Source organism: Streptomyces sp. NPDC048106 (assembly GCF_040706415.1).
Lineage (GTDB): Bacteria > Actinomycetota > Actinomycetes > Streptomycetales > Streptomycetaceae > Streptomyces.
In genome coordinates this window covers 1-56,058 of the sequence record NZ_JBEZND010000049.1, presented here as the reverse complement: position 1 = coordinate 56,058, position 56,058 = coordinate 1, and the positions used below count along the sequence as shown (strand labels likewise).

At 73.0% G+C, this 56,058-nt stretch carries 55 protein-coding genes (1 of these 55 only partly in view); 42 read left to right on the top strand and 13 right to left on the bottom strand.

The annotated features are described in order from the left end of the window. From pafA to AB0927_RS34735, 15 genes are all read left to right on the top strand, one after another. Nucleotides 1-373, top strand: the final stretch of a protein-coding gene (gene pafA, locus AB0927_RS34805) for a Pup--protein ligase (protein WP_366671812.1). 989 nt of this gene lie to the left of the window's left edge; only the last 373 of its 1,362 coding nucleotides appear in the window; its start codon lies off the left edge, out of view; the stop codon is at nt 371-373. Nucleotides 374-523: 150 nt separating this feature from the next. Beyond that, nucleotides 524-1,528, top strand: a complete 1,005-nt coding sequence (locus AB0927_RS34800) for an FKBP-type peptidyl-prolyl cis-trans isomerase (protein ID WP_366671811.1) — start codon at nt 524-526, stop codon at nt 1,526-1,528. An 84-nt stretch (nt 1,529-1,612) separates the two neighbouring features. Then, a complete protein-coding gene (locus AB0927_RS34795) occupies nt 1,613-1,984 on the top strand; it encodes an FKBP-type peptidyl-prolyl cis-trans isomerase (RefSeq protein ID WP_366671810.1) in 372 nt (123 codons plus the stop codon). 148 nt (nt 1,985-2,132) lie between these two features. Next, the gene (locus AB0927_RS34790) at nt 2,133-3,110 is read left to right on the top strand and encodes a WYL domain-containing protein (RefSeq protein ID WP_366671809.1); all 978 of its coding nucleotides are present in this window, start codon (nt 2,133-2,135) and stop codon (nt 3,108-3,110) included. 14 nt (nt 3,111-3,124) lie between these two features. Further along, nucleotides 3,125-4,144, top strand: a complete 1,020-nt coding sequence (locus tag AB0927_RS34785; RefSeq protein WP_366671808.1) for a WYL domain-containing protein — start codon at nt 3,125-3,127, stop codon at nt 4,142-4,144. 97 nt (nt 4,145-4,241) lie between these two features. Then, on the top strand, nt 4,242-4,535 hold the full coding sequence (locus AB0927_RS34780) for a hypothetical protein (RefSeq protein WP_366671807.1): 294 nt from the start codon (nt 4,242-4,244) through the stop codon (nt 4,533-4,535). A gap of 64 nt (nt 4,536-4,599) precedes the next feature. Further along, a complete protein-coding gene (locus tag AB0927_RS34775; RefSeq protein ID WP_366671806.1) occupies nt 4,600-4,797 on the top strand; it encodes a hypothetical protein in 198 nt (65 codons plus the stop codon). Nucleotides 4,798-5,030: 233 nt separating this feature from the next. Further along, the gene (gene tatA, locus AB0927_RS34770) at nt 5,031-5,318 is read left to right on the top strand and encodes a Sec-independent protein translocase subunit TatA (RefSeq protein WP_366671805.1); all 288 of its coding nucleotides are present in this window, start codon (nt 5,031-5,033) and stop codon (nt 5,316-5,318) included. Between the two features lie 45 nt (nt 5,319-5,363). Continuing rightward, a complete protein-coding gene (tatC, locus tag AB0927_RS34765; RefSeq protein ID WP_366671804.1) occupies nt 5,364-6,305 on the top strand; it encodes a twin-arginine translocase subunit TatC in 942 nt (313 codons plus the stop codon). A 116-nt stretch (nt 6,306-6,421) separates the two neighbouring features. Next, the gene (locus tag AB0927_RS34760) at nt 6,422-9,274 is read left to right on the top strand and encodes a DEAD/DEAH box helicase (protein WP_366671803.1); all 2,853 of its coding nucleotides are present in this window, start codon (nt 6,422-6,424) and stop codon (nt 9,272-9,274) included. Between the two features lie 315 nt (nt 9,275-9,589). After that, nucleotides 9,590-11,248: an ATP-binding protein gene (locus AB0927_RS34755; RefSeq protein ID WP_366671802.1), complete on the top strand. Its 1,659-nt coding sequence runs from the start codon at nt 9,590-9,592 to the stop codon at nt 11,246-11,248. After that, complete coding sequence (locus AB0927_RS34750; protein ID WP_037651243.1) at nt 11,245-11,649, top strand: roadblock/LC7 domain-containing protein; 405 nt, start codon at nt 11,245-11,247, stop codon at nt 11,647-11,649. The genes AB0927_RS34755 and AB0927_RS34750 overlap by 4 nt, the downstream gene beginning before the upstream one ends. After that, nucleotides 11,646-12,137 carry a DUF742 domain-containing protein gene (locus AB0927_RS34745; protein WP_366671801.1) on the top strand — a complete coding sequence of 164 codons (492 nt, stop codon included), beginning with the start codon at nt 11,646-11,648 and terminating at the stop codon, nt 12,135-12,137. The genes AB0927_RS34750 and AB0927_RS34745 overlap by 4 nt, the downstream gene beginning before the upstream one ends. Then, nucleotides 12,118-12,738: an ATP/GTP-binding protein gene (locus tag AB0927_RS34740; RefSeq protein WP_366671800.1), complete on the top strand. Its 621-nt coding sequence runs from the start codon at nt 12,118-12,120 to the stop codon at nt 12,736-12,738. Before AB0927_RS34745 ends, AB0927_RS34740 begins: the two co-directional genes overlap by 20 nt. A gap of 37 nt (nt 12,739-12,775) precedes the next feature. After that, a complete protein-coding gene (locus AB0927_RS34735; RefSeq protein WP_366671799.1) occupies nt 12,776-14,257 on the top strand; it encodes a cytochrome P450 in 1,482 nt (493 codons plus the stop codon). 10 nt (nt 14,258-14,267) lie between these two features. On the opposite strand, the gene AB0927_RS34730 is transcribed toward AB0927_RS34735, so the two are convergent. Next, nucleotides 14,268-15,215 carry a pseudouridine synthase gene (locus AB0927_RS34730; RefSeq protein ID WP_366671798.1) on the bottom strand — a complete coding sequence of 316 codons (948 nt, stop codon included), beginning with the start codon at nt 15,213-15,215 and terminating at the stop codon, nt 14,268-14,270. 141 nt (nt 15,216-15,356) lie between these two features. On the opposite strand from AB0927_RS34730, the gene AB0927_RS34725 reads away from it, so the two are divergent. Next, complete coding sequence (locus AB0927_RS34725; RefSeq protein WP_366671797.1) at nt 15,357-15,938, top strand: GNAT family N-acetyltransferase; 582 nt, start codon at nt 15,357-15,359, stop codon at nt 15,936-15,938. A gap of 57 nt (nt 15,939-15,995) precedes the next feature. Next, nucleotides 15,996-16,928, top strand: coding sequence for a 5'-nucleotidase (locus AB0927_RS34720; RefSeq protein ID WP_366671796.1), 933 nt, complete (start codon nt 15,996-15,998; stop codon nt 16,926-16,928). A 25-nt stretch (nt 16,929-16,953) separates the two neighbouring features. Here AB0927_RS34720 and AB0927_RS34715 read toward each other — a convergent pair whose 3' ends face one another. Together AB0927_RS34715 and AB0927_RS34710 are read right to left on the bottom strand one after the other, a co-directional pair. Then, the gene (locus AB0927_RS34715) at nt 16,954-17,799 is read right to left on the bottom strand and encodes a siderophore-interacting protein (protein ID WP_366671795.1); all 846 of its coding nucleotides are present in this window, start codon (nt 17,797-17,799) and stop codon (nt 16,954-16,956) included. Between the two features lie 118 nt (nt 17,800-17,917). After that, nucleotides 17,918-18,847, bottom strand: a complete 930-nt coding sequence (locus AB0927_RS34710; protein WP_366671831.1) for a 5'-3' exonuclease — start codon at nt 18,845-18,847, stop codon at nt 17,918-17,920. A 247-nt stretch (nt 18,848-19,094) separates the two neighbouring features. Between AB0927_RS34710 and AB0927_RS34705 the strand changes: the two genes are divergently transcribed. The 4 genes from AB0927_RS34705 to AB0927_RS34690 all read left to right on the top strand — a co-directional run bounded on the left by AB0927_RS34705 (nt 19,095) and on the right by AB0927_RS34690 (nt 23,652). After that, nucleotides 19,095-20,180, top strand: coding sequence for a glycine betaine/L-proline ABC transporter ATP-binding protein (locus AB0927_RS34705; RefSeq protein ID WP_366671794.1), 1,086 nt, complete (start codon nt 19,095-19,097; stop codon nt 20,178-20,180). Further along, nucleotides 20,173-21,987 carry an ABC transporter permease/substrate binding protein gene (locus tag AB0927_RS34700; protein WP_366671793.1) on the top strand — a complete coding sequence of 605 codons (1,815 nt, stop codon included), beginning with the start codon at nt 20,173-20,175 and terminating at the stop codon, nt 21,985-21,987. Before AB0927_RS34705 ends, AB0927_RS34700 begins: the two co-directional genes overlap by 8 nt. Before the next feature lie 373 nt (nt 21,988-22,360). Then, nucleotides 22,361-22,933, top strand: coding sequence for a helix-turn-helix domain-containing protein (locus tag AB0927_RS34695; RefSeq protein ID WP_366671792.1), 573 nt, complete (start codon nt 22,361-22,363; stop codon nt 22,931-22,933). Beyond that, entirely contained in the window at nt 22,930-23,652 is a 723-nt protein-coding gene (locus AB0927_RS34690; protein WP_366671791.1) for a helical backbone metal receptor, read from the top strand. Before AB0927_RS34695 ends, AB0927_RS34690 begins: the two co-directional genes overlap by 4 nt. Here the strand turns inward: AB0927_RS34690 and AB0927_RS34685 are convergent. Beyond that, nucleotides 23,564-24,733, bottom strand: coding sequence for a TDT family transporter (locus tag AB0927_RS34685; protein WP_366671790.1), 1,170 nt, complete (start codon nt 24,731-24,733; stop codon nt 23,564-23,566). The genes AB0927_RS34690 and AB0927_RS34685 overlap by 89 nt on opposite strands. Before the next feature lie 71 nt (nt 24,734-24,804). Between AB0927_RS34685 and AB0927_RS34680 the strand changes: the two genes are divergently transcribed. After that, nucleotides 24,805-25,737 carry a LysR family transcriptional regulator gene (locus AB0927_RS34680; protein ID WP_366671789.1) on the top strand — a complete coding sequence of 311 codons (933 nt, stop codon included), beginning with the start codon at nt 24,805-24,807 and terminating at the stop codon, nt 25,735-25,737. 40 nt (nt 25,738-25,777) lie between these two features. Here AB0927_RS34680 and AB0927_RS34675 read toward each other — a convergent pair whose 3' ends face one another. Further along, nucleotides 25,778-26,464, bottom strand: coding sequence for a gamma-glutamyl-gamma-aminobutyrate hydrolase family protein (locus tag AB0927_RS34675; protein WP_366671788.1), 687 nt, complete (start codon nt 26,462-26,464; stop codon nt 25,778-25,780). 88 nt (nt 26,465-26,552) lie between these two features. Further along, complete coding sequence (locus AB0927_RS34670; protein WP_366671787.1) at nt 26,553-27,290, bottom strand: FCD domain-containing protein; 738 nt, start codon at nt 27,288-27,290, stop codon at nt 26,553-26,555. A gap of 93 nt (nt 27,291-27,383) precedes the next feature. Between AB0927_RS34670 and AB0927_RS34665 the strand changes: the two genes are divergently transcribed. Genes AB0927_RS34665 through AB0927_RS34655 form a run of 3 tightly spaced genes read left to right on the top strand, consistent with a single transcriptional unit; the run spans nt 27,384 to nt 30,941 of the window. Continuing rightward, nucleotides 27,384-28,742: a glutamine synthetase family protein gene (locus tag AB0927_RS34665; protein WP_366671786.1), complete on the top strand. Its 1,359-nt coding sequence runs from the start codon at nt 27,384-27,386 to the stop codon at nt 28,740-28,742. 46 nt (nt 28,743-28,788) lie between these two features. Further along, on the top strand, nt 28,789-30,162 hold the full coding sequence (locus tag AB0927_RS34660; protein WP_366671785.1) for an aldehyde dehydrogenase family protein: 1,374 nt from the start codon (nt 28,789-28,791) through the stop codon (nt 30,160-30,162). Further along, nucleotides 30,159-30,941: a 3-oxoacyl-ACP reductase gene (locus AB0927_RS34655; RefSeq protein ID WP_366671784.1), complete on the top strand. Its 783-nt coding sequence runs from the start codon at nt 30,159-30,161 to the stop codon at nt 30,939-30,941. Before AB0927_RS34660 ends, AB0927_RS34655 begins: the two co-directional genes overlap by 4 nt. 13 nt (nt 30,942-30,954) lie before the next feature. On the opposite strand, the gene AB0927_RS34650 is transcribed toward AB0927_RS34655, so the two are convergent. Next, nucleotides 30,955-32,157 carry an amino acid deaminase/aldolase gene (locus tag AB0927_RS34650; RefSeq protein WP_366671783.1) on the bottom strand — a complete coding sequence of 401 codons (1,203 nt, stop codon included), beginning with the start codon at nt 32,155-32,157 and terminating at the stop codon, nt 30,955-30,957. A gap of 505 nt (nt 32,158-32,662) precedes the next feature. Here AB0927_RS34650 and AB0927_RS34645 point away from each other — a divergent pair. From AB0927_RS34645 to AB0927_RS34635, 3 genes are read left to right on the top strand one after another with little or no spacing between them, the layout of a single operon-like run. Beyond that, entirely contained in the window at nt 32,663-33,943 is a 1,281-nt protein-coding gene (locus tag AB0927_RS34645; protein WP_366671782.1) for a hypothetical protein, read from the top strand. Continuing rightward, on the top strand, nt 33,940-35,145 hold the full coding sequence (mycP, locus tag AB0927_RS34640) for a type VII secretion-associated serine protease mycosin (protein WP_366671781.1): 1,206 nt from the start codon (nt 33,940-33,942) through the stop codon (nt 35,143-35,145). The genes AB0927_RS34645 and mycP overlap by 4 nt, the downstream gene beginning before the upstream one ends. A gap of 11 nt (nt 35,146-35,156) precedes the next feature. Then, nucleotides 35,157-35,888 (top strand): SseB family protein, encoded by a 732-nt coding sequence (locus tag AB0927_RS34635; RefSeq protein WP_366671780.1) that lies wholly within the window; start codon nt 35,157-35,159, stop codon nt 35,886-35,888. Nucleotide 35,889: 1 nt separating this feature from the next. Here AB0927_RS34635 and AB0927_RS34630 read toward each other — a convergent pair whose 3' ends face one another. Continuing rightward, nucleotides 35,890-36,246 (bottom strand): DUF1844 domain-containing protein, encoded by a 357-nt coding sequence (locus AB0927_RS34630; protein ID WP_366671779.1) that lies wholly within the window; start codon nt 36,244-36,246, stop codon nt 35,890-35,892. Nucleotides 36,247-36,624: 378 nt separating this feature from the next. On the opposite strand from AB0927_RS34630, the gene infC reads away from it, so the two are divergent. The 7 genes from infC to pheT all read left to right on the top strand — a co-directional run bounded on the left by infC (nt 36,625) and on the right by pheT (nt 43,975). Further along, on the top strand, nt 36,625-37,263 hold the full coding sequence (gene infC, locus AB0927_RS34625) for a translation initiation factor IF-3 (RefSeq protein WP_366671830.1): 639 nt from the start codon (nt 36,625-36,627) through the stop codon (nt 37,261-37,263). A 114-nt stretch (nt 37,264-37,377) separates the two neighbouring features. Then, on the top strand, nt 37,378-37,572 hold the full coding sequence (gene rpmI, locus AB0927_RS34620) for a 50S ribosomal protein L35 (RefSeq protein WP_004933563.1): 195 nt from the start codon (nt 37,378-37,380) through the stop codon (nt 37,570-37,572). A 98-nt stretch (nt 37,573-37,670) separates the two neighbouring features. Next, nucleotides 37,671-38,054, top strand: coding sequence for a 50S ribosomal protein L20 (gene rplT / locus AB0927_RS34615; RefSeq protein WP_037651207.1), 384 nt, complete (start codon nt 37,671-37,673; stop codon nt 38,052-38,054). Nucleotides 38,055-38,151: 97 nt separating this feature from the next. Further along, nucleotides 38,152-39,012: an RNA methyltransferase gene (locus AB0927_RS34610; protein WP_366671778.1), complete on the top strand. Its 861-nt coding sequence runs from the start codon at nt 38,152-38,154 to the stop codon at nt 39,010-39,012. Between the two features lie 51 nt (nt 39,013-39,063). Then, nucleotides 39,064-40,203, top strand: coding sequence for an ATP-binding protein (locus tag AB0927_RS34605; RefSeq protein ID WP_366671777.1), 1,140 nt, complete (start codon nt 39,064-39,066; stop codon nt 40,201-40,203). 128 nt (nt 40,204-40,331) lie between these two features. Further along, nucleotides 40,332-41,453 (top strand): phenylalanine--tRNA ligase subunit alpha, encoded by a 1,122-nt coding sequence (pheS, locus tag AB0927_RS34600; RefSeq protein WP_366671776.1) that lies wholly within the window; start codon nt 40,332-40,334, stop codon nt 41,451-41,453. After that, entirely contained in the window at nt 41,453-43,975 is a 2,523-nt protein-coding gene (pheT, locus tag AB0927_RS34595; protein ID WP_366671775.1) for a phenylalanine--tRNA ligase subunit beta, read from the top strand. Before pheS ends, pheT begins: the two co-directional genes overlap by 1 nt. 81 nt (nt 43,976-44,056) lie before the next feature. Here pheT and AB0927_RS34590 read toward each other — a convergent pair whose 3' ends face one another. Further along, nucleotides 44,057-45,841: a LamG domain-containing protein gene (locus AB0927_RS34590; RefSeq protein ID WP_366671774.1), complete on the bottom strand. Its 1,785-nt coding sequence runs from the start codon at nt 45,839-45,841 to the stop codon at nt 44,057-44,059. Nucleotides 45,842-46,119: 278 nt separating this feature from the next. Here AB0927_RS34590 and AB0927_RS34585 point away from each other — a divergent pair, with 278 nt between their 5' ends. From AB0927_RS34585 to AB0927_RS34575, 3 genes are all read left to right on the top strand, one after another. Then, nucleotides 46,120-47,169, top strand: coding sequence for a PP2C family protein-serine/threonine phosphatase (locus AB0927_RS34585; protein ID WP_366671773.1), 1,050 nt, complete (start codon nt 46,120-46,122; stop codon nt 47,167-47,169). 194 nt (nt 47,170-47,363) lie between these two features. After that, the gene (locus tag AB0927_RS34580) at nt 47,364-48,704 is read left to right on the top strand and encodes a transcriptional regulator (protein WP_366671772.1); all 1,341 of its coding nucleotides are present in this window, start codon (nt 47,364-47,366) and stop codon (nt 48,702-48,704) included. 65 nt (nt 48,705-48,769) lie between these two features. Further along, nucleotides 48,770-49,306, top strand: a complete 537-nt coding sequence (locus AB0927_RS34575; protein ID WP_366671771.1) for an NUDIX hydrolase — start codon at nt 48,770-48,772, stop codon at nt 49,304-49,306. An 11-nt stretch (nt 49,307-49,317) separates the two neighbouring features. Here AB0927_RS34575 and AB0927_RS34570 read toward each other — a convergent pair whose 3' ends face one another. Together AB0927_RS34570 and AB0927_RS34565 are read right to left on the bottom strand one after the other, a co-directional pair. After that, a complete protein-coding gene (locus tag AB0927_RS34570; protein WP_366671770.1) occupies nt 49,318-49,578 on the bottom strand; it encodes a hypothetical protein in 261 nt (86 codons plus the stop codon). Between the two features lie 219 nt (nt 49,579-49,797). Then, nucleotides 49,798-50,658 (bottom strand): 3-hydroxybutyryl-CoA dehydrogenase, encoded by an 861-nt coding sequence (locus AB0927_RS34565; protein WP_366671769.1) that lies wholly within the window; start codon nt 50,656-50,658, stop codon nt 49,798-49,800. Between the two features lie 180 nt (nt 50,659-50,838). Between AB0927_RS34565 and AB0927_RS34560 the strand changes: the two genes are divergently transcribed. Beyond that, nucleotides 50,839-52,161: a family 10 glycosylhydrolase gene (locus AB0927_RS34560; protein ID WP_366671829.1), complete on the top strand. Its 1,323-nt coding sequence runs from the start codon at nt 50,839-50,841 to the stop codon at nt 52,159-52,161. A gap of 28 nt (nt 52,162-52,189) precedes the next feature. On the opposite strand, the gene AB0927_RS34555 is transcribed toward AB0927_RS34560, so the two are convergent. Next, nucleotides 52,190-52,387, bottom strand: a complete 198-nt coding sequence (locus AB0927_RS34555) for a DUF1918 domain-containing protein (RefSeq protein WP_366671768.1) — start codon at nt 52,385-52,387, stop codon at nt 52,190-52,192. A 20-nt stretch (nt 52,388-52,407) separates the two neighbouring features. After that, complete coding sequence (locus AB0927_RS34550) at nt 52,408-53,346, bottom strand: DMT family transporter (RefSeq protein ID WP_366671767.1); 939 nt, start codon at nt 53,344-53,346, stop codon at nt 52,408-52,410. Between AB0927_RS34550 and AB0927_RS34545 the strand changes: the two genes are divergently transcribed. From AB0927_RS34545 to AB0927_RS34535, 3 genes are all read left to right on the top strand, one after another. Then, the gene (locus AB0927_RS34545; protein ID WP_366671766.1) at nt 53,345-54,778 is read left to right on the top strand and encodes a PLP-dependent aminotransferase family protein; all 1,434 of its coding nucleotides are present in this window, start codon (nt 53,345-53,347) and stop codon (nt 54,776-54,778) included. The two genes, AB0927_RS34550 and AB0927_RS34545, sit on opposite strands and share 2 nt — an antisense overlap. Nucleotides 54,779-54,869: 91 nt before the next feature. Then, nucleotides 54,870-55,313 carry a GNAT family N-acetyltransferase gene (locus tag AB0927_RS34540; RefSeq protein WP_366671765.1) on the top strand — a complete coding sequence of 148 codons (444 nt, stop codon included), beginning with the start codon at nt 54,870-54,872 and terminating at the stop codon, nt 55,311-55,313. A gap of 72 nt (nt 55,314-55,385) precedes the next feature. Then, a complete protein-coding gene (locus AB0927_RS34535) occupies nt 55,386-55,964 on the top strand; it encodes a histidine phosphatase family protein (RefSeq protein ID WP_366671764.1) in 579 nt (192 codons plus the stop codon). Nucleotides 55,965-56,058: the final 94 nt, after the last annotated feature.

Genomic DNA, 56,058 nt, shown 5'->3' with positions numbered 1-56,058 from the left:
GAAGTACAAGCTCATCGAGCGGTACCGGTCCAAGCACAACATGACGATGTCGCATCCGCGGGTCGCCCAGATAGACCTCGCGTATCACGACATCCACCGTCGGCGCGGGCTGTACTACCTGCTGGAGAAGAAGGGCCAGGCCGCGCGGATCTGCAATGACGTGCGGATCTTCGAGGGCAAGTCGGTGCCGCCGCAGACGACTCGGGCGCGGCTGCGCGGTGACTTCATCCGGCGGGCGCAGGAGCAGCGCCGGGACTTCACGGTGGACTGGGTGCATCTGAAGCTCAACGACCAGGCGCAGCGCACCGTGTTGTGCAAGGACCCGTTCCGTTCGGTGGACGACCGGGTGGAGAAGCTGATCGCCGGAATGTAGCCGTCGGGAGGGTGTCGGGTGCCTGTGGCGTTGCGGTGGTGGAGTGCCGCAACGCCACACGGGCGTCGTGCGTTTCGCGTGCGGCGCCCGTGTCGGTCGTAGAGTTGCGCGCACGTCATCCGCAAGACCGACCGATTACGAGGCTCTTCCGTGCGCCGACGTTCCCTTCTCCTCTCCGTCGTTCCCGCTGGACTGGTCACGCTCGCCGGGTGCGGCGGCGGCAAGTCCGGTTCGAGTCAGGCCGGCGCGTCTCCGTCGCCCTCGGCGCCCAGTGCGCCGCCGCCCAGGATCGTGGACGGTCCGCTGCCGGCGATCACGGCGGGCACGCGGTTCGGTGAGAAGCCGACCGTGGCCAAGGGCGAGGGTGCGCCGTCGAAGGACCTGGCGGTGCGGACGGCGGTCCCGGGCAGTGGTCGTACGGTCGCGGAGAACGATTTCGTCCAGGCGCATTACCTGGGCCAGATCTGGGACACCGGCAAGGTGTTCGACAATTCGTACGACCGGCATGCGCCGCTGGTGATGCAGTTGGCCCAGGGCCGTCTGATCGACGGCTGGCGGTATGCGCTGATCGGGAAGAAGACGGGCAGCCGGGTGGAGATCGCGGTGCCGCCGACGTGGGGTTACGGCAAGGCGGGCAATCCGCAGGCGGGGATCAAGGGCACGGACACGCTGGTGTTCGTCATCGATGTGATCGATTCGTTCAACTCGAAGAGTTCGGCGCACGGCCGGGCCGTCGCGCAGAACGACGCGGCGCTGCCGAAGGTCGGCACGAACACCAACGGCGCGGTGCCGGTGGTCTCGGTGCCGCACACGACCCCGCCGGACAAGCTGGTCTCCACGTATGTGCTGGAGGGCGACGGTCCGGCGCTGAAGGCGGACCAGGCGGTGCTGTGCCAGTTCCAGGGGCTGGTGTGGGAGGGCGGCAAGACGTTCCAGCGGACTTATGGTTCGGGGCGGCTGAGCCAGTTCTCGCTGACGCAGATGCAGGACACGGTCAAGGGGCTGGCGCAGGGGCTGGTCGGCAAGAAGGTGGGCAGCCGGGTGCTGGTCGTGGTGCCGCCGCAGCTGGGGTACGGGGACAACCCGCCGAGCGGCAGCCCGGTCGGCAAGGGGGCGACGCTGGTGTTCACGGTGGACATCCTGGCCGCGATGTAGGAGGGGTGTCCGGGTCGGGCGGTACGGGCGGGGAGATGAAAGACTGTCCGTGTTTCGTGACGTACCTACGCAGGAGCTTTTGACGTGAACATCGAGAAGCCCGAGATCGACTTCCCTGAGGGCGCGCCCCCGGCGGACCTTGAGATCAAGGACATCTGGGAGGGCGAGGGTCCGGTCGCGCAGGCGGGCCAGAACGTCACCGTGCACTACGTCGGTGTCGCTTTCAGCACCGGCGAGGAGTTCGACGCCAGCTGGAACCGGGGCACCCCGTTCCGCTTCCCGCTGGGTGGCGGCCGGGTCATCGCCGGCTGGGACCGCGGTGTGCAGGGCATGAAGGTCGGTGGCCGCCGTCAGCTGACCATCCCGGCCCACCTCGCCTACGGCGACCAGAGCCCGACCCCGGCGATCAAGCCGGGCGAGACGCTGATCTTCGTGGTGGACCTCCTCGGGGTCTGAGCCGTACCCGAGCCGTCGGCCGTATCCGACCGGATCCGACCGTCCAGGGCCCATGCCTGTCCGGGCATGGGCCCTCGGCTTTTGTCACCGCGCCCGGGAGCGGTACGGTCGACGGTCGGAAGCACGAAATGGGAGGCGAAGGGCGTCGATGGCCATTGCCAAGGCCGAGCGGCTGATGAACCTCGCGCTGTGCCTGCTCGGCGCACGGCGGCCGCTGAGCAAGCGTGAGCTGCGCGACTCCATCGAGGCCTATGTCGAGGCCGCGAGGCCGGACAGGGGCGGGGCGGGGAGCGACGATTCCTTCAACCGCATGTTCGAGCGCGACAAGGACGATCTGCGCGAGCTGGGCCTGGTGATCGAGACCGTCGAGAACGTCGACGGCGAGGTCGGCTATCTCGCCCGCCGCGACAGCAACCGGCTGCCGCCCATCACCCTGGACGCCGAGGAGGCCGCCGCCCTGGGCCTGGCCGCCAAGGTCTGGCAGCAGGCGCGGCTCGCCGGTGCCGCCAGCGGCGCCCTCCAGAAGCTGCGCGCCGCCGGGCTGCCCGAGGAGGTCGACCCGTACGAGGGGCACGCCGCGCTGGAGCCGCGCATCCCGGTGCACGAGGCCGCCTTCGAGCCGTTGATGCTGGCCTGCCGGGACCGCCGCCCGGTGCTGTTCGACTACCGCAAGGCCTCCGCCGCCCATCCCGAGCCCCGGCACGTCGAGCCGTGGGCGCTGGAGTGCTGGCGCGGCCACTGGTACCTGGCCGGTTTCGACCGGGGCCGGGGTGCCGAGCGCGTCTTCCGGCTGTCCCGGATCACCGGCAAGGTCCGCTCCCGGGGGACGGGGTTCACCGCGCCCGTGCCCGACGTGGTGACCGTGCGGGAGACCGTGGCGAGCTGGGCCGGTGAGACGGCCGACCGTTCGGCGCTGATCCGGCTGCGGTCCGGCGCCGGGTACCCGCTGCGCGCGAAGGCCGCGAAGGTGCGGGAGCTCGACGACGGCTGGGACGAGTTGGAGATTCCGTACGGGCACGGCCTGGACGCCTGGCTGGTGGAGTTCGGGCCCGATGTGGTGGTCGTGGAGCCGGCCGAGCTGCGGGCCGACGTGGTGGACCGGCTGCGCGCCGTGGCCAAGGGCTGAGGGGGAGCAGGACTGTGGCAGGCAAACCGGCCAGACCCGTCAGCGCCATCGACCAGACCCGGCGGATGCTGTCGCTGGTGACGTATCTGCGCGAGCGTCCCGGCGCCCGGATCGCGGACGTGGCCCGCGCCTTCGGGATCACCGAGGACGAGCTGGTCGCCGATCTCGATCTGCTGCCGATGTGCGGCACCAGCTTCCGGGGTGGCGATCTGCTGGACATCGACACCGACGGCGAGCGCATCTGGTGGCACAATCCGGCCGCGCTCGGCGAGGACGCCGCCGAGCCGCTGCGGCTCGCCGCCGACGAGGCCACCGCGCTGCTGGTGGCCGCCCGCGCCGTCGCCACCCTGCCGGGCCTGCGGGAGGGCGACCGGCAGGCCCTGCTGCGCGCCACCGCCAAGGTGGAGACCGCGGCGGGCGAGGCCGCGGGCGCCAGCTCCCGGCTGTCGGTGACCTTCGAGTCCGAGGGCGGCGTCTTCGCGGACGTGGACCGCGCGATCTCCGAACGCCGCCGGCTGTGGATCCGCTACTACTCCCCGGCCCGCGACGAGGTCACCGAGCGCGAGATCGACCCCATCCGCCTGGTCAGCGTCGGCCACACCTACGTCGAGGCTTGGTGCCGCCGGTCCGAGGCCCGGCGCACCTTCCGGCTGGACCGGGTCGCCGAGATCCGCATCCTGGACGAGCCGTCCGCGCCGCCCGAGGTGGAGCTGCGCGACCTGTCCGAGGCGCTGGTGCAGCCGGCCGCCGAGGACCCGGAGGTGGTGGTCGAGGTCGGACCCGGCGGCCGCTGGGTCGCCGAGTACTACCCGCACGACAGCGCGGAGGAGCTGTCCGACGGCGGGCTGCGCATCACCCTGCGCACCCCCGAGCCGGCCTCCCTGCGCCGCCTGGCGCTGCGCCTGGGCCGCGACGGCCGGATCGTCTCCCCGCCCGAGCTGGCCGCCAGCGCCCGCCGTGCGGCCTGTGCGGCCCTGGCGGCGTACGACACCCCGCCGGGCCCGGTGCCGGACGCCGCCGAGGTGCGCGGGTGAGCCGCCGGGCGGCGGGGCCGGCCCGCTCCTTACGGCCTGCCCGCCCGGCGCGGCGGGGGCGCTCGGCGGACCGACCGGCGGAAGAGGGGGGACGGCTGTGAGCGAGTCCGCGGCCTCTGGTGCGAGCGGGATGACGGTGGCGACCGCGTTCGCGGGGATGCGGGGTGTGGTCCCCGTGGTGTTCAAGGCCGGCTGCCCGGACTGCCGGGGGCGTTTCGAGCTGGCCGCGAGCGCGCTGCGGCTGGCCATCGGCGCGAGCGACCGGACCACGTTCTACTCCTTCACCTGCCCCGGCTGCGGTGCCTCGGTGCGCAAGCCGGCCGGGGAGCGCATCGTGGAACTGCTGACCGGCGGCGGGGTGCGGACCCTGCGGCTCCACTCGGCGGTGTAGCCGCCCGGGGCCCGTGGTGCGGCCGGGTGCGGTGCCGGCCGGCGGACGGTCTAGGCTCGGCGTCATGTTCTGGCCGATGTTCGCGGTAGCCATGGGGTTCCTGGGCCTCGCCGTCCTGGGAGTGCTCGCCGTCCGGGTGTTCGTGGAGGCACGGCGCCTCGGACGGCAGGTCGAGGACTCCGCGCGGCGCATCAACCGGGCCGCCGAAGACCTGGAACGGTCGGCGGTGAGCGCGGCCCGGGCGGTGGATGCCGCTCTGTGATGTCGTCGTGTGATGCGCTTTGGGTCACTTCGACCTGTCACCTTGCCGGGTCGGCCAGGTACGCTGCTGGTCGCGGCCCGGAGATCGAGGCGCGGTCCGCAGAGTGGGAGTACGCACGGGGTGTGTCCGACGTTCACCCCCGGGCGATACGATCGCTGCCGGCACGATGGTCGGATATTTGTCCGACCCGACGGACAAGCCGTTGCCCCGCCTCAGTGAGAAGGTGAAGACTTATGTTCCGCAACGCACTTGAGCCGTGGCACCTGGTGCTTCTGGTTCTGGTCATCGTCCTCGTGTTCGGTTCCAAGAAGCTTCCGGACATGGCTCGTTCCCTCGGCAAGTCCGCTCGCATCCTGAAGAGCGAGGCCAAGGCGATGAAGGACGACGGCGGCAAGCAGAGCACCACCTCCGCCCAGTCCGCCGAGGAGCCGGCTCCCGCGCAGCGCACGATCCAGGCCTCGCCCGGTGACGTGACCAGCTCCCGCCCGGTCAACGAGCCGACCGACTCCACCCAGCGCTGACGCGAGGACCGGGCCCCGGTCCACTGCACGAGATGAGGATGTGGGTTGCCCAAGTCCGCCCGCAAGGAGAGGGACCCCGAGGGGCGCATGCCGCTCGGGGATCACTTGCGTGAGCTGCGCAACCGGCTCACCAAGGGTGTCCTGGCGATCGTCGTCGTCACGATCGTGTCCGCCTTCTTCTACAAGGACATCATCGACTTCATCACCGCGCCGCTGCTGCGCTCGGTGGGCTGTCACCAGTCCTTCGGCGAACTGTCGAAGGCGAGCCAGGACACCCACTGCGCGCACATCACGATCGGTGACCTGCTGGGCCCGTTCACGCTGGCGCTGAAGGCGTCGCTGACCGCCGGTGTGGTGCTGGCGTCGCCGGTCTGGCTCTACCAGCTCTGGGCGTTCGTCGCACCGGGTCTGCACCGCCACGAGAAGAAGTACGCGTACGCGTTCGTCGGCTTCGGCGTGCCGCTGTTCCTCGGCGGCGGCTTCCTCGCGTACCACGTGCTGCCGGTGACGGCGAAGGTGATGATCGACCTCACCCCGAACGGGGTGGAGAACCTGCTGTCGCTGGACAAGCTGCTCGACCTGGTCACGCGCATGGTGGTGGTCTTCGGTCTCGCCTTCGAGATGCCGTTGCTGCTGGTCATGCTCAACCTCACGGGCATCCTGACCGGGCGGCGCATGCTCGGCTGGTGGCGGCCCATGGTCGTCGGTATCGCCGCCTTCGCGGCGGTGGCCACACCCGGCGCCGACCCGATGTCGATGCTGGCGCTGGCCGCGCCGATCTGGGCCCTGTTCTTCATCGCGGTGGCCTTCTCGCTGATCAACGACCGGCGCCGGGCCCGGCGCGCGGACGACGGGCTGTCGGACGACGAGGCCTCCGAGCTGGACCTCACGCCCGAGGGGGTCGGCGAGGTGGAGTCCGTGAGCGCGAGCGCGGCCCCCGAGCTGCCGGCCACGGACCACGTCAACGGCTACGACGATGTGACCTGACCCACACCACAGGCGAGGCACGATGCCCCCGGACCGGGTGACTCCCGGGCCGGGGGCATTTCCCTGCCGCGGGCGGGGTGCCGGTCGGGAAAGCCGGTCAGCGCACGTTCGGGATAATGATCGTCCTGTTGTCGGTGGGGCCCGGTACGCTCGAAAGCACGATGACAGAGGACCTCTCACCGGCCGAGCGGTACGCGGCGGCCCGCAGGCGGGCAGCCGAGCAGGCCACCGCGCTCGCGTCCTTCCGCGAGATGTACGACTTCGGCCTCGACCCCTTCCAGATCGAGGCCTGCCAGGCACTCGAAGCCGGCAAGGGCGTGCTGGTGGCCGCCCCCACCGGCTCGGGCAAGACGATCGTGGGCGAGTTCGCCGTCCACCTCGCCCTGCGCCAGGGCAAGAAGTGCTTCTACACGACGCCCATCAAGGCGCTGTCGAACCAGAAGTACGCCGACCTGTGCCGCCGCTACGGCGCGGACAAGGTCGGCCTGCTCACCGGCGACAACAGCGTGAACTCCGAGGCGCCGGTGGTCGTGATGACCACCGAGGTGCTCAGGAACATGCTGTACGCGGGCTCCCAGACCCTTCTCGGCCTCGGTCACGTGGTCATGGACGAGGTGCACTACCTCTCCGACCGCTTCCGCGGCGCCGTCTGGGAGGAGGTGATCATCCACCTGCCCGCCTCGGTGACCCTGGTGTCGCTGTCGGCGACCGTGTCGAACGCGGAGGAGTTCGGCGACTGGCTGGACACCGTCCGCGGCGACACCGAGGTGATCGTCTCCGAGCACCGGCCCGTGCCGCTGTTCCAGCACGTGCTGGCCGGCCGGCGGATGTACGACCTGTTCGAGGAGGGCGAGGGCCACCGCAAGGCCGTCAACCCCGACCTGGCGCGCCTCGCGCGCATCGAGGCGACCCGGCCGTCGTACCAGGACCGCCGCCGGGGACGGGCGATGCGGGAGGCCGACCGGGAGCGGGAGCGCCGGCAGCGTTCGCGGGTGTGGACGCCGGGCCGGCCCGAGGTCATCGAGCGCCTGGACGCCGAGGGCCTGCTGCCCGCCATCACCTTCATCTTCAGCCGCGCCGGCTGCGAGGCCGCCGTGCAGCAGTGCCTGTACGCGGGGCTCAGGCTGAACGACGAGGAGGCGCGGGAGCGGGTCCGGGCCCTGGTCGAGGAGCGCACCGCCCACATCGCCTCCGAGGACCTGCACGTCCTCGGGTACTACGAGTGGCTGGAGGGCCTGGAGCGGGGCATCGCCGCCCACCACGCGGGCATGCTGCCGACGTTCAAGGAGGTCGTGGAGGAGCTGTTCGTGCGCGGCCTGGTCAAGGCCGTGTTCGCGACCGAGACCCTCGCGCTCGGCATCAACATGCCCGCCCGCTCGGTGGTGCTGGAGAAGCTCGTCAAGTGGAACGGCGAGCAGCACGCCGACATCACGCCGGGCGAGTACACCCAGCTGACGGGCCGCGCGGGCCGGCGGGGCATCGACGTCGAGGGGCACGCGGTCGTGCTCTGGCAGCGCGCCATGAGCCCCGAGCACCTGGCCGGGCTCGCGGGCACCCGTACGTATCCGCTGCGCTCCAGCTTCCGGCCGTCGTACAACATGGCGGTCAACCTGGTCGAGCAGTTCGGCCGGCACCGCTCGCGCGAGCTGCTGGAGACGTCGTTCGCGCAGTTCCAGGCCGACCGTTCGGTGGTCGGCATCTCCCGGCAGGTGCAGCGCAACGAGGAGGGCCTCGCCGGCTACCAGGCCTCCATGACCTGTCACCTCGGCGACTTCGAGGAGTACGCGCGGCTGCGGCGCGAGCTGAAGGACCGGGAGACGGAGCTGGCCCGGCAGGGCGCCCACCAGCGGCGGGCCGAGGCGGCCGTCGCCCTGGAGAAGCTCAGGCCGGGCGACGTCATCCATGTGCCGACGGGCAAGTACGCGGGTCTCGCGCTGGTGCTGGACCCGGGCCTGCCAGCCGGCCGTTCCAACGGCCATCGCGGGTACGACCACCAGGACGGGCCGCGCCCGTTGGTGCTGACGGCCGAGCGGCAGGTCAAGCGGCTGGCGTCGATGGACTTCCCGGTGCCGGTGGAGCCGCTGGACCGGATGCGGATCCCGAAGACGTTCAACCCGCGCTCGCCGCAGTCGCGTCGGGACCTGGCGTCCGCGCTGCGCTCCAAGGCTGGGCACATCCCGCCGGAGCGGGCCCGCAAGAAGCGCTCGGCGGCCGCCGACGACCGGGAGATCGCCCGGCTGCGCACCGCCCTGCGCGCGCACCCCTGCCACGGGTGCAACGACCGGGAGGACCACGCCCGCTGGGCCGAGCGCTACCACCGGCTGCTGCGCGACACCTCGCAGCTGGAGCGCCGTATCGAGGGCCGTACGAACACCATCGCGCGGACCTTCGACCGGATCGTCGCCCTGCTGACCGAGCTGGACTACCTGCGGGGCAACGAGGTCACCGAGCACGGCCGGCGGCTCGCCCGGCTCTACGGCGAACTGGACCTGCTGGCCAGCGAGTGCCTGCGCGAAGGCGTCTGGGAGGGCCTCGGGCCCGCCGAACTGGCCGCGTGCGTCTCGGCGTTGGTGTACGAGGCGCGGCTCAGCGACGACGCGATGGCGCCCAAGCTGCCCTCCGGCAAGGCGAAGGCCGCGCTGGGGGAGATGGTGCGGATCTGGGGCCGGCTCGACGGCCTGGAGGAGGACTTCCGCATCAGCCAGACCGAGGGCGTGGGCCAGCGCGAGCCCGATCTCGGCTTCGCCTGGGCCGCCTACATGTGGGCCTCGGGCAAGGGCCTGGACGAGGTGCTGCGCGAGGCGGAGATGCCCGCGGGCGACTTCGTGCGCTGGTGCAAGCAGGTCATCGACGTGCTGGGGCAGATCTCCGCGGCGGCGCCCCGGGAGGGCTCGACCGTGGCGAAGGCCGCGCGCAAGGCCGTCGACCAGTTGCTGCGGGGCGTGGTGGCCTACTCGTCGGTGGGCTGACCGGCGCCCCTGGCCACGACCGGCTCATCCTTCGGGGTGAGCCGGTTTTCGTATGCCCGTACACCTTGACCGAACGTGTTCGGATGGGAACGCGGCGTGCAAATGGGGTCGAGCGTACTCCTGGACCGGGGTGATGTCAGGCGGTCGCCGAATATGACACGGCGATGATCCGGTCGGACTAAGCTCGCCCGCGGCGCACCGAGTTGAGCCCATTCGCGCGCCTGTTCCCGTATATGCCGAAGATCCGGTCTGTGCCATGCATCTTCCCCCCGAAAACCCTTCCGACACCCAGCCGATCCGTCCCAGAAGGCATCCATGGTGAGTGCTCCGAAGCCGCCCGGCCGCCGGGAACGTCCCTACGCCCGCGTCCTGTTGCCGCCCGCCCTGGTGATGGCCGCGGCGAGCGGGGCCGCCGTCGCCCTGGTGCCCGCCTCGGCGCGGGTCGCCGTCGGCCTGTGCGGGGCCCTCGCCGTGCTGCTGGTCCTCGCGACCGGCGCCGAGGCCGCCCGGCGCGGCCGCAGGCTCCGCGAGGAGCAGGCCGCGCACGCCCACGACACCGCCTGCCTCAAGGAGCGGCTCGCCGACCACGAGGCGCTGGTCCACCGCTTCGCCACCGACGTGCTGCCGTGGGGCTTCGCCCGGCTCTCGCGCGGCGAGATGCTGCGCGACGTGCTCACCAACGTCTACGACGCCGACCCCGACCTGCGCGTCCTGTCCGACGTCTACCGTGAGCTGACCCGGGTCGCGCTGCGCGGCGCCGACCACGAGATCACGATGCGGATCGCCACCGAGCGCTCCTTCGTGAGCATCGCCCGCCGCGTCCAGGCCATCGTCCACCAGCAGGCCGTGGAACTGCGGGAGATGGAGGAGGACCACGGCCGCAACCCCGAGGTCTTCGACGACCTGCTGCGCCTGGACCACGGCAGTTCGCTGATCGGCCGGCTCGCCGACACCATCGGCGTCCTCGGCGGCGGCCGCCCCGGCCGGCAGTGGCCGCTGCCGGTCTCCCTCTACAGCACCCTGCGCGGCGCCATGTCCAGGATCCTGGACTACCACCGCATCCACCTGGCGTCGATCTGCAACATCAACATCAAGGGCACCGCCGTCGAGCCGGTCATCCACGCCGCGGCCGAACTCTTCGACAACGCCACCCGCTACTCGCCGCCCACCACCAAGGTGCACGTCACCGCAGTGGAGGTGCAGACCGGCATCGTCATCGAGATCGAGGACGCCGGGGTCAGCCTCAACGAGGAGTCCCGGATCCGCATCGAGAAGATGATCGAGGACGCCAAGAACGGCGACGACGCGCACAACCTCGGCGACAACCCGCGCCTCGGCCTCGCCGTCGTCGGGCGGCTGTGCAAGCAGTTCGGCATGGAGGTCTCGCTGCGCACCTCCGCCTACGGCGGCCTGCGCGCGATCCTCATCGTGCCGCGGGTGATGACCACCACCGAGCCGGGCGTCGGTGTCGCTCACGGCATCGGCGCGACCGGGATCCCGATGCCCGAACTCGGTGCCGTCGAGGGCCCCCGGCGGCGGCCCAAGACGCGCCGCCCCACCAGTCCCAAGATCCCCGCCGGGATCTCCATGGAGGACGACGTCCCCGAGGTCACCGAGTGGACGGCGGGCGGGCTGCCGCAGCGTCGCAGCCGGGTGAAGGTCCCGCTGAGCCGGCGCTGGGCCGAGGAGGCCGCCATCGAGCGGGCCGAACGCGAGGGCCGCCCCACCATCTGGTCCCAGACCCGTCAGGAACCCGGGCCCGAGCCGGAGCTGGACCCCGAGCGCAGGAAGCTCGTCGAACGCCCGCCGGGCATGTGGATCGACGACTTCTTCGACGGACTGCGCAAGGGCATGCCCGAGGGCGCCACCGCCCCCGAGCTGACCGACTTCACGCTCCACCCCACCAAGTACCTGCACCTGATCGATGACTCGGCCGCCCCCATCGAGGCCGACGACGAGGGGACCGTCCAGTGATCCAGCAGCGAGGCAACTTCGACTGGATGCTCAAGCAGCTCAACGACGGAGTACCGGGCATCGAGATGATCGTGGTGCTCTCCTCCGACGGCCTGCGCATCGCCCGCTACGGCGGCGATCCCGACGCCGCCGACCGGGTGGCCGCCGCCTGCGCGGGCGTCCAGAGCCTGGCCGGCGCCATCATCCAGGAGATCCCCGGCGCCGGCGAGATGAAGGTCGTCGTCGTGGAGATCGAGGGCGGCTACTTCTACCTGATGAACGCGGGTGCCAACGCCTACCTCGCCGTACTCGCCGACGTCACCTGCGAACCGGGCCGGATGAGCGGCATGATGCGCGATCTCGTGGTGCGGATCGGCGCCCACCTCACCAGTCCGCCCCGGCGGGACGGGCAGACCGTATGACCCCTCCACGACGCACCCGGCGCCCGCCGATCGCACCGCCACCGTCCGCACCGCAGCCGCGGTCACGGCCATCCCTGCCCGCCGAGCCGGCGGACGGCCGCCCCCCGCACGGCCCGGCGGACGGACCGGCCGCGCACCGCACGGCGGACGGCCGGCCCGCGCCCCGCAACCCCGAGCGGCTCTACGCGGTCACCGGGACCGCCGACGGGGGCCGGGCCGAACTCGACCTCGTGACCCTGATCGTGGCCCGCCGCACCCCGCCGCCCGGCGCCTCACCGGAGCACACGGCGGTGCTCGACCTGTGCACCGCCCCGCTGTCCCTGGCCGAGCTGTCGGCCTATCTCACCCTGCCGTTCAGCGCGATGACCGTACTGATCACGGAGATGATCGCGGCCGAACTGGTGCAGGCCCGCGCCCCGGTCACCCGCCGGACGGCCCCCGACCGTTCCCTCCTCGAAGCGGTGATGCATGGACTTCAAAAGCTCTGACACGATCCCCGGACCGCGCACCGCGGACCAACTGCCGCACACGGCCCAGGCCGCGGTGAAGATCGTGATCGTGGGCGGCTTCGGCGTCGGCAAGACCACCATGGTCGGCTCCGTCAGCGAGATCAGACCGCTGACCACCGAGGAGACCATGACCCAGGCGGGCATCGGGATCGACGACGACTACGGCTCCGAGTCCAAGACCGCCACCACCGTCGCCATGGACTTCGGCCGGATCAGCATCACCGACAAACTGGTGCTCTACCTGTTCGGCACCCCCGGCCAGGAACGCTTCTGGTTCCTGTGGAACGGCCTGTTCGAGGGCGCGCTCGGCGCGGTCGTGCTGGTCGACACCCGGCGCCTGGAGGTCAGCTTCGACGTCATGGGCCGCCTGGAGGAACGCGGCGTGCCCTTCGTCGTCGCCGTCAACTCCTTCCCGGACGCGCCCCGTCACCCCGTCGAGGAACTGCGCACCGCACTCGACCTGACCCCGGAGATCCCGATCGTCGAGTGCGATGTGCGCCGCCGGGCCTCCAGCAAGGACGTGCTGCTCACCCTGATGCGGTTCCTGCACTCGCTCGCGCTCTCCGGCGCCCTCACCTGACTCACCGCCACTCATCACCCGTTCCGGAGCGATCACTGTGACGCCTGAACCCCAGCCTCCGACCGGCACCCACGCCCCCCTGCCCGGCCCGCCGCCCGGGTGCCCCGCGCACGGCCTCGGCCCGGGGGGAGCGCACCGGCTCTACGGCCCCGGCGCGGAGGACCTGGACGACCTCTACGAACGGCTGCGCGAGCAGTACGGCGCCGTCGCCCCGGTGCTGCTGCACGACGACGTACCGATGTGGGTGGTGCTCGGGCACGCCGAGAACCTCCAGGTGGTGCGCAGCCCCTCGCAGTACACCCGCGACAGCCGGATCTGGGCCCCGCTGCTGGACGGCCGGGTCAAACAGGACCACCCGCTGATGCCGCACATCGCCTGGCAGCCCATCTGCTCCCACGTCGAGGGCGACGAACACCTGCGGCTGCGCGACGCGGTCACCTCCGCCATGGCCACCATCGACCACCGCAGCGTGCGCCGCCACATCGGCCGCCACACCCAGCACCTGGTCAACGGCTTCTGCGAGCGCGGCCGCGCCGACCTGGTCGGCCAGTTCGCCGAGCACCTGCCGATGGCGGTGCTGTGCGAGGTCCTCGGCATGCCCGAGGAGTACAACGGCCGGATGGTGCAGGCCGCGCGGGACGCCCTCAAGGGCACCGAGACGGCCATCCAGAGCCACGCCTACGTCATGGACGCGCTGAACCGGCTCGCCCTGCGCCGCCGCGCCCGCCCCGAGGACGACTTCACCAGCCACCTCGTCATGCACGAGGCCGAGCTCAGCGACGACGAGGTCCGCGAACACCTGCGGCTCGTCCTCTTCGCCGCCTACGAGACCACCGCCAACCTGCTCGCCAACGCGCTGCGCATGGTGCTGACCGAACCCGGCTTCCGGGCCCGGCTGAACGGCGGGCAGATGACCGTGCCGGAGGCGATCGAGCAGTCCCTGTGGGACGAGCCGCCCTTCAGTACCGTCTTCGGCTACTACGCCAAGCAGGACACCGAGCTGGGCGGGCACCGCATCGCCCAGGGCGACGGGCTGCTGTTCGCGCCCGCGCCGGGCAACCTCGACCCGAGGGTGCGGCCCGACCTGTCCGCGAGCATGCAGGGCAACCGCTCGCACCTCGCCTTCGGCGGCGGCCCGCACGAGTGCCCCGGACAGGACATCGGGCGCGCCATCGCGGACGTCGGCGTCGACGCCCTGCTGACCCGGCTGCCCGACGTCCAGCTGGAGTGCGCCGAGGAGGACCTGCGCTGGCGGTCCTCCATCGCCTCCCGGCATCTGGTGTCGCTGCCGGTGCGGTTCGAGCCCAAGCCGCAGCAGGACACCGACATGCCGCCCCGCGCCTACGCCGGCCCCGGCCTGCCCGCCGACCTGCGGTTGCCCGCCCAGCGCCGGGAGTCGCGGAGCGCGGTGCTGCCCGCCGCCGCACCGGCGGCCCGGCCCGCGCCGCCGCCGGCACCGGTTCCCGTTCCTGCGCGGGGCCCCTGGCAGCGGCTGCTGCGCTGGTGGCGCGGCGAGTGAGCGGGCCGGGTCAGCCCGCCGCCCACCGCGCGAAGGAGGACCAGGCCAGGAGGGTGCGCCCGCTGGTGAAGACGTGCTCGACGCCGGTGACCGGATCGGTGAACTCCAGCGTGCGGGCGAGCAGTTGCAGGGGGCGCCGGAAGTCGCCGGGCGGCACCGGGGCGGTCACCTCCGGGTAGAGCGGATCACCGAGGAGGGGCACGCCGAGCGCGTTCAGGTGCACCCTCAGCTGGTGGGTCTGCCCGGTGCGCGGGACCAGCCGGTACCGGCCGAGCCCGTCCCGCCGCGCCGCCAGCTCCACCAGGGTCTCGGCGTTGGGCTCGCCCTCGACCTCCCGGGCCGCCTGCACCCCGCGCTCCTTCACGATCCGGCTGCGCACGGTCCGGGGCAGGGCGAGCGTGGCGTCGTACGGCGCGACGGCCTCGTACTCCTTGCGCACCCGCCGTTCGCCGAACAGCTTCTGGTACGCGCCGCGTTCCTCGGGCCGCACCGTGAACAGCACCAGCCCGGCCGTGAGCCGGTCCAGGCGGTGCGCGGCCGTCAGCGTCGGGATGCCCAGTTCGTGCCGCAGCCGGGCGAGCGCGGTCTGGGCGACGTGGGTGCCGCGCGGGGTGGTGGCGAGGAAGTGCGGTTTGTCGGCCACCACGATGTGCTCGTCCCGGTACACCACCGGCACCGGGAACGGCACGGGTACCTCGGCGGGCAGCTCACGGTGGAACCACACGAACATCCCCGGCCGGTACGGCGCGTCCGCCGGCACCGCCCGCCCGTCGGCCCCCACGATCAGGCCGGCCTCGAACATCGCCTCGATCACCCCGGGCCCGGCCCCGGTGAGCCGCGCCACCAAGTGCTCCCGCACGGTGGCCCACGCGTCGCCCGCGGGCAGCCGCACCCGCACGGGGTCGACCCCGTCGCGCTGGGGGAGCGGGGCGGGCGGGGGCGGTGTACGGCGTCTCACCCGGCCAAGGGTACGAGGGAGCGGCGGGGCGTGCGCCGGCGCGAACGGCCGGGGGCGGGCGGGGTGACCGGTCAGGGGTGCGAGGGGTGGCCGTCGTAAAACGGCTGGGGGACGGACCCAGGGGGCGGCAGTATGTGGGGCATGCCAATTCTCACCAGCCCGGTCCTGGACGCCGGTGTCCTCGCCCGTACCGGCCAGCCCGTCATCCCGACCGGCGACGGCCTCCTGCTGCGCCCCTGGCAGGAGGGGGACGCGCCCGCCGTGTACGCGGCGTTCCAGGATCCGCTGATGCACCGCTTCCACGGCAAGTCCTGTGAGTCGGAGGCGGAGGCCGCGGGGTGGATCGCGCAGTGGAGGGGGGCGTGGTCCGGGGAGCGGGAGCCGCAGTGGGCGGTCGTGGGGGAGGACACCGGGCGGCTGATGGGCCGGGTCGCGCTGCGGCAGATCGAGCTGGCCGACGGCATGGCCGAACTCGCGTACTGGACCGTGGCGCAGGCCCGCGGCCGTGACGTGGCGACCCGGTCGGCCGTCGCCCTGACGCGCTGGGCGTTCGAGGAGATCGGCTTCCACCGGCTGGAGTTGATGCACTCCACCGCCAACGAGGCGTCCTGCCGGGTCGCCGCCAAGGCCGGCTTCGTCCCGGAGGGCACCAGGCGCAAGGCATTTCTGCACCCCGACGGCTGGCACGACATGCATCTGCACGCCCGGGTGCGTGGGGAGTGAACCGAAGTCGGGCGGGCGTCCGGTGCCGCCGGTCCGGCCGGTGTGAAGATGGGGCGCATGCCTGCCTATGACCTCGCGAACCGGCTCGTCGTCGGTGTCGCCTCCAGTGCCCTGTTCGATCTGCGCGAGTCCGACGCGGTGTTCAGGGAGCAGGGCGAGGAGGCCTACCGGGCCTATCAGGAGGAGAACCGGGACAGCACGCTGCGGCCGGGGGTGGCGTTCGCGTTCATCCGCAGGCTGCTGTCGCTCAACGACCTCGGGGAGCCGGGCGATCCGCTGGTCGAGGTCATCATCCTCTCCCGCAACGACCCGGACACCGGGCTGCGGGTCATGCGCTCGATACAGGCCCATGAACTGGCCATAAGCCGGGCCGTGTTCATGCAGGGCCGGTCCCCGTACAAGTTCATGCCGGCGCTGAACATGTCGCTGTTCCTGTCGGCGAACGGCGACGACGTGCGGGAGGCCGTCGCGGCGGGGCTGCCCGCGGGGCATGTGCTCGGGGCGGCTTATCCGGACGACGCCGCGGACCGGGAGCTGCGGATCGCGTTCGACTTCGACGGGGTGCTCGCCACCGACGCGGCCGAGCAGGTCTACCAGTCCGAGGGGCTGGAGGGGTTCCGGGCGCACGAGACGCGCAACGCGGCGACCCCGCACGACGCGGGGCCGCTGCGCGACTTCCTCGCCGGGGTGAACCGGATCCAGAAGCGGGAGGAGGAGCGGCGCGGGACCGACCCCGGGTACCAGGTGCGGGTCCATGTCTCCATCGTGACCGCGCGCAACGCCCCGGCGCACGAGCGTGCCGTGAACAGCCTCAAGCAGTGGGGCGTGCGGGTCAACGACGCGTTCTTCCTCGGCGGCATAGACAAGGGCGCCGTGATGAGGGTGCTGGATCCGCACATCTTCTTCGACGACCAGGTGACGCATCTTCAGAGCACGGCGCGGACGACGCCGAGCGTGCATGTGCCGTTCGGGGAGCTCAACGCGCGCTGAGGCCGCGGCGCCCGGGGCCGTCGCGTCAGGCGGCCGCCGCGCCGCCCTCCTGCTCCGCCTCTATCCGGGCGTTCCACTCGCGCTTGGAGGACTGCCAGCCGTCCTCATTGTGACCGAGGCGCCAATAGCCGGAGATCGAGAGGTCCTCGCGCGGGATCCCCAGGTCCACCCGCAGTAGCCGGCGCAGTTCCTTCACGAAGCCGGCCTCGCCGTGCACGAAGGCGTGCGGGCGGCCCTCGGGGAACTCCAGGGCGCGGACGGCCTCCAGCAGGGCGGCGCCGACCGGACGGTCCCCGCGGTGCAGCCAGACGATCTGGACGGCGGAGTCGACCTTCTGCTCCTCCTCGGGTCCCGAGACCTCCACGAAGGCGTGGGCCAGGGCCCCGGCGGGCAGCGTCTCCAGGGCGCGGGCGATGGCGGGCAGCGCGCTCTCGTCGCCGGCGAGCAGATGCCAGTCGGCGCCCGGGTCGGGGGCGTAGGCGCCGCCGGGGCCCGTGAAGCGCAGGGTCTCGCCGGGGCGCACCCGCGTGGCCCAGGGGCCGGCCAGGCCCTCGTCGCCGTGGATCACGAAGTCCAGGGTCAGCTCGCGGTGTTCCGCGTCCCAGCCGCGCACGGTGTACGTCCGGGTCACCGGCCACTGCTCGCGCGGGAACTCGGCGCGGATCCGCTCCAGGTCGAAGGGCTCGGGGTACGTCACGCCCGCGGGGCCGAACAGGAGCTTCACATAGTGGTCGGTGTAGGTGTCGGCCGCGAAACCGGCGAGTCCGTCGCCGCCGAGCACCACGCGCTGCATGTGCGGGGTCAGCCGCTCGGTGCGTACCACCCGGGCGGTGTGGATCTTGCGCGGCTTTCGTTCCGGACGCTCTGCCATCGCGGCCTCCTGCAGGCTGGTTAGGATTACCTAAGTTAACATCTCTCCTTCTGGTCCGATCTTCCTTTTCCGTCCGGCCGCCGCCCTTTGCTGGAATATTGCCGGTCGGCGGCCCGGCTCACGCGCTCAGCGTGGTCAGCAGCCGCTGCAGCGAGCCGCCCAGGCCCCACCGGGCCGCCAGCTCCTCCAAGCCCGCCGGATCGCGGGGGGCGCCCGGCAGCGCGGTGTCCACGTCCGGCAGCGGCACGTCACCGGCCACCCGCACCACCTTCGGCGCCACCGCGACGTACGGCCGGGCCTCGGTCAGCCGCCGGCGCTGCGAGGGCGTGAGCTTCGCCTCCGGGTCGTCCACGGCCGCCATGATCCCGGCCAGGTCGCCGAACTCGGCCAGCAGCCTGGCGGCCGTCTTCTCGCCGATCCCGGGCACGCCCGGCAGTCCGTCGCTCGGGTCGCCGCGCAGCAGCGCGAGGTCCGCGTACCCCCGCCCGCCGACGCCGTACTTCTCGCGCAGCACCGCCTCGTCGGTCACCTGGAGGGTGCCCACGCCCTTGATCGGGTAGAGCACCCGGATCCCGCGCCCGTCGTCCACCAGCTGGTAGAGGTCGCGGTCGCCGGTGACGATGTCGACCGGGCCGGCGGCGCGCGCGGTGAAGGTGCCGATCACGTCGTCCGCCTCGTAGTCCGCGACGCCGACGCGGGCGATGCCGATCGCGTCCAGCACCGACTCGATGACCGGCACCTGCGGGGCGAGGGTGTCCGGCACCTCCTCCGCGTCCGGCGCGCCGGTGTGCTCCTCGGCGACCCGGTGCGCCTTGTAGGTGGGGATCAGCTCGACCCGCCACTTCGGCCGCCAGTCGGCGTCCATGCAGGCCACCAGTTGGTCGGGCCGGTGGTCCCGGACCAGCCGGTCGATGAAGTCCAGCAGGCCGCGCACCGCGTTCACCGGGGTGCCGTCCGGCGCCTTCACGGAGTCGGGGACGCCGAAGTAGGCGCGGAAGTACAGCGAGGCGGTGTCGAGGAGCATGAGTCGTCCGGTCACGCCTCGCATCATGCCGTACGCCACTGACAGTCACCCCCGCCTCACCCGCGCACGCCTTTCGTGCTGGAACGCGTTGCGTGATGCGCACCGCGGTGAGCCCGGCCACTTGTGAGTTTGCCTCTGCTTGACCTGGGCAGGCGCGCCGTCAGGAGCGAAGTAGTGCGCTTTTCAACTGTTGATGGCCCGTGGACGCCGGCCTTCCGACCGGCCGGCGGCCCTTCGTCTCCCGTTCCTGTTCCCGAGACAAGAGGTACGCGTGCAAGCCAGGCTTGAGGCGGAGCACCTGTTCAAGGTGTTCGGCAGACGACCGGACGACGTGGTGGACCGCCTGCGTGAGGGCGCCGACCGGGAGGAGCTGCGCGCCGACGGCACCACGGCCGCCGTCATCGACGCGTCCTTCAGCGTCGAGGCCGGCGAGATCTTCGTCGTCATGGGCCTGTCGGGTTCCGGCAAGTCCACCCTGCTGCGGATGCTCAACGGTCTGCTGGAGCCGACCGCGGGCACGGTGCGCTTCGACGGCGAGGAGCTGGGCGCGCTCGGCGACCAGGGACTTCGCCGGCTGCGCTCGGAGAAGATCAGCATGGTCTTCCAGCACTTCGCGCTGTTCCCGCACCGCAGCGTCCGTGAGAACGCCGCCTACGGCCTGGAAGTGCAGGGCGTGCCCCGCGCCGAGCGCGAACGCCGCGCCGACGAGGCGCTCGCCCTGTGCGGCCTGGCCGGCTGGGAGAAGTCCTGGCCCGACGAGCTGTCCGGCGGCATGCAGCAGCGCGTCGGCCTCGCCCGCGCCCTCGCCACCGACGCCGACCTGCTGCTCATGGACGAGTCCTTCAGCGCCCTGGACCCGCTGATCCGCCGCGACATGCAGGATCAGCTCCTGGAGCTGCAGAAGACCCTGAAGAAGACCATCGTCTTCATCACCCACGACCTCAACGAGGCCATGCGCCTGGGCGACCGCATCGCCGTCATGCGCGACGGCCGCATCGTGCAGACCGGCACCGCCGAGGACATCCTGCTGCGCCCGGAGAACGACTACGTGGCCTCCTTCATCCAGGACGTCGACCGCTCCCGGGTACTCACCGCCGCCGCCGTCATGGACACCGCGCTGCGCGGCGACGAGGCCGACTGCGGCTGCGAGACCGCCACGCCCGGCACGCCGTTCACCGAGCTGTGCGCGATCAGCGCCCGGCTGCCCCACCCGGTCGCCGTCCTCGACGCCGACCGCACCCTCGTCGGGGTCGTGCCCCGGCAGCGCCTGGTGGGCTTCCTCGGCGACGTACAGAGCGAGCCGGCCGCCTGCGACGGCCCCGGCAAGGACGGGAAGAAGGTGACCGACCGTGCCTAGGCTGCCCCTCGGCGACTGGGTCGACTCCGGTGTGAACTGGCTGGTCGACCACCTCTCCTGGCTCTTCGACGCCATCAAGGCCGTCATGGAGGGCATGTACGGCGGCATCGACGCCGTCCTGGGCGCCCCCGCCCCGCTGCTGATGGCCGGCATCCTCGCCGTCATCGCCTGGTGGCTGCGCGGACTGCTCGCCGGTGTCCTCGCCTTCGCCGGATTCGCCCTGGTCGACTCGCTCCAGTTGTGGGACCAGGCGATGTCCACGCTCGCCCTGGTGCTCGTGGCCACCGTGATCGCCCTGGTGATCTCGATCCCGCTGGGCATCTGGGCGGCCCGCTCCAAGGCGGTCGGCGCCGCCGTACGGCCCGTCCTGGACCTGCTCCAGACCATGCCCTCGATGGTCCTGCTGATCCCGGCCATGCTCTTCTTCGGGCTCGGCACCGCGGCCGGCGTCGTGGCCACCCTGATCTTCGCGCTCGCCCCCGGCGTCCGCATGACCGAGCTGGGCATCCGCCAGGTCGACGCCGAGCTGGTCGAGGCCGCCGAGGCGTTCGGCACCACCCCGCGCGACATCCTGTGGCGCGTCCAGCTGCCGCTCGCCCTGCCGACCATCATGGCCGGCGTCAACCAGGTGATCATGCTGGGCCTGTCCATGGTCGTCATCGCCGGCATGGTCGGCACCGGCGGCCTCGGCGGCGCGGTGAACGAGGCCATCGGCCAGCTCGACATCGGCTACGGCTTCGAGGCCGGCGTCGGCATCGTCGTCCTCGCCATCTACCTGGACCGCGTCACCGGCGCCCTCGGCACCCAGCTGTCCCCGCTGGGCCGCCGGGCCGCCGCCAAGGCACCCCGGCGCGCGTGGTCGTACCGGCCGCGCCCGGCCGTCGCGGTCGTCGGGATCGTCGTGCTCGCGCTCGTCGCGGGCGGAGTCGGCGTCTTCGGCTCGGCCGGCACCACCTCCGAGGCCTCCGGCACCGACGTCGGCAAGGGCAAGGAGATCAAGATCGGCTACATCCCCTGGGACGAGGGCATCGCCTCCACCTTCCTGTGGAAGGAGATCCTCCAGGAGCGCGGCTTCAAGGTCACCACCACCCAGTACGCGGCCGGCCCCCTCTACACCGGCCTCGCCACCGGGCAGATCGACTTCGAGACCGACTCCTGGCTGCCCACCACGCACGCCGAGTACTGGAAGAAGTACGGCAAGCAGCTCGACGACATCGGCACCTGGTTCGGCCCCACCTCCCTGGAGCTGTCCGTCCCCTCGTACGTGAAGGACGTCGACTCCCTGGCCGACCTCAAGACGCACGCCTCCGAGTTCGGCGGGAAGATCGTCGGCATCGAGCCCAGCGCCGGCGAGATGAGCCTGCTCAAGACCAAGGTCCTCAAGGAGTACGGCCTGAACGGCACCTACCAGGTGATCGACGGCTCGACCCCGGCCATGCTCGCCGAGCTCAAGCGCGCCTACGCCAGGAAGGAGCCGGTCCTCGTCACCCTGTGGTCCCCGCACTGGGCCTACAGCAGCTACGACCTGAAGAAGCTCCAGGACCCCCAGGGCGCCTGGGGCAAGGGCGACGGCGTGCACACCCTGTCCCGTAAGGGTTTCGCCGGGGACAACCCGCAGGTCGGCCGCTGGCTGAAGGACTTCTCCATGACCGAGAAGCAGCTCACCGGCCTGGAGGCGCGGATCCAGCAGGCCGGCAAGGGCAAGGAGCAGGACGCCGTCCGCTCCTGGCTGCGCGAGAACCCCGGCCTGGTCGACAAGTGGGCGCCGGTCTCCGGCGACCACGCCCCCAGCCGGGCGGCCGGCTGACCTGACAGCACCCTGACCGCCACCCGAGGGGCGGACGGCACCGTACGACGATGGGGTACGGAGCTGTCCGCCCCTCGCGGCATTTCCCCTACGGGAAGAATCCGGCCAATCACCTAGCGTGATGACTATGGCTGCTGGGCATGTTCATCCCCAGGGAGGAAGCCGCAGAAGAGCCCTGCGGGGCCGCTGACGCCTGGCGTGAACCGTGAGGGTAAGGCGGCATCGGCGTGTCGGGGATATGACACGCGCATGAAACCGCTCGCCGAACATGCGTAGGGTGCAGTTGAAGGCATCGGGAGAGGCTCGCCGCAGCGCGGGCACCCGGAGTGGTGACAGGACGAACGCACGACGAGCGAGGGAGGGAGCCGGAGCGATGGGCGACCACAAAGAGCAGCAGCCCGTACGGGTGGGCGCGGCGGTCCGGCGGCGCCGGCGTGCCCTGGAGTTGACCCTCGCGGTCGTCGCCGAGCGCACCGGCCTGTCGGTGCCCTTCCTCAGCCAGGTGGAGAACGACCGGGCGCGGCCCAGCAGCACCTCCCTGGAGAAGCTGGCCGACGCGCTGCGCACCACCGCCGTCGAACTCCTCGCCGCGGCGGACCCGGCGGCCAGCGTCGACCTGGTGCGCGCCGAGCCGCTCGCCGAGGACGACTTCACCCCCCGGACCCGCAATCTGGTCCGCGGCCACCACCAGCTGCACGCCTCCGAGTTCACCGGCGACCATGACGCGGGCCGCGAGTTCCAGCACCGCAACGACGAGTTGATGTACGTCGCCGACGGCGCGGTCGAGATCGAGGCCGAGGGCCGCGCGTACCGCCTCGGCCGCGGCGACACGCTCTACCTCACCGGCGGGGTGCGCCACCGGTGGCGGGCCACGGTGCCGGACACGCGGATCGTCGTGGTGGCGGTGGCGGAGCACATCGAGGCCGTGCAGGACCGGTCCCGGTGAAGCGGGTCGTCTCCCTCGTCCCCTCGCTCACCGAGGCCGTCGCCGAGACCCTGCCCGGCGCGCTGGTCGGGGCCACGGACTGGTGCGCGCATCCGGGGGACCTGGACGTCGTCAGGATCGGCGGGACCAAGAACCCCAAGGTCGAGCGCATCGCCGAGCTCGCGCCCGACCTGGTGATCGCCAATGAGGAGGAGAACCGCGTCCCGGACCTCGACGCGCTGCGCGCGGCGGGCCTGGAGGTGCTGGTCACCGAGGTGCGGACCGTGCCGGCGGCCTTCACCGAGCTGGCCCGGGTGCTGGAGGCGTGCGGGGCGCCGGAGCGGCCCGGCTGGCTGCGGGAGGCCGAGGCCGTCTGGGGCGCGCTGCCGGAGCCGGGGGAGCGCAGGACGGCGGTCGTGCCGATCTGGCGCAGGCCCTGGATGGTCGTCGGCCGGGACACCTTCGCGGGTGACGTGCTGGCCCGGCTGGGCGTGGACCACCTGCACGCGGGGCACGCCGAGCGCTACCCCCGCATACCCCTGGACGAGCTGCGGGCGGCGGCCCCGGACCTGGTGGTGCTGCCCGACGAGCCCTACCGCTTCACCGCCGACGACGGCCCGGAGGCCTTCCCGGGGCCGGCCTGCGCGCTGGTCAGCGGGCGGTACCTGACGTGGTACGGCCCGTCCCTGGCGCGGGCGCCGCGGGTGCTGGGCGAGGCCCTGCGAGCAGCTCACCGCTGAGCAGCCCGCGCGCGGTGCCGGCCGCCGCCGCGAGCCAGGCCGCGACGAGCAGCACGTACAGCGCGACGGACAGCGCCTGGAAGGCGGTGAGGGAGGTGTGCCGGGCGAGGGCGGCCGCGCCGGTGACGCAGGTGCCCACCGGGAAGGTGGCGCCCCACCAGGTCATCGCGAACCCCATGCCCGCGCGGCGGGCCCGCACCAGATGGGCGGTGGACAGCGCCAGCCACATCAGGGCGAAGCCCGTCACGGGGACGCCGTACAGCACCGAGAACACCGCGAGGCCGTGCGCGTAGGGGGCTGGTACGACCCCGGGCGCGGCGTTCGCGATCGAGCCGACGGCGGTGGTGGACTGCCCGAGCGGGCCGAGGACCAGGAACAGGGCCGGGGTGAGCGCGAGCGGCAGCGGGCCCGAGGTGAGCAGCCGGGCGAAAACCAGCGGCAGCATCAGCAGCGTGGCGAACAGGCTCAGCCCGAACATCGCGAGACAGGCCAGCAGCAGGGTGGCCCGCGGCTGGCCGGGCGGCAGGTGCGGCACGAGCAGCGGGCCGAGCGCGGCCGACACCATCGGCGCGACCACCGGCAGCAGCCACACCGGGGAGGCATGGGAGGCGTCCACGCGATGCCGTACCGACATCAGGTACGGCACGGCCACGGCGGCGCACAGCCCGGTCGCCGTGCCCGCCGTGTACAGCACGGCGTCCAGGGCCACGGCCGGTCGCGTGCCGAGCCAGTCGTGGCCGGTGGTGAGCGCGCCGGCGCCCACGGCCAGCAGGGCCATGGAGAGGCAGCCGTAGAACGGGGCCATCGCCGGGTCCAGGAGGTGGGCGCGGGCCTGGTCGCGGTGGTGGACCCAGTGCAGCGCGCGGGCCGCCAGCAGGACCACCAGCATCAGCAGCGACAGCACCCAGACCGCAGCCAGGACCGTGTGCGGGCCGGCCGGCACGTCCACCGGCAGCGCGGCGCCGGCCGTGCCGACGGCGGCGGTGCCCATGACGGCGGCGTACCAGTTGGGTCCGAGGTGGCGGACCCGGGCGGCGCGGGGCGCGCGGGTGGCGGGCAGGGGCGGGGCAACGGTGACCATGGCATTCACCGTCTCCCCAGGAACCGCCCCTGACCAGGGAGTTCCCTTCTATGAGGGCATAAGCTGGTCTTATGAGCGAGGCGGAGGGGACACGAAGGCAGGGCGAGGGCACGGGGTCGTTGGCCCACCGGGTGCCGGATCTGGCGGCGCTGGAGCTGTTGCTGGCCGTGGCGCGGCTGGGGAGTCTCGGTGCGGCGGCGCGGGAGGTCGGCATCACGCAGCCGGCGGCGAGCAGCCGGGTCCGGTCGATGGAACGGCAGCTGGGGGTGGCCCTGGTGGACCGCTCCCCGCGCGGGTCCCGGCTCACCGACGAGGGCGTGCTGGTGACGGACTGGGCGCGGCGGGTGGTGGAGGCGGCGGCGGTGTTCGACGCGGGGGCGCGGGCGCTGCGGGACCGGCGGGACTCGCGGCTGCGGGTGGCGGCGAGCATGACCATCGCCGAGTACCTGCTGCCGGGCTGGCTGCTGGCGTTGCACGCGGAGCGGCCGGACACGGCGGTGTCGCTGCTGGCCGGGAACTCCGCGAAGGTGGCGGAGCTGCTGCTGTCCGGGGAGGCCGACCTGGGGTTCGTGGAGGGGCTTTCCGCGCCCACGGGGCTGGACGCGGTGGTGATCGGGCATGACCGGCTGATCGTGGTGACGGCGCCGGGGCATCCCTGGGCCCGGCGGCGCAGGCCGCTCACGGCCGAGGAGCTGGCGCGGACGCCGCTGATCCTCCGTGAGCGGGGCTCGGGGACGCGGCAGGTCCTGGACGCCGCGCTCGGGGGCCTCGCCCGGCCGCTGATCGAGCTGTCCTCCACCACGGCGGTGAAGGCGTCGGCGGTCAGCGGCGCGGGGCCCTCGGTCCTCAGTGAACTGGTGGTGCGGGAGGAACTGGCCCTGCGGCGGCTGGTCGCCGTGCCGGTGGAGGGAGTGCCGCTGCGGCGGGACCTGCGGGCGGTGTGGCCGAAGGGCCACCGTCCGACGGGCCCGGCACGGGATCTGCTGTCCCTGACGCGCGCCTGAACCAGGGCACCACCTCACCTGCGCCCGCACCCGGAGGCTCTCACCCCGCCGCGGCCACCAGCCCCGCCATCACCCGCAGGTCCTCCCCCATCTCGGGGTGCCACTGCACCCCCACCACCCAGCCCCGCTCGGCCGGCAGCTCCACCGCCTCCACCGTGCCGTCCGCCGCGTGCGCCGACGGCAGGAGCCCGCGGCCGAGGCGGGACACCGACTGGTGGTGGTACGTCGGGACGGCGAGCGCCTCGGGGACGAGGGAGGCGTAGCGCGTGCCCGGGACCGGGGTGACCGGGTGCGTGCCGAAGGTGCCCACCGCCTCGACGTGGCCTTCCACGTGCTGGACCAGGGTTCCCCCCAGTGCCACGTTCAGTAGCTGCATGCCCCGGCAGATGCCCAGCAGCGGTGTGCCGGAGGCGAGCGCGGCGTGGATCAGGGCGAGTTCCCAGGCGTCGCGGGCCGGGGCAGGCGGGCCCGTGCGGGGGTCGCGGTCGGCGCCGTAGTGGACCGGGTCCACGTCCGGGCCGCCCGCGACGACGAGGCCGTCGAGCCGGGAGACCGCCGCCGCGGCCAGCGCGGGCTCGTCCGGCGGCAGCATGCAGGCCAGCCCTCCGGCCCGCTGCACCAGCCGCGGATACGCGGCCGGCAGCAGCGCGGCGTCCAGCTCCCAGACGCCCCACCGGGTCCCGGCCTCCAGATACGTGCTCACACCGATCAGCGGTCGTCCGCTCACGCCACCCTCCCGGGAACCCCGGAACTCCCGGTGCCCCCGGAACTCCCGGACATCAAAAGGTCCTAGCGAATACCTTTGCAGAGTCCGCTCACGTCAGGAAGCCCCGCAGCAGCGCCGCGGTCCCCGCGCAGTGCTCCCGCATCATCTCCCGCGCGCCGTCGGCGTCCCCGTCGAGCACCGCCTCCACCAGCGCGGTGTGCTGCCGCTGGGAGTGCTCCAGGTTGCGCACCAGCAGCGGGATGCAGTCCAGCAGCTCGTTGACCTGGGCCCGGACCGCCGCGTACTGCGCGGTCAGGGAGGGGGAGCCGCACAGCTCGGCCAGGGTCAGATGGAGCAGCGTGTCCAGCCGCCGGTAGTCGGCCAGCGGCGCGTCGTGCGTGCCGGCCAGCGCCTCGCGCAGCCGCCGCGCCCGCTCGCCCGTCAGCCCGTGCGCCGCGCACAGCCCGGCCGCGCCCACCTCCAGCACCTCGCGGAAGCGCAGCACGTCCTCGACGTCGACCTCGGCGATCCGCCGTCGCAGCTCGTCCTCGCCGCCGGCGTCCGCGCGGGGCCGCACGAACGTTCCGCCGTACCGCCCGCGCCGCGCCTCCACCAGGCCCTGGTCCTGGAGCACCTTCAGCACCTCGCGCAGCGTCACCCGGCTGACCCCGAGCCGCTCCGCCAGCTCCCGCTCCGCAGGCAGCCGTTCGCCGCCCGGCACCAGGCCGAGCCGTACCACCTGGAGGATCTGCTCCAGGGCCTCCTCGAAGCCGTTGCCCGCGCGCACCGGCCGCAGCACCGGGGCGAGCCGGTCGCCCACGCCGTGCCATTCCGTGTGAGACGACATCCGCCGTGCCCCCTTCCCAGGCAATGGTTCTGAGCAATACCTTATGGTTCCCGGCCCGGCCGAAAAGCGCGAAGGCGCCCGAGGAGGCTTCCCGTGGCAGACCGCACAGCCCCGCTCCCCGTCGAGGAACTCCACGCCCTCGTGGCCAGCGGTGAGATCGACACTGTCGTCCTGGCCTTCCCCGACATGCAAGGGCGCCTCCAGGGCAAGCGGTTCGCCGCCCGCTTCTTCCTCGACGAGGTCCTGGAGCACGGCTCCGAGGGGTGCAACTACCTGCTCGCCGTCGACCCGGAGATGAACACCGTCGACGGCTACGCGATGTCCTCCTGGGAGCGCGGCTACGGCGACTTCGCCATGCGCCCCGACCCCACCACCCTGCGCCGCATCCCCTGGCACCCCGGCACCGCCCTGCTCGTCGCCGACCTCGCCTGGCACGACGGCGCGCCGGTCGCCGCCGCCCCGCGGCAGATCCTGCGCCGCCAGCTCGACCGGCTCGCCGGCCTCGGCTACACCGCCCAGGTCGGCACCGAGCTGGAGTTCATCGTCTTCAAGGACAGCTACGAGCAGGCGTGGGACGCGGGCTACCGGGGACTGACGCCCGCCAACCAGTACAACATCGACTACTCGATCCTCGGCACCGGCCGCATCGAGCCCCTGCTGCGCAGGCTGCGCAACGACATGGCCGGCGCCGGCCTCACCGTCGAGTCCGCCAAGGGCGAGTGCAACCCCGGCCAGCACGAGATCGCCTTCCGCTACGACGAGGCCCTCACCACCTGCGACCAGCACGCCCTGTACAAGACCGGCGCCAAGGAGATCGCCGCCCAGGAGGGCGTCTCGATCACCTTCATGGCCAAGTACAACGAGCGCGAGGGCAACTCCTGCCACATCCACCTCTCGCTGGCCGACGCCGACGGCACCAACGCCATGGCCGGGCCGGACGGGATGTCCGAACTGATGCGGCACTTCCTCGCCGGACAGCTCGCCGCCCTGCGCGACTTCTCCCTGCTCTACGCCCCCAACATCAACTCCTACAAGCGGTTCCAGTCCGGCTCCTTCGCCCCCACCGCCGTCGCCTGGGGCCACGACAACCGCACCTGCGCCCTGCGCGTGGTCGGCCACGGCCGCTCCACACGCTTCGAGAACCGGCTCCCGGGCGGCGACGTCAACCCCTACCTCGCCGTCGCCGGACTGGTCGCCGCCGGACTCCACGGCATCGAGCAGAGGCTCGAACTGCCCGAGCCCTGCCCCGGCAACGCCTACACCGCCGATTTCGCCCACGTCCCCGCCACCCTGCGCGAGGCCGCCGAGCTGTGGGAGAACAGCCCGATCGCCAAGGCCGCCTTCGGCGACGAGGTCGTGGCCCACTACCGCAACATGGCCCGCGTCGAGCTGGAGGCCTTCGACGCCGCGGTCACCGACTGGGAGCTGCGCCGCTCCTTCGAACGCCTGTGAGCACGCCCGCGACCCGCCGGTCCGCACGCACGTGAAAGGTCGATCCGTGTCCGACTCAGACGAGTTGAAGGTCCTCAACCCCGCCACGGAAGAGGTCGTCGCCACCGTCCCCGCCGCCACCGCCGAGGACGTCGACGCCGCCGTCGCCCGGGCCGTCCGCGCCGGCCGCGCCTGGGCCGCGCTCGCCCCCGCCGACCGGGCCCGGCTGCTGCGCCGCTTCGCCGACACCGTCGACGCGCACGTCGAGGAACTCGCCCGCCTGGAGGTCCGCGAAGCCGGTCACACCCTCGGCAACGCCCGCTGGGAGGCCGGCAACGCCCGCGATCTGCTGCACTACGCGGCCGGCGGCGCCGAACGCCTGCTCGGCAAGCAGATCCCGGCCCCCGGCGGCTGGGACGTCACCTTCCAGGAACCCCTTGGCGTGATCGGCGTGATCGCCCCCTGGAACTTCCCCATGCCGATCGCCGCCTGGGGGTCCTTCCCGGCGCTCGCCGCGGGCAACGCCGTCGTCCTCAAGCCCGCCGAGACCACCCCGCTCACCGCCCTGCGGCTGGCCGAACTCGCCCTGGAAGCGGGCCTGCCCGAGCACCTCTTCCAGGTGCTGCCGGGCCACGGGCACACCGCCGGACGCGCCCTGGTGGACCACCCGGACGTGGCCAAGATCGTGTTCACCGGGTCCACCCGCACCGGCCGCGAGATCATGGAGCGCTGCGCCCGGCTGGTCAAGCCGGTCACTCTGGAACTCGGCGGCAAGAGCCCCAACGTCGTCTTCGCCGACGCCGACCTGAGCCGGGCCCTCGACCCCTTCTCCTTCCTGGACAACGCCGGACAGGACTGCTGCGCCCGCACCCGCGTCCTCGTCCAGGAGACGGTCCTCGACGAGGCCCGTGAACTGCTCGCCGACGCGCTCCGCGCGGTCGTCGTGGGCGACCCGGCCGACGAGAAGACCCAGATGGGCCCGCTGATCTCCGCGGCGCAGCGGGACCGCGTACGGTCGTACGTCCCCGAGGGCGCCCCCGCCCTGCGCGGCAGCGCGCCGGACGGGCCCGGCTTCTGGTTCCCGCCGACCGTCCTGACGGGGGAGCGGCACGACGGTCCGGCCGCCCGCGAGGAGATCTTCGGACCCGTCGCCGTCCTGCTCCCCTTCTCCGACGAGCGGGACGCGATCCGCCTCGCCAACGACACCCCCTACGGGCTGTCCGGCTCCGTCTGGACCCGCGACCTCGGCCGCGCGCTGCGCGTCTCCGGAGGCATCCGCGCGGGCAACCTGTCCGTCAACTCCCATTCCAGCGTCCGCTACTGGACCCCGTTCGGCGGCTACCGGCAGTCCGGCCTCGGCCGTGAACTCGGCCCCGACGCCCTGACCGCCTTCACCGAGACCAAGAACGTCTTCATCAGCACGGAGGGCCCCGCACAGTGACCGACACCAGTGTTTGCCGCCGCCTTGTCGGCCGTACCGCCGTCGTGACCGGAGCCGGCAGCGGCATCGGCCTCGCCACCGCCCGCCGCCTCGCCTCGGAGGGCGCCCACGTCGTCTGCGCGGACGTGGACGAGACCCGCGGCAAGGCCGCCGCCGACGAGGTGGGCGGGCTGTTCGTCAAGACCGACGTCACCGACCCCGACCAGGTCGAGGCGCTGTTCAGGACGGCCTACGACACCTACGGCAGCGTGGACGTGGCCTTCAACAACGCGGGCATCTCCCCGCCCGACGACGACTCCATCCTGGAGACCGGCCTGGAGGCCTGGAAGCGCGTCCAGGAGGTCAACCTCACCTCCGTGTACCTGTGCTGCAAGGCCGCCCTCCCCTACATGCGCCGCCAGGGCAAGGGTTCCATCATCAACACCGCGTCCTTCGTGGCCCGGATGGGCGCGGCCACCTCCCAGATCTCGTACACCGCGTCCAAGGGCGGCGTCCTCGCCATGTCCCGCGAACTGGGCGTGCAGTTCGCGCGGGAGGGCATCCGGGTCAACGCCCTGTGCCCCGGACCCGTCAACACCCCGCTGCTCAGGGAGCTGTTCGCCAAGGATCCGGAGCGGGCCGCCCGCCGGCTCGTGCACATCCCGGTCGGCAGGTTCGCCGAGGCGGAGGAGATCGCCGCCGCGGTCGCCTTCCTGGCCAGCGACGACTCCTCCTTCGTCAACGCCACCGACTTCCTGGTGGACGGGGGGATCGCGGGCGCCTACGTCACGCCCCTGTAGTTCCCCGGAGCCCTCAGAGGAACGTGTGGCCCTCGCCCCGGTAGGTGGGCACCGTCGCGGTCACCTCGTCGCCCTCGACGAGGTGCAGCGACGCGAACCGTTCGCACAGCTCGCCCGCCTTGGCATGCCGGAACCACACCCGGTCGCCGATCAGCAGATCGTCGGCGGGCGAGCCGAGCAGCGGGGTCTGCACCTCGCCGGCGCCCTCCTGCGGGTCGTACGCCAGCCCCTCCGGCAGATACGGCACCGGCGACCGGTCGGGTCCCGCGGCGCCCGAGGCCGGGTAGCCGCCGCCCAGCACGGTGACGACGCCCACGCCCGGCCGCCGTACCACCGGCAGCGCGAACAGCGCCGCCGGACGGCCGCTGAAGGACGTGTAGTTGTCGAACAGGCGCGGCACGTACAGCCCGGAACCGGCCGCGATCTCGGTGACCGCGGACTCGGCGGCGGTGTGCTGCACACTGCCGGTGCCGCCGCCGTTGACGAACTCCAGGTCCGGCGCGACGGCCCGCACCGCGCGCACCGCCGTGGCCCGCCGCTCGGCCAGCTCCCGGCGCGCGGCGGCCTGCATCAGCCGGATCGCCCGCGAACGCAGCGGCCGCCCGGCGACGGCGTCACCGACTCCCGCGATATGGCCCTCGTACGCCATCAGCCCGACGAGCCGGAAGCCGGGGCGGCCGGTCACCACCCGGGCCAGCTCGGCGAGCCGTCCCGGGGAGTGCAGCGGCGAGCGACGGGCGCCGATCCGCACCCGCCCGCCCAGCAGCTTCAACGAGGTGTCCAACTCCAGGCATATGCGCACCACTTCGCGTCCGCCGTCGCGGGCGGCGTCGATGAGGTCGAGCTGCGCGGGGTCGTCCACCGTCACGGTGACGGCGGCGGCGAGCTTGGGATCGGCGGTGAGTTCGGCGTATCCCGAGCGGTCGGCGGAGGGGTAGGCCAGCAGGATGTCGTCGAACCCCGAGCGCGCCAGCCACAGCGACTCGGCGAGTGTGAACGACATGATCCCCTGGAAGCCGTCCCTGGCCAGGACGCGCTCCAGCAGCGCGCGGCAGCGCACGGACTTGCTCGCGACCCGTACCGGTTTGCCGCCGGAGCGGCGGACCAGATCGGCCGCGTTGGCGTCGAAGGCATCCAGGTCCACGAGCGCCAGCGGCGCTTCGAGATGGGCGGTGGCCCGGTCGTACCGGGCCCGGTCGGCGGCACGCGCAGTCATGCCGGAAGCCTGCCAGAAGGGATTACCGCAGGGTAGAGGGACGTTCCGGGCAAGTACCGCGGCCTCCCGCACTGGTTCCGCCCCGGCCCCCGACAACCCGTAGAGTGACGCGCACGTACGGCGGACCCGCCCGGGATGCCGGTCCGGTCGTACGGGTACGAGGAGACGGCCCGGGTCGCGAGGAAACGGGGAACGCATGACCACGGAAGCACGCCACGCCTCCGTACCACCGGGTCCCGGGTCCGCGTCCTCGTCCGGCCCCCGGACCGGCGCGAGCCGGAGCGCGGCCGGCGGCGTTCCGGGCGCGGCCGACGCCGGCCCTTCCGGTGCCGGGAACACGGGCGGGTCGCGGGTGACCGCGGCCGGGCGGGCCGGTGCGCCGGGCTCCGTTGACGGGCCGTCCGTTTCCGCGCCGTCAGGGCCCGCCGACGGCCGGGGACCGGCGAGCGGGACGGACCAGGGCCCCGCGCCGCGCCGCCACACCGTCCCCGAGGGCGCCGACCCCGTGAGCCCCCCGCCGCCCCCGGCCTCCGCCCGCTTCCCCGACGCCCCGCCCCGCGCGGCACACGGCGACGGCGCCGGTGCGGAGAGCCCCCGCCAACGGCCTCGTGGCACCGGCGCGGAAGACCCCGGGGGGCCCATACCACCGGGCCTGCCGCCCCGGCGCGCGGCGGCGCCCGCGGAGACCGCCGCCGAGACGACGACCCGGCTGCGGCCGGTCCCCCCGGTCGCGGAGGACCCGCACCGCCCCGGTTCCGGCCCCGCCGAGGACCCCTCCGAGACGACGACCCGGCTCCGCCCGGTCCCCCCGGCCGCGGAGGACCCGCATCGCCCCGGTTCCGGCCCCGGTGGGGCGGTGCCCGCCGAGGACGACTCGGAGACGACGACCCGGCTGCGGCCGGTCCCTGCCGCGCCTCCTGCCGTGAACCCGCCCGGCCCCGGCCCCGGTCCCGTCTCCGGCGCGCTCCGGAACCGGCTGAGCGACGCAGGCCGGCCCCACGTGTCGTTCGGGGAGCCCGAGGTGTTCCGCGAACGCGGGCGGGGACGGACCGCCGTCGCCGGGGTCTGTCTCGTGCTGGGTCTCGGGCTCGTCGGCGGGGCCGTCGCCGGGAGCTGGCTCGCGGGGGACCACGGGGACGGCGGTGCGCGGGGGTTCGCCGCGGCCGTGCCCGCGTGGCACAGCGTGCCCGTCGACACGTTGTTCCCGCCCGTCGTGCGGGGCGCGGGGGCCGGGCCCGGCGGGGCGGACCGGACGTGGACGCGGGTGGCCGTCGCCCCGGACAGCGGGTGTGCCGACGCGTTCGACCCGTTGCTGCGCAAGGTGCTCGCCGGCGTCGGCTGCCGGCGGCTGCTGCGCGCGACCTACACGGACGCCACCCAGAGCTACGTGACCACCGTCGGCCTGCTGTTCACCAAGGCCGACCCCGCCGCCATGTCCGCGCTCGCCACCCGCTTCCGCACCCAGCACCTCGCCGAACGCGCGGACCTGATGCCCCGCCCGTACGCCGCCGGGAACACCCCCGCGGCCGGCTTCGGCGACGACCAGCGCGCCACCTGGACCATCTCCGTGCGCACCGACGCCCCCGTCGTCGTGTACGCCGTCTCCGGCTGGGCCGACGGCCGGAGCGTCGACACCCCCCAGCCCGCCGCCGACGCCGTACGGTCCGGCGCCACCACCCCGCAGGCCCAGTCCGGCCTCGGCACCGAGGCACGCGGGCTGGCCGGGCGGATCGAACGGCGGTTGCTCGGGACCATCGGCTCCACCGCGACGAAGAGACCCTCATGAAGCGCCACTCCGGCGCCGCGGTGAGCGCCCTGCTCGCCGGCGCCCTCACCCTGCTCACGGCCACCGACGCGCACGCCGACAGCATCCGCGCCCAGCAGTGGGGCCTGTCCGCCCTCCACGTCGACCAGGCCTGGCACACCACCAGGGGCCAGGGCGCCACCGTGGCCGTCCTGGACACCGGCGTCCAGGAGGACCACCCCGACCTCGTCGGCAACGTGCTGCCCGCCCACGACCTGATCGGCTTCGGCGCCCGGCCCGGCGACCGCGCCTGGGGCAGGCACGGCACCGCCATGGCCGGCATCATCGCCGGCCACGGCCACGGACCCGGCGGCTCCGACGGCGTCATGGGCGTCGCCCCCGAGGCGAAGATCCTGCCCGTGCGGGTGATCCTGGAGGACAGCGACCCCGCCCGCGCCAAGGCCCGCACCAGCCGCGGCACCGCCCTCGCCGACGGCATCCGCTGGGCCGCCGACCACGGCGCCGACGTCATCAACCTCTCCCTCGGCGACGACTCCGCCTCCGCCCACCCCGAACCCGGCGAGGACGAGGCCGTGCAGTACGCCCTGAAGAAGGGCGTGGTCGTGGTCGCCTCCGCGGGCAACGGCGGCGACAAGGGCGACCACGTCTCCTACCCGGCCGCCTACCCCGGCGTCATCGTCGCCACCGCCGTGGACCGCTACGGCACCCGCGCCGCCTTCTCCACCCGCCGCTGGTACGCCGCGGTCAGCGCGCCGGGCGTCGACGTCGTCATCGCCGACCCCGACCACAAGTACTACGAGGGCTGGGGCACCTCGGCCGCCTCCGCCTTCGTCTCCGGCGTGGCCGCGCTGATCAAGTCCGCCCACCCGGGACTGAGCCCGGCCCAGATCAAGACGCTCCTGGAGGACACCGCGGGCAGCCCGCCGGCCGGCGGCCGTGACGACTCCCGTGGCTACGGCACGATCGACCCGGTCGCGGCGCTGCGGGGCGCCGACCGGCTGAAGCCGGAGGACCCGCGCCCGGCGACATACCCGCGCAAGTACTTCGGCTCCGGCCCGGACGCCCCCCGGGCCACCGGCTCCACCGCCGACTGGGCGGCGCCCCTCGCGGGCGGGACCGGCGGGGTGCTGCTGGTCGCGGGCGTGATCCTGTGGCGCGGGCGCAGACAGCCCTCGTGGGGCGAGCGGCGGCCCGCCGAACCGCCGGACCGTTTCCCCCGATAGGGTCGGTGACCGTGGCGAACAAGAACATCCCCGACCCCGGCTACTCCGACGACGACGGCTCCGCCGACCCCCGGCTCGGTGCCGCGCTCGTCGCGTGGGCCGAGGACCGCACCGCCGTCGGCCCGGTCCTGGAGGCGCTGAAGGGCGCCCGGCTGCTGGTGCCCGTGGTCGCCGTGCTCGGGGAGGTCGAGGAGGACGAGAACGGGCTGCGCCGCGAGAAGACCAGCGACATGGCCGTCCCCACGCTGAAGGCCGGGGACCGCACCGCGCTGCCCGCCTTCACCTCCACCGAGTCCCTGGCCCGCTGGGACCCCGCGGCCCGCCCGGTCGCCGTGCCCCTGCACCAGGCGCTCCAGGCCGCCGCGCACGAGAAAGCCGACACGGTCGTGCTGGACCTCGCGGGACCGGTGCCGTTCGAGCTGACCGGGCCCGCGCTGCTCGCCCTCGCCGAGGGCCGCACCAGCACCGACCCGCTCGCCGACCCGGCCGTGACCGAGGCCGTGCGTGCGGTGGTGGCGGCCGAGCCGGCCGTGCGGCGCGCCCACCTCGCCCCCGGCCGGGCCGACGGCACCCTCGCCCTCGTCCTCGACCCGTCCGCCCCGCCCGCCGAGACCGCCCGCGCGCTCGCCGGCCGGCTTGCCGCCGACGAGACACTGAGGGCCCGCCTGGTGCGCGGCCTCGACCTGGCACTGCTGCCGGCCGGGACGACGCCTCCGGGCGAGCCCCTGTACGTGAAGGAATAGGTCAGCCGTAGACCGGCCCGGTGTACTTCTCGCCCGGCCCCTGACCCGGCTCGTCCGGGACGATCGAGGCCTCGCGGAAGGCGAGCTGGAGCGACTTCAGGCCGTCGCGCAGCGGGGCCGCGTGGAAGGAGCTGATCTCGGTCGCGCCGCCGTCCAGCAGGCCGGCGAGGGCGGTGATCAGCTTGCGGGCCTCGTCGAGGTCCTTGTAGGTGTCGCCCTCCTCGCTGAGCCCGAGCTTCACGGCCGCGGCGCTCATCAGGTTGACGGCGACCGTCACGATCACCTCGACGGCGGGGACCTCGGCGATATCGCGGGCCATCGCGTCGAAGTCGGGGTTCTCAGGAGGGGTCTCACTCATGCCCCACACCCTAAGCGGCCTGCCGAGGTGCCGGTGACGCCCGTCCGATTAGCCCTTGTCAAGCCGTCCTGCTAACCTGGTGGACGACCGGCCGGATCCGCCTCGTGTGTGTTCGGCCCACAAGTGGAGGCTCCGATCTCCCACCCGATCCGTCCTCCGGGACGGCGGGTCATCCGGTCAGGCGGCAGCCATCGTTCCGTACGGACGATGGAGCCGCCCGATGTGCGCCCCGCGTTCACCGCGGCGGTGCTCCGGTAGTGAGGAGCCCCGCCTGTGATCGTCCGGGGCATTTTTTCTGCTCCGGCGCGGTTGGTCTGACGAACAGATGTTACGCGGCAGTCCGCCAGGCCGTCGCGTGGTGCTATCCGAGGAGGATCCATCAGCGCCGAGCCCCGCATCAACGACCGGATTCGCGTTCCCGAGGTGCGACTTGTCGGTCCCAGTGGCGAGCAGGTCGGCATCGTGCCGCTTGCGAAGGCACTGGAGCTTGCGCAGGAGTACGACCTGGACCTGGTCGAGGTCGCGGCGAACGCCCGTCCGCCCGTGTGCAAGCTCATGGACTACGGGAAGTTCAAGTACGAGTCGGCCATGAAGGCCCGTGAGGCGCGCAAGAACCAGGCGCACACGGTCATCAAGGAGATGAAGCTCCGGCCGAAGATCGACCCGCACGACTATGACACCAAGAAGGGTCACGTCGTCCGGTTCCTCAAGCAGGGCGACAAGGTCAAGATCACGATCATGTTCCGTGGTCGCGAGCAGTCCCGGCCCGAGCTGGGCTACCGACTGCTGCAGCGCCTGGCGGAGGATGTCCAGGACCTCGGGTTCATCGAGTCGAACCCGAAGCAGGACGGCCGCAACATGATCATGGTCCTCGGTCCGCACAAGAAGAAGACCGAGGCGATGGCCGAGGCCCGTCAGGCGCAGGAGGCCCGCAAGGCCGACGCGAAGGCGAACCCCGGCAAGTCGCAGAACCCCGCTGAGGCCGAGGCGCCGTCCGAGGAGCCTGCCGAGGCGTGATCCCGGGGAGCCGCACGGCTCCCGAGGATGTAACCGAAACAAGAGCGACGCTCCACCGTGCCCGGTTTTCGCGACCGGGCACCGGAGCGCCACCGACGAGGAGAGAACGGCGCTATGCCGAAGAACAAGTCGCACAGCGGTGCCAGCAAGCGCTTCAAGGTCACCGGCTCCGGCAAGGTGCTCCGCGAGCGCGCCGGCAAGCGCCACCTGCTCGAGCACAAGTCGTCCCGCGTGACGCGCCGCCTCACCGGCAACGCCGAGATGGCCCCGGGCGACGCCGCGAAGATCAAGAAGCTTCTCGGCAAGTGACGCCGCGGCGCCCTGTGAGCGCCGTGCGTCTGGACCGGGACCCAATCGTTTCCGGGTCGTGTGAAGACCCCCACGACCCCGCTACAAGGAGTTAACAAGTGGCACGCGTCAAGCGGGCAGTCAACGCCCACAAGAAGCGCCGGGCGATCCTGGAGCAGGCCTCCGGCTACCGCGGTCAGCGTTCGCGCCTGTACCGCAAGGCCAAGGAGCAGGTCACCCACTCGCTGGTCTACAACTACAACGACCGCAAGAAGCGCAAGGGCGACTTCCGTCAGCTGTGGATCCAGCGCATCAACGCCGCTGCCCGCGCCAACGGCATGACCTACAACCGCTTCATCCAGGGTCTGAAGGCCGCGAACGTCGAGGTCGACCGCAAGATCCTGGCGGAGCTGGCCGTCAACGACGTGAACGCGTTCGCCGCGCTCGTCGAGGTCGCGCAGAAGGCGCTGCCGTCGGACGTCAACGCGCCGAAGGCCGCGTGACGCCGCGCCGGCACCAGCCGTCGTAGTACCGGGACCCGCAGGCTGTATGGCTTGCGGGTCCTGTCGTTGAGAAGACTCTCCGAAGGTGAAGTAGAGGATGCCCCCCGCAACTCCCGAGCTGATCTCCCCCCGCTCCGCCCGTGTCGCCGCGGCGCGCCGGCTCGCCAAGCGGAACTTCCGGGGGAAGGACCGGCTGTTCCTCGCGGAGGGGCCGCAGGCCGTGCGGGAGGCGGCGGCGCACCGGGACGGCGGGCAGGCGACGCTCGTCGAGCTGTTCGCCACCGTCGAGGCCGCGGAGCGGTACGCCGACATCGTCGGCGAGGCCCGTGCCGTCGGCGCCCGGCTGCACCTCGCCTCCGAGGACGTCATCGCCGACATCTCGACCACCGTCACCCCGCAGGGCCTCGTCGGCGTCTGCCGGTTCCTGGACACCCCGTTCGAGGACATCCTCGCCGCCCGCCCCCGGCTGGTCGCCGTGCTCGCGCACGTCCGCGACCCCGGCAACGCGGGGACCGTGCTGCGCTGCGCCGACGCCGCCGGCGCCGATGCCGTCGTCCTCACCGACGCCTCCGTGGACCTGTACAACCCCAAGGCCGTACGCGCCTCCGTCGGCTCACTGTTCCACCTGCCGGTCGCCGTCGGCGTCCCCGTGGAGCAGGCCATCGAGCGGCTCAAGGACGCCGGCGTGCGCATCCTCGCCGCCGACGGCGCGGGCGACCGCGACCTGGACGAGGAACTGGACAAGGGCACCATGGGCGACCCGACCGCCTGGGTGTTCGGCAACGAGGCCTGGGGACTGCCGGAGGAGACCCGGGCCCTCGCCGACGCCGTCGTGCGGGTGCCCATCCACGGCAAGGCCGAGAGCCTGAACCTGGCCACGGCCGCCGCGGTGTGCCTGTACGCCTCGGCGCGCGCCCAGCGCGCCCGCGGAGGGTGCCGTTCCCTCACGCAGAGCTAGTAGGGTGGCCAGCTCGGGGGCCCTGCGCCATATGAGAGGTGGGGTACGGGGATGAGTGTGGCCGGCACGAGCACCGGGCCGGAGGGACAGGACGCGCGAGGCGCCGTCGCGTCCGGACGCGCCCGGGACGACGGGGGCGGACCCGATCCCGACCAGCTCCCCGACGGACTGGTCGTCGCCGACGAGCGGGGCCGCGTCGTCGGCTTCAACGCGGCCGCGGAGCGCATCACCGCCGTCTCCGCCGCCGAGGCCCTCGGGCAGCCGCTGGAGAAGGCGCTGCCGTTAGAGGACCTGGAGGGGCGCCGCTGGTGGCAGCTCACCGACCCCTACGGGGGCCTCTCCACACGGACCCGGCAGCCCGAGCGCAATCTGCTGCTGCCCGGCGGCCGGGAGGTGCTCGTCACCGTCCGGTACGTCCGCGCCGAGCCCCTCGGCCCCGTGCACCGTCTGATCATCTGCCTGCGGGACACCGAGGCCCGCCGCCGCACCGAGCGCAGCCACGCCGAGCTGATCGCCACCGTCGCCCACGAACTGCGCTCCCCGCTGACCTCCGTGAAGGGGTTCACGGCCACCCTCCTCGCCAAGTGGGAGCGGTTCACCGACGACCAGAAGCGGCTGATGCTGGAGACCGTCGACGCCGACGCCGACCGGGTGACCCGGCTCATCGCCGAGCTGCTGGACATCTCCCGGATCGACTCGGGACGACTGGAGGTGCGCAGGCAGCCCGTCGACATAGGGGCCGCCGTCTCCCGCCACATCCAGGCGTACGTCGCCGCCGGCCAGAGCGCCGGGCGCTTCCTGCTGCGCATCGAGCAGCCGCTGCCCGCGCTGTGGGCCGACCCCGACAAGATCGACCAGGTGCTCAGCAACCTCCTGGAAAATGCCGTGCGGCACGGCGAGGGAACCGTCACCATCGACATCACGCCCACGGCGTCCCCCCGCGAGGGCGAGGACACCGGCACGTCGGTCACGGTGAGCGACGAGGGGCCCGGCATCCCGGAGGAGTCCATGAACCGCGTCTTCACCCGCTTCTGGCGGGGCAGCAAGCGCGGCGGCACCGGACTCGGGCTGTACATCGTCAAGGGCATCGTCGAGGCCCACGGCGGCACCATCACGGTCGGCCGCGCCCGCGGCGGCGGCGCCGAGTTCCGATTTACGTTGCCCGTGAGCGCCCCGGCGTATCTCGCCTAGCGGCCCACGGGCTCTTCGTCACCCTCCACCCCGTTAGACTCGGCCTTTGGCACCTTTGTGTCCTGCACGCGGCCCTCGCGAGTCGGTGACGGGGACCATCCGCCAGCCAATCGGAAGCACGGGAAGAGATGTCGGCACCCAATAAGTCGTACGACCCTGTCGAGGTCGAGGCGTTGAAACCGGAAGAGATCGAGCGCATGCGGGACGAGGCGCTCGCCGCCTTCGCCGCCGCGGACTCCCTCGACGCGCTCCACGAGGCCAAGGTGGCCCACACCGGTCCGGCGTCCCCGCTCTCGCTCGCCAACCGGGAGATCGGCGCCCTGCCCCCGCACGCCAAGGCCGACGCGGGCAAGCGCGTCGGCATGGCCCGCGGCGCGGTCAACAAGGGGCTCGCGGCCCGCCAGAGCGAACTGGAGGCGGAGCGCGACGCCCGGGTGCTGGTCGAGGAGGACGTCGACGTCACGCTGCCGTACGACCGCGTCCCGGCCGGCGCCCGCCACCCGCTGACCACGCTGTCCGAGCGCATCGAGGACATCTTCGTGGCCATGGGCTACGAGGTCGCCGAGGGCCCCCAGGCCGAGGCCGAGTGGTTCAACTTCGACGCCCTGAACATCGGCCCGGACCACCCGGCCCGCGGCGAGGCCGACACGTTCTTCGTGAAGGGCCCGGACGGCGGCGCCGAGTCGGGTGTGGTCATGCGCACCCACACCTCGCCCGTCCAGATCCGCTCGCTGCTCGGCCGCGAGCTGCCGGTCTACGTGATCTGCCCCGGCCGCGTCTACCGCACCGACGAGCTGGACGCCACCCACACGCCCGTCTTCCACCAGGTCGAGCTGCTCGCCGTGGACGAGGGCCTGACCATGGCCGACCTCAAGGGCACCCTGGACCACATGGTCCAGTCGCTGTTCGGCGAGGGCATGAAGACCCGGCTGCGCCCGAACTTCTTCCCCTTCACCGAGCCGAGCGCCGAGATGGACATGCTCTGCTACGTGTGCAAGGGCGAGTCCGTCGGCAACCCCGACCGCCCGTGCCGCACCTGCTCCAGCGAGGGCTGGATCGAGCTGGGCGGCTGCGGCATGGTCAACCCGCGGGTGCTCACCGCCTGCGGCGTCGACCCGGAGAAGTACAGCGGCTTCGCCTTCGGGTTCGGCATCGAGCGGATGCTGATGTTCCGCCACAACGTCGAAGACATGCGAGACATGGTCGAGGGTGACATCCGGTTCACCCGGCCCTTCGGGATGGAGATCTGATGCGGGTCCCGCTTTCTTGGCTGCGGGAGTACGTCGACCTGCCGGCCACCGAGACCGGCCGTGACGTCCAGGCCAAGCTCATTTCGGCCGGTCTGGAGGTCGAGACGGTCGAACAGGTCGGCGCCGACCTCAAGGGCCCCCTGGTCGTCGGCCAGGTGCTGACCATCGAGGAGCTGGACGGCTTCAAGAAGCCGATCCGCTTCTGCACCGTCGACGTCGGCCAGGCCAACGGCACCGGCGAGCCCCAGGAGATCGTCTGCGGCGCCCGCAACTTCGCGGTCGGCGACAAGGTCGTCGTGGTGCTGCCCGGCGCCACCCTGCCCGGCGGCTTCTCCATCGCCGCCCGCAAGACCTACGGCAAGGTCTCGCACGGCATGATCTGCTCCAGCGACGAGCTGGGCATGGGCGAGGACAACACCCACGGCATCATCGTGCTGCCGCCGGAGACCGAGGTCGGCAAGGACGCCATCGAGCTCCTGGAGCTGGTGGACGAGGTCCTGGACATCGCCGTCACCGCCAACCGCGGCGACTGCCTGTCCATCCGCGGCGTCGCCCGCGAGACCGCCATCGCCTACGGCCTGCCGCTGCGCGACCCCGCCCTGATCGACGTGCCGGCGCCGAACGCGTACGGCTACCCGGTCCAGGTCTCCGACCCGTTCGGCTGCGACCGCATCACCGCGCGCACCGTCACCGGTCTGCGCCCCGAGGCCCGCTCGCCGATCTGGCTCCAGCGCCGGCTCCAGAAGGTCGGCATGCGCCCGATCTCGCTGGCCGTCGACGTCACGAACTACGTGATGATGGAGCTGGGCCAGCCGCTGCACGCCTACGACCGCGGGCTGGTCCAGGGCACCATCGGCGTGCGCCGCGCCGCGGAGGGCGAGAAGCTCGTCACCCTCGACGGCGTCGAGCGCAAGCTGCACGCCGAGGACCTGGTCATCACGGACGAGCGCGGCCCCATCGGCCTCGCGGGCGTGATGGGCGGCGCCAACACGGAGATCGCGGACCACGAGTCCGTCGCGGACGGGGCGGACGCGACCACCGGCGTGGTGATCGAGGCCGCCCACTTCGACGCGGTCTCCATCGCGCGCACGGCCCGCCGCCACAAGCTGCTGACCGAGGCATCCCGCCGCTTCGAGCGCGGGGTGGACCCGGCGGCCGCGGCCGCCGCCGCCCAGCGCACCGTGGACCTGCTGGTGCTGCTCGCGGGCGGCACCGCCGAGGCGGGCGTCACCGAGGTCCTCGCGCCCTCCGCGCCGCGCACCATCACCATCCCGGCCGACCACCCGGACAAGGTCGCGGGCGTCGCCTACGGCCGCGAGGCCGTCGTACGCCGCCTCCAGGAGGTCGGCTGCGACGTCTACGGTCAGGACGAGCTGATCGTCACCGTCCCGTCCTGGCGGCCCGACCTGACGGACCCGAACGACCTCGCCGAAGAGGTCATCCGGCTGGAGGGCTACGAGAACCTGCCCTCCACCCTGCCCAAGCCCCCGGCGGGCCGCGGTCTGACCGCCCGCCAGCGGCTGCACCGCCGCATCGGCCGCGCGCTGGCCGGCGCGGGCTACGTCGAGGCGCTGAACTACCCGTTCATCGGCGAGCAGGTCTTCGACCAGCTCGGCCTGGACTCCGACGACCCGGCCCGCCGGGTCGTGAAGCTGGTCAACCCGCTCAGCGACGAGGAGCCCGCGCTCCGTACGACGCTGCTGCCGGGCCTGCTGGGCGCGCTGCGGCGCAACAGCGGCCGGGGCGCGCACGACCTGGCCCTGTTCGAGACCGGGCTGGTCTTCCACCCGCGCGAGGGGCGCGGCGCCGCCACGCATCTGCCGGTCGACCGCCGTCCCACCGACGAGGAGATCGCGGAGCTGAACGCCGCGCTGCCCGAGCAGCCGCGGCACGCCGCCGTCGTCCTCACGGGCGCCCGGGAGCAGGCCGGCTGGTGGGGCAAGGGCCGCCCGGCCGACTGGTCCGACGCGATCGAGGCCGCGCGCACCGTGGCCCGCGAGGCCGGTGCCGAACTCGCCACCCGCAAGGGTCAATACGGCCCCTGGCACCCGGGCCGCTGCGCCGAGCTGGTCGTCGTGGCCGACGGCGCCGAGCGGGTCGTGGGGCACGCGGGCGAGCTGCACCCGCGCGTCGTCAAGGCGCTGGGCCTGCCCGAGCGCACCTGCGCGATGGAGCTGGACCTGGACGCCCTGGAGGAGGCCGGCGACGGCATCCCGATGGCGCCGGGCATCTCCACCTTCCCGGTCGCCACGCAGGACGTCGCGCTCGTGGTCGACAAGCCGGTGCCGGCGGCCGAGGTCGAGGCCGCGCTGCGTGCCGGCGCGGGTGAACTCCTGGAGTCCATCCGGCTGTTCGACGTCTACGAGAACGCCGAGCAGCTGGGCGAGGGCCGCAAGTCGCTCGCCTACGCGCTGCGCTTCCGCGCTCCCGACCGGACGCTGACGGTGGACGAGGCGTCGGCGGCCCGGGACGCGGCGGTCGCCCTGGCGGGCGAGCGCACCGGGGCCGTACTGCGCGGCTGAACCACCGGGACCCGGTCCCGCGGAGCGGCCGGCCACGGAGATCCGTGGCCGGCCGCTCCGTTCATGTCCGGGGTACGCCGGTCACAGCGCGGGTCCTTCCCCGTCCTGGAACGCCGCCTCGGCCTCCTCGGCGGAAAGGGCTCCCTCCCAGGTGCGCAGCTCGTCGACGTCGCCGTCGAGGTAATGGGCCCCGGCACCGTCGGCGGCGGAGTCCCGGCCGACCTGGAAGTAGCTCCAGGCCTCCCAGGCGTCGGCCGCCGCGTAGGGCGCGCTGTCGGCCAGGGTGCCGTCCACGTAGAGCTGGACCGCACCGGCCCGCGCGTCGTACTGGAGCAGCAGGGTCGCCGTACCGTCCGGGGCCGGTCCGCCGAGCTCCGTCGTGGCGGGCTCCGCCTCGTCGGCGTGGGCGAGCACGGCGTGCCAGGTCCGGTCCGCCGCGTGGTAGCGGAGGGTGAACGCGTCCGTCTTCACGCCGGCCTGCGAGAGGACGGCCATGTCCCGGTCGGGGACGCCGTGCAGCCGGACCTTCGCGGAGACGGCCCAGCTCGCGCTGCTGTCCATCACCGAGACGTCGCTCTCCAGGTAGTCGCCGGCACCGTCGAGCGTGACGTCGCCGCTTCCCGCCAGGGGGTCTTCGGTGGTGACGTGGGCATCGCCGTGGAGGACGAGGTCGGCGTGGTCGTCCGCCTCGGGGATGCCCGACAGCCCGTCCCACAAGGGCTTGACGGTCTGCATCTGCCAGTGGTTGGCGGGCCGGGGCCTGGCGTGGCTCAGCGCGGCGATCTCGGCGGGGGTGACGTCGCGGTCCCACACCCTGACGTCCGCCAGGGATCCCTGCCACGTGTGCGCGACGGTGTAGCCGTCGGAGTCCGCGCCTATGAGGAAGTTCGACATGAGGGTGTCCGCGGGCACCGCCGCCTCCCCGGTGGCCGCCAGTGCGCCGTCCACGTAGAGCCGGGCGGTGCCCGTCGCGGGGTCGTACGCGCCGGCGAGGTAGGTCCACTGGCCGGTCTTCGGCGTGCCGGCGGTGATACGGGTCCGTCCGTCCGCCGAGGGCAGGGTGAAGCCCCAGGCGGGCTTCCCGTCCGCGCCGGTGGTCGCGCCGAGGGTGAAGCCGGGCGTGCTGTCGAGACCGCCGGTCTGGCTGAGGGCCGCCATGTCCCGGCCGGTGGCGTCGGGAGCCACCCACACTCCGGCGGTGAAGGCGCGCGTGGGGTCCACCACGCCTCCGCCCATGGGAATGTCGCCGGCGGGGCCGCCGTCGAGATACGCGGCGGCCCGCTCGACGTGGTTGGGTCCCGTCGCCCCGAACTGGACGCCAGGCCCGCCCAGCCCCCGGTAGGGCCCCGCCCACGCCGCCGCGTACGCGGAACCGGAGGGGTCGTCGAGCCGCCAGGCCGCCACCGGCGGGGACAGGGCGGGAACCGTGTAGAGGCACGTCCCCTGCTGGTCGGAGTCGCTCCAGGGGCCGTAGCCGAGCCCGTCGTAGGCGCGCACACGCCACTGCACCACGGTGTCGCGGGGGACGGAGTCCGGCACCTCCCACGAGGTGTAGATGCCGGAGGGCTCCGGTCCGGTGCTGCCGCGCAGTCGGTGCGGGGTGCCGTCCGCGTCGTTCCAGGCGACCTCGAACTGGGCGGTGAGCTGGTCGCCGTCCGGGTCGTCCAGCCGCGCGAACAGCGACGGGCTGTCGCCGAGGACGCTCGCCTGGGTGACGTCACAGGGGACCGGCCCCGTGATCAGGTTCTCCGTCGACGGCCGGTCCGGCAGCCGGTTCTCGGCGGCCGACGCCCAGGGCGTCACCGCGCCGATCGCCGACGCGAGCGTGGCGATCAGCGCGGTACGGGCGAGGGATCTGACGTGCAAATTTCCTCCCGGGTGCGTGCGGTGCGGAGGGCCGAGCCCGTGGGAACGCCTCAGCCTAGAACGGAAGTTCGACTCCAGGGGGGTGAGTCGTTGGCGCAAAAACCTTCCGGCGTCCGGTCGTTGGGTGCATAAATGCACTCCCACCTGCGCTTTCTCACTCGTTCGAGTGGTCATCGGAGGTGAATAAGGCGTCCGGGCCATGCCGTCGAAAGAATCGAACCGGCCATTCAAGGCCGGTCCGTCTGCTCTGTCAGGGACTCTCCATGGGGGAGAGAGGCATGATCCGCATCAAGGGACGGGCACCCACCGCGCGAGGAGCCGTGCTCCCCATGCTCTGGGGAGCCCTGGCGGTGGTCTACAAGGTCTGCTGCCCGGCCGCCACGCAGGAAGGGCTCGGCACCCGGGTCGTCACCAACGGCGTGTGCTTCGCCGTGGGCTCAGGGCTGATGTTCCACGGGCGGCGCGCGCTGCTGCGGGAGCTGCGGCTGGCCCGGCGCACGGCGCGGGTCGCGCAGAGCGCCGTACTGCGACCGCCGTCCCCGAGCCTCGACGGACTCGGCGTCGTTGCCGCCCAGTTGTCCGCCGACCCGGGCGCGAGCGTCGGCGGCGACCTGTACGAGGCCATCGCCACGGAGCACGGGGTGCGGGTGGTGATGGGCGACGTGCGCGGGCACGGTCTGGCCGCCCTCGGCCCCGTCGCCGCCCTCCTCGGCAGCTTCCGCGAGGCCGCCCACGACGAGGCCGGGCTCGACGGCGTGCTGCGCCGGCTGGAGCGGGCGTTCGCCCGGCACCTGAGGGAACGGGCCGACCCCGAGTCCCCCTCGACCGGGGGCATCGCGGACCTCGACGACCCGGTCACCGAGGAGTTCGTCACCGTCCTGCTCCTGGAGATCCGTCCGGACGGCGCGCTGGCCGCCCTCAACTGCGGCCATCCCTGGCCCTACCGGCTCGCCGGCACCACCGTCGAGCCCCTCGCCCGCGACGAACCGCTGCCCCCGCTGGGCCTGTTCCCGCTCCCGGCGGACCTCACGCCGCGCGCCTGCGGGCCGTTGCGGCCCGCCGAGTCGCTGGTCCTGTTCACCGACGGCGCCGAGGACTCCCGGGACGCCCGGGGCCGGTTCTTCGCCCTGCCCGAGGCCCTGTGCGCCGCCGTACGCGAGCAACCCGCCTCGCCCCGGCGGGTGTTGCACCACCTCTTCGCCGCGGTGCTGCGGCACACGGGCGGCACCCCCACCGACGATGTGGCCTTCATGGTGCTGCGCAACGAGCGGGGACCGGCACCGAAGGCGCGGGGGAGCGCCCGGCCCGCCACCACCAGGCACGGCTGATGGTTCCCGCCGGACCACCGCTTTCTGAGGGGGAGCAGGTGGCCCGGCGGGCCTCCGGGGGAGGACCGCCAGTCAACCGGCCCGGCCACGCTCCGCGACAGCGCGCGCACACCCCGGATGCGGGCACTCGGTTCACACCCCGTGTGAACGCGGAACCACTACGCTGACGGCATCAGGCACTCGGGGGTCATCCCATGCAGCCCAACACTCTCCTTGACGCCATCCTGGACGAGGCGGGGATCTCGCACGCCGGTCTCGCCGCCCATGTGAACCAGGCCGGCCGCGGACGGGGCCTCGCGCTCCGCTACGAACACACCGCCGTGGCGCGATGGTTGAAGGGTCAGCGGCCACGCGGCCAGGTTCCCGACCTGATCTGCGAGGTGCTGGCCACCCGGCTGCACCGGCCCGTCACCCTGGACGACATCGGCCTCGGCGTGCCCGGCCGGCCCGGTGCCGCGCCCACCGGCTCGCTCTCCGGCTTCGTGGAACGGGCCACCGCCCTGTGGCGCTCCGACGAACAGCAGCGCCCCCATGTGCTGGGCGCCCCCGCCGTCACCGGCACCCCCGCCGTGATGCCCGTGTGGGAGTGGGAGAACCCACCGGAGGACACCGACGTCTCCCGGGGCGGCAGACACCCGGTCACCGCGGCCGACATCGAGACGCTGCGCGCCGCCCGCGCCCACTACGAGCAGATGTACCGCAAGGCCGGCGGCATCGCGACCCGCACCCGCGTCGTCGGCTTCCTCAACGCGGAGGCGGCGCCGCTGCTGCGCGGCAGCTACACCGACGCCACCGGCCGCCAACTGCACCGCGCCACCGGCGGGTTGGTCGCCGTCGCCGGGATCTGCGCCTACGACTCCGACGCGCACGGACTCGCCCAGCGCTACTTCCACCAGGCGCTGCGGCTCGCGAAGGCCAGCGGGGACCGGGGACTCGGCGCCTACGTGATAGCGCTGCTGGTCAACCAGTCGCTGTTCATGCGGGAGTACCGGCAGGCGGTGGCCTTCGCGGAGGCCGCCCTGCGCACCGCCGGCCGGCTCCTCACCCCGGCGCTCGCCTCCGACCTGTACGCCATGCAGGCCAAGGCGTACGCGCACCTGGGCGACGCGGGCAACGCCCTCGCCTGCATCCGGCGCGCGGAGAGCGCCGCCGAACGCATCCGGCGCGGCCACGAACCCGACGAGACCGGCTATGTGCAGCCGGGCCTGGTCAACGTGCAGGTCGCCGAGGCACTGCTCAGCCTGGGTGAACTCGCCGCCGCCCGGGAGCACGCGGCGGCCGCGGTGGACACCCCCGCCCACGACCGGGGGCGGGTGCACCGGCTGGCCATGCTCAGCACCATCGAGCTGCGCCAGGGCAATGCCGAGCAGGCCGTGGCCACCGCCGTACGGATGGCCGAGCAGGCGCGCGGCATGGAGTCCCAGCGGATGCGCGACCGGCTGCGCGCGGTGCGCGCCCAACTGGCGCGCTGGGGTTCGCCCGGCACCACCGAGGCCGCCGAACTCATCGACGGGGCGCTGCGCGTGCCCCTGTAGGCGCCCTGTGGGCGCACGGCCCCTGCTGCGATATTGCCACCTACTCGGCGAAAGGTGGCAGAACCGTGCAATGGACGAAACAGAGCGAACAAGCGGTGTATGAAAACCGCTGGTTCAGCGTCAATCTCGCAGATGTCGAGCTGCCCGACGGCCGGCACCTCGACCACTTCCTCATCCGGATGCGCCCGGTGGCCGTCGCCACGGTCGTCAACGAGGCCAACGAGGTCCTGCTGCTGTGGCGGCACCGCTTCATCACCGACAGCTGGGGCTGGGAACTGGCCGCCGGCGTGGTCGAGGACGGCGAGGACATCGCGAGCGCGGCCGCCAGGGAACTGGAGGAGGAGACCGGCTGGCGGCCGGGGCCCCTGCACCACCTGATGACGGTGGAGCCGTCCAACGGCCTCACCGACGCCCGGCACCACATCTACTGGTCCGACCGGGGAGAGTACCTCGGACACCCCGTGGACGACTTCGAGTCGGACCGCCGGGAGTGGGTGCCCCTCAAGCTCGTCCCCGACCTGATCGCCCGTGGGGAGGTCCCGGCCGCCAACATGGCGGCCGCGTTACTGCTGTTGCACCACCTCAGGCTCGCCGAGGGCTGACCGGCCGAGGGCTAATGGGCGCGCAGGGCGCCCCAGATGGTCACCACGAGCGCGCCGAGCGCGGTCAGTGCGGCGAGCGAGGGCAGCGGCCAGCGTGCGTGTTCCAGCGAGACCATCCGGGAGTTCAGCTCGTCCACCTCCTTGGCGGTCTCCTCGGTGCGGTGACCGAGCAGCGCGAGACCGCCCTCGACGCGGGCGTAGGCCACGTCCAGCCGGCGCCGTAACTCTGCGAGTTCTCCATGGACCACGGGATGCTCCGGATCGCCGGTCACGGGTCCACTCCTTTCCGTAGTCGAACGGGGGGGTTCCATACCCCCTTGCATGCGCATGAAGAGTGAACTCGCCTGGTGGTCGCGTGGGGAGCGTGTGTGATGGGTGTGTGCGGGCCCGGCGCGCACACGGTGTGTGAAACGGATGTGCCCGGCACCGGGTCCGGTGCCGGGCACATCCGTTGGTAGCTGAGTGTGATCAGCCGTGCGGAAAGAAGGCGATCAGTTGTAGGCGTAGAACCCCGAGCCGGTCTTGCGGCCGAGCCGGCCCGCCTCGACCATGCGCTGGAGCAGCGGGGGAGCGGCGTACAGCGGCTCCTTGTACTCGGCGTACATCGAGTTGGCGATGGAGACGATGGTGTCCAGGCCGATCAGGTCGGACAGCCGCAGCGGGCCCATCGGGTGGGCGCAGCCCATCTCCATGCCGTTGTCGATGTCCTCGCGGCTGGCGATGCCCGACTCGAACATCCGGATCGCGGAGAGCAGATAGGGCACGAGCAGCGCGTTCACCACGAAGCCGGAGCGGTCCTGGGCGCGGATGGCGTGCTTGCCGAGCGCCTTCTCCGCGAAGGCCTGGGCCCGGCTGAGGGTGCCCTCGGAGGTGGTGAGCGCGGGGATCAGCTCGACCAGCTTCTGCACCGGGGCCGGGTTGAAGAAGTGGATGCCGACGACGTGGTCCGGGCGCGAGGTGGCCACCGCGAGCTTGACCAGCGGGATGGAGGAGGTGTTGGAGGCCAGGATCGCGTCCGGCCGGGTCACCACCTGGTCCAGCACCTGGAAGATCTCCGTCTTCACGGCCTCGCTCTCCACGACCGCCTCGATCACGAGGTCGCGGTCGGCGAACTCGCCGAGGTCCGTGGTGAAGCTGAGCCGCGCCAGGGTGTCGGCCCGCTCCTCCTCGGAGATCTTGCCGCGCTCGGCCGCCTTGGACAGGGAGTTGTACAGCCGGGTACGGCCGATCTCCAGGGCCTCGCCGGTGGTCTCGGCGACCTTGACGTCCAGGCCCGCGCGGGCGCACACCTCGGCGATGCCCGCGCCCATCTGGCCGCAGCCCACGACTCCGACGCGCTCGATGTCGGTCACATCGTCCCCTTCGCTGTTCTCCGGCTTGGCTGGCAGACCTCCGGGTTTTGGTGCCTGCTCCGATCGTGCACGTTACCGCGAAGTATCGATGATCGATCGTGTGGGTGCGGGCATTCTTGGCCACGGAGACCATCCGTGACCGAGCGGATCCGCAACGTAGGGAAGTGGCCGATGGGACCCATGCCACGCCGGGCCTTCGCCCTGGCCACGCTGTCGGCGCTGACCACGGCCGGATGCGGTGCGGGGGCCGGGACCGCCGAGGTCGGGCGCCCCGGAACCACGGCGGGCGGGCGCGCCGGGAGCAGGGCGGGCGGGGCCGGGACGGCCGGGGCCGAGGGCGCCACCGGGGCGCCCGGCGCCCGCGCGCTCACCGAGATGCGGGGCGAGTGGATGGCGACCGTCGAGAACCGCGACTGGCCCTCGCGTCCCGGGCTCACCGCCGCCGCGCAGCGCGCGGAGCTGCTCGTCCACCTCGACCGGGCGGTACGGAACCGGCTGAACACGGTGATCCTCCAGGTGCGGCCCACCGCCGACGCGCTGTGGCCCTCGCCGTACGAGCCCTGGTCGCAGTTCCTCACCGGCACCCAGGGCCGCGACCCCGGCTGGGACCCGCTGGGCACCGCCGTGCGCGAGGCCCACGCCCGGGGGCTTCAGCTGCACGCCTGGTTCAACCCGTACCGGATCGCGAACCACACCGATCCGGGCCGCCTCATCGCCGGCCACCCGGCGCGCGTCCACCCCGACTGGGCGGTGCCGTACGGCGGCAAGCTCTACTACAACCCCGGCCTGCCCGCCGTGCGCGCCTTCGTGCGGCGGGCGATCCTCGACGCGGTCGCCCGCTACCCCGTCGACGCGGTCCACTTCGACGACTACTTCTACCCCTATCCCGAGGACGGGGAGGACTTCGCGGACGACGACGCGTACGAACGCCATCGCGGCGACTTCACCAGCCGGGCCGACTGGCGGCGGGACAACATCGACCGGCTGGTGCGGGAGATGGCGGCGGGCATCAAGCGGGTCCGGCCCGGCACCCGGTTCGGGATCAGCCCCTTCGGGGTGTGGCGCAACGCCACGACCGACCCGCTCGGCTCCGACACGGACGCGGGCGCCCAGACGTACGACGACCTGTACGCCGACACCCGCAGATGGGTCCGCGAGCACTGGATCGACTACGTCGCACCCCAGCTGTACTGGGAGATCGGCGCGAGCGGTGCGGACTACGCGACGCTGCTCGACTGGTGGGCGCGGGTCGCCGAGGGCACCGGGACGCGGCTGTACATCGGCGAGGCCCTGTACCGGGCCGGGGCCGCCGGGGCCGACGGCCGTCCAGCCGCCTGGCAGGACCCGGCGGAGCTGTCCCGGCACCTCACCCTCGCCGCCCGCCGGCCGCAGGTGGAGGGGCATGTGTTCTTCGCCGCCCAGGACGTGGCGGCCGATCCGGTCGGGGCGATGCGGCGCGTGGTCGAGGACCACTACACGCGAGCGGCGAGCCCGCCCCGCTGAACCGCCGGCCGCCCGCCGGACCGGCGGCCTACCGCTGCCGGTCCTCCTTGTGCTTGACCTGGCAGTCGGGCCCCGGGGACATGATGGCCTCGTGCCCGTCCGAGAAACGGACCCGGTAGGGCGGATTGCCCTCCTGCCCCATCACCTCGACGACTTCGGACTCCTGGTCGTGTTGGCCGACCACCCTGCCGTGCTGGACAAGCCGGTCGCCCTTGGATGCGCGCATCTCCAGGCCCTCCTCAACGATCACGAGCGCTGGGTGACGGCGATGCACACGAGCACGGCGACGGCGGTCAGGGGAGCGGCCGTCGTGAAGTGTTCGCCCAGCAGCAGCGCCGACCACACCAGTGTGAGCAGGGGCTGGGCCAACTGCAACTGGCTCGCCCGGGGCACCCCGATGGCCGCCATGCCCCGGTACCAGACGACAAGACCGAGGAACTGCGAGCCCAGCGCCACCCACAGCAGACCGGCGACGGAGTGCGCGCTCACCTGGTACGGCTCGTACGCCAGCGCCACCGCGGCGGCGGGCAGCGTGAGCGGCAGACACAGCACCAGCGCCCAGCCGATGACCTGCCAGCCCGGCATGACCCGGGCGAGCAGCCCGCCCTCGGTGTAGCCGGCGGCACACACCACGAGGGCGGCGAAGAGATAGCCGTCGGCCGCGGTGAGCGCGCCCCCGCTCTGGACGATCGTGAAGGCCAGCACCGCCACCGCGCCCGCCACCGCCGCGACCCAGAACCGGCGGGAGGGCCGGTGGCCGGTGCGCAGCGCCGAGCACACGGCCGTGGTCAGCGGCAGCAGGCCCACCACGACGGCCGCGTGCGCGGTGGTGGAGGTGCGCAGCGCGAGCGTGGTCAGCGTCGGGAAGCCGAGCACCACACCGAGGGCGACGACGGCGAGTCCGCGCAGCCGGCGCCGCTCGGGCGGCCGGACCCGCAGCGCCAGCAGGGCGCCGCCCGCGACCAGGGCGGCCAGGACGCTGCGCAGGGTCACCAGCGTCCAGGGGCCGAAGCCCTCCAGGCCCCAGGCGGTGGCCGGGAAGGTGAGGGAGAAGGAGGCGACGCCGAGGGCGGCTAGCACGGTGCCGAGCGTCCGGTGCTCTGCCAGGTGCTCTGTCCCGTGCTCTGTCCGGGGAGCGGGGACCGCTATCGGCCCGGCATCAGTAGCGCTACTCTGTGTCTTCATGCATGAGCGTAGCAGTGTGGGGGAACTGGCGGAACAGCTGCGAAGGGAGCTGGACCGCTACTCACCGGGTGGAAAGCTGCCGTCGAGTCGGGCGCTGGTCGAGCGGTTCCGGGTGAGCCCGGTGACCGTCTCGCGGGCGCTCGCCCAACTGGTCGCCGAGGGGCTGGTCGTCACCCGGCCCGGCGCGGGCGCCTTCCGGGCCCGGCCGCGGGCGACCGGGGCACCGGCCGGGGACACCTCCTGGCAGGAGGTCGCGCTGAGCGCCGAGGGCGCCGCCGATCTCGTACCGCGCACGGTGGACGCCACCGGGGTCACCGTCTCGCTGGCCGCCCCGCCGCCCGGGGTGCTGGAGTTCAACGGCGGCTATCCGCACCCCTCGCTCCAGCCCGAGCGGGCCATGGCGGCGGCCCTCGCCCGCGCGGGGCGACGGCCCGGCGCCTGGGGGCGGCCGCCGCTGGAGGGCCTGCCGGAGCTGCGGGAATGGTTCGCGCGCGAGATCGGCGGCACGGTCACCGCGGCCGAGGTGCTGATCGCGGCGGGCGGCCAGTCCGCGCTGGCCACCGCCCTGCGCGCGCTCGCCCCGCCCGGTGCCCCGGTGCTGGTCGAGTCGCCCACCTACCCGGGCATGCTGGCCCTCGCCCGCGCGGGCGGCCTGCGCCCGGTCCCGGTACCGGTGGACCGCGACGGCGTACGCCCCGACCTGCTCGCGGACGCCTTCCGGGCCACCGGCGCCCGGGTGTTCGTCTGCCAGCCCCTCTTCCAGAACCCGACCGGCGCGGTCCTCGCCCCCGACCGGCGGACCGAGGTGCTGCGCATCGCCCGCGCGGCCGGTGCCTTCGTCGTCGAGGACGACTTCGTACGACGCCTCGTGCACGCCGACGCCGGTCCGCTGCCCCGCCCGCTGGCCGCCGACGATCCCGACGGCGTGGTGGTGCACGTCGGCTCGCTGACCAAGGCGACCTCGCCCAGCTTCCGGGTGAGCGCGCTGGCCGCGCACGGGCCGGTGCTCGAACGGCTGCGTGCCATCCAGGTGGTGGACTCCTTCTTCGTTCCCCGCCCGTTGCAGGAGGCCGCGCTCGAACTCGTCGGCTCACCGGCCTGGCCCCGCCATCTCCGGTCGCTGTCGGCGGAGTTGAAGGAGCGCCGCGACGTCATGACGAGCGCGCTCGCCCGGCACCTGCCCGAACTCGCCCTGCCCCACGTCCCGTCCGGCGGCTACCACCTCTGGGCGCGGCTGCCCGAGGGCACCGACGACGACGCGTTCAGCGCCGCCGCCCTGCGCGCGGGCGTGGCCCTCACCCCGGGCCGCCCGTACTTCAGCGCCGAACCCCCCGCGCCCTACGCCCGGTTGAGCTTCGCGGCGGTGGCGGGCCTCGGGGAGATCGGCGAGGGGGTACGGCGGTTGCGGGCGGCGCGGGACGAGGTGCGGTAGGGGCGCCGGACCGGGAGCCGGGGCACCACCGGTGCGCCGTACGGGAGTTGCCGGGCTCGCCTCCGCGAGCCGGGCCTGCGACGATCACGGGATGAGCGACACATCCCGACTCCGTCTCCCCGAAGGCTACGAGTTCTCCACCGACACCGCCCGCGTCGACGTCGGCCTGGTCCACCGCTGGCTGTCGACCGACGCCTACTGGGCGATGGGCCGCACCCGCGAGAAGCAGGAGGAGGCCATGGCGTCCTCGATCAACTACGGGGTCTACGACACGGCCTCCGGCGCGCAGGTGGCCTATGCGCGCGGGGTCACCGACCGGGCGCTGTTCGCCTGGCTCGCCGATGTGTACGTGGACCGCTCGGTGCGCGGCAAGGGCGTGGGCACCGCCTTCGTCGCCCGGGTCCGCGACCACCTGGCGGCGTTCGGCGTGCGCCGCGTCCTGCTCGCCACCGAGGACGCGCACGGCGTCTACGCGAAGCTGGGCTTCACCTCGCTGGAGCGTCCCGAGATGTGGATGGTCCACCGCCCCGAGTGACCGGCCGCTCGCTGTCGGTGACGCACCGGCGTACACCTTGACCTCCGTCCCGCACGGCCGCACCATCACCGCATGCCACTGAGGGTGACGTTCGTCGCCGCCGCGCGTAGTGCGCCGCTGCTCGCGGAGCGGTTCGACGACGACCGGCCGCTGGACCAGGCCGGCTGGGACGAGGTGCGGCGCGCCGCCGGGGAGCTGGTGCCGCTGGCCGCCGCCGAGCTGCGCTACTGCTCGCCGACCCCGCGCAGCCGCGCCACCGGCGACGCCCTGGGCTATGCCCCGCTGGCCCAGCTCGCGCTGCGCGACTGCGACATGGGGCGCTGGCGCGGGCTGACGCTGGGCGAGGCGATGGCCCGCGAGCCGGCGGCGGTGGACGCCTGGCTCGCCGACCCGCGCGCCACCCCGCACGGCGGCGAGTCCCTGCTCGCCTTCATCTCCCGGGCCGGCGGCTGGCTCGACACCCGCCCCGCCGACGACGGCGCCCGCATCGTCGCGGTCGCCGAGCCCTCGGTGATCCGCGCGGCCGTCGTCTACGCCCTGAAGGCCCCGCCCGCCACCTACTGGAACCTCGACATCCGCCCCCTGTCGACCACGACCCTCACGGGCCGCGGAGGCCGCTGGAACCTCCGCTTCGAGAGCCCGGCCGTCTAGGCTAGGGGGTGTCCGGCGGATCTTGGCGCAGACGCGGGGTCCGGCACGCCGATCTGCGGCGTTGTCGTCGGTCGCCGACTCCCCCACGCTCGGC

Excerpts from the sequence above, each read along its gene's own strand:
- AB0927_RS34790 (WP_366671809.1), top strand. The coding sequence starts at position 2,133 with ATGGCCATTGCCAAGGCCGAGCGGCTGATGAACCTCGCGCTGTGCCTG.
- AB0927_RS34775 (WP_366671806.1), top strand. The coding sequence starts at position 4,600 with ATGTTCTGGCCGATGTTCGCGGTAGCCATGGGGTTCCTGGGCCTCGCC.
- tatA (WP_366671805.1), top strand. The coding sequence starts at position 5,031 with ATGTTCCGCAACGCACTTGAGCCGTGGCACCTGGTGCTTCTGGTTCTG.
- AB0927_RS34760 (WP_366671803.1), top strand. The coding sequence starts at position 6,422 with ATGATCGTCCTGTTGTCGGTGGGGCCCGGTACGCTCGAAAGCACGATG.
- AB0927_RS34755 (WP_366671802.1), top strand. The coding sequence starts at position 9,590 with ATGGTGAGTGCTCCGAAGCCGCCCGGCCGCCGGGAACGTCCCTACGCC.
- AB0927_RS34745 (WP_366671801.1), top strand. The coding sequence starts at position 11,646 with ATGACCCCTCCACGACGCACCCGGCGCCCGCCGATCGCACCGCCACCG.
- AB0927_RS34740 (WP_366671800.1), top strand. The coding sequence starts at position 12,118 with ATGGACTTCAAAAGCTCTGACACGATCCCCGGACCGCGCACCGCGGAC.
- AB0927_RS34725 (WP_366671797.1), top strand. The coding sequence starts at position 15,357 with ATGCCAATTCTCACCAGCCCGGTCCTGGACGCCGGTGTCCTCGCCCGT.
- AB0927_RS34720 (WP_366671796.1), top strand. The coding sequence starts at position 15,996 with ATGCCTGCCTATGACCTCGCGAACCGGCTCGTCGTCGGTGTCGCCTCC.
- AB0927_RS34715 (WP_366671795.1), bottom strand. The coding sequence starts at position 17,799 with ATGGCAGAGCGTCCGGAACGAAAGCCGCGCAAGATCCACACCGCCCGG.
- AB0927_RS34710 (WP_366671831.1), bottom strand. The coding sequence starts at position 18,847 with ATGCGAGGCGTGACCGGACGACTCATGCTCCTCGACACCGCCTCGCTG.
- AB0927_RS34695 (WP_366671792.1), top strand. The coding sequence starts at position 22,361 with ATGGGCGACCACAAAGAGCAGCAGCCCGTACGGGTGGGCGCGGCGGTC.
- AB0927_RS34685 (WP_366671790.1), bottom strand. The coding sequence starts at position 24,733 with ATGGTCACCGTTGCCCCGCCCCTGCCCGCCACCCGCGCGCCCCGCGCC.
- AB0927_RS34680 (WP_366671789.1), top strand. The coding sequence starts at position 24,805 with ATGAGCGAGGCGGAGGGGACACGAAGGCAGGGCGAGGGCACGGGGTCG.
- AB0927_RS34670 (WP_366671787.1), bottom strand. The coding sequence starts at position 27,290 with ATGTCGTCTCACACGGAATGGCACGGCGTGGGCGACCGGCTCGCCCCG.
- AB0927_RS34650 (WP_366671783.1), bottom strand. The coding sequence starts at position 32,157 with ATGACTGCGCGTGCCGCCGACCGGGCCCGGTACGACCGGGCCACCGCC.
- mycP (WP_366671781.1), top strand. The coding sequence starts at position 33,940 with ATGAAGCGCCACTCCGGCGCCGCGGTGAGCGCCCTGCTCGCCGGCGCC.
- AB0927_RS34630 (WP_366671779.1), bottom strand. The coding sequence starts at position 36,246 with ATGAGTGAGACCCCTCCTGAGAACCCCGACTTCGACGCGATGGCCCGC.
- rpmI (WP_004933563.1), top strand. The coding sequence starts at position 37,378 with ATGCCGAAGAACAAGTCGCACAGCGGTGCCAGCAAGCGCTTCAAGGTC.
- AB0927_RS34610 (WP_366671778.1), top strand. The coding sequence starts at position 38,152 with ATGCCCCCCGCAACTCCCGAGCTGATCTCCCCCCGCTCCGCCCGTGTC.
- AB0927_RS34605 (WP_366671777.1), top strand. The coding sequence starts at position 39,064 with ATGAGTGTGGCCGGCACGAGCACCGGGCCGGAGGGACAGGACGCGCGA.
- pheS (WP_366671776.1), top strand. The coding sequence starts at position 40,332 with ATGTCGGCACCCAATAAGTCGTACGACCCTGTCGAGGTCGAGGCGTTG.
- pheT (WP_366671775.1), top strand. The coding sequence starts at position 41,453 with ATGCGGGTCCCGCTTTCTTGGCTGCGGGAGTACGTCGACCTGCCGGCC.
- AB0927_RS34585 (WP_366671773.1), top strand. The coding sequence starts at position 46,120 with ATGATCCGCATCAAGGGACGGGCACCCACCGCGCGAGGAGCCGTGCTC.
- AB0927_RS34580 (WP_366671772.1), top strand. The coding sequence starts at position 47,364 with ATGCAGCCCAACACTCTCCTTGACGCCATCCTGGACGAGGCGGGGATC.
- AB0927_RS34560 (WP_366671829.1), top strand. The coding sequence starts at position 50,839 with ATGCCACGCCGGGCCTTCGCCCTGGCCACGCTGTCGGCGCTGACCACG.
- AB0927_RS34555 (WP_366671768.1), bottom strand. The coding sequence starts at position 52,387 with ATGCGCGCATCCAAGGGCGACCGGCTTGTCCAGCACGGCAGGGTGGTC.
- AB0927_RS34545 (WP_366671766.1), top strand. The coding sequence starts at position 53,345 with ATGCATGAGCGTAGCAGTGTGGGGGAACTGGCGGAACAGCTGCGAAGG.
- AB0927_RS34550 (WP_366671767.1), bottom strand. The coding sequence starts at position 53,346 with ATGAAGACACAGAGTAGCGCTACTGATGCCGGGCCGATAGCGGTCCCC.
- AB0927_RS34540 (WP_366671765.1), top strand. The coding sequence starts at position 54,870 with ATGAGCGACACATCCCGACTCCGTCTCCCCGAAGGCTACGAGTTCTCC.
- AB0927_RS34535 (WP_366671764.1), top strand. The coding sequence starts at position 55,386 with ATGCCACTGAGGGTGACGTTCGTCGCCGCCGCGCGTAGTGCGCCGCTG.